This window comes from Amycolatopsis sp. NPDC039088, from assembly GCF_055598845.1.
On sequence record NZ_JBVKAE010000039.1, the window covers coordinates 11,928 to 67,445 of the forward strand.

Here is a 55,518-nt window from a genome sequence, read left to right on the forward strand (position 1 = left end):
GGGATGTAGGGCTGCGGTGAATCCCCCACCACCCCCCCCCCCCCCCCCCCCCCCCCCCCCCCCCCCCCCCCCCCCCCCCCCCCCCCCCCCCCCCCACCCCCTGCCGACCTCGGCGACCAGCAGGCCGCCGCCACCGCCTCGCGTCGATAGGGTGGCGGGGTGAGCGCACCCCAGATCACGCTGACCGTCCGGCACACCCCGTCCGCCCTGGATTCCCGCCGTGGCGTCGTCCGGCTGCATCCCGAAGTCCTCGACGCGCTCGGCCTGATGGCCTGGGACGCCGTCCGCGTCACCGGCGCGCGGGTGAGTTCCGCGCTGGCCGCCCCGTCGGACGCGGAGGGGGTCCCGGGGGTGATCCTCCTCGACGACGTCACGATGTCGAACCTCGGTGTGACCGAGGGTTCGGAGGTGGTCGTCGCGCCGGCGGAGGTGTCGGCGGCGAAGACGGTCACCGTCTCGGGCTCGCGGATGGCGAGCGTGTCCCTCTCCCCGCATACGCTGCGACTCGCCCTGATCGGCAAGGTGCTGACCGTCGGCGACGCGGTTTCCCTGCTCCCGCAGGATCTCGCGCCCGCGCCGGGCTCCGACGTCTCCGCGGTCCGCGGCCAGCTCTCCCGCGCCATCGGGATGACGTGGACGAACGAACTGCTCACCGTCACCGCGACCGAACCGTCGGGACCGGTGGCCGTCGGACCGTCCACTGTGGTCAGCTGGCGCGACGGCGCCCGCACCGGTGAGGCCGCGCCCGCCGCGGCACCGGCCCGTGCCGGGACGACGCTGGTGCGCAGCACCCCCGCCACCCCGCACGAGGATTTCATCGACGCCGAGATCGTCGAGGACGAGCAGCTCGACGAAGTGGCCGAGGAGTCCGTGCCGCCCCTGTCCGACCTCGCCGGATCCGAGTCGGCCGCGCGCAAGCTCGCCGAGTGGTTCGACCTGGCCTTCCACCGTCCCGAACTGCTGGCCAAACTGGGGGCGTCGGCGCATCTCGGGGTCCTGCTGTCCGGGCCGGAAGGCGTTGGCAAGGCGACGCTGGTCCGCGCCGTGGCGCAGGCCGAAAAGGTGCGGGTGGTCTCGCTCGCGGCGCCGAACATCGCCGTCCTCGAACCGAACGTGGCCGCCGCGCGACTGCGCGAGGCGATCGCGGAGGCCACTCGCGACGAGGATCCCGCTGTCCTGATGATCACCGACATCGACGCACTGCTGCCCGCCTCCCAGCCGCCGCCGCTCGCGACGGTCGTCCTCGACGACCTGCGCAAAGCGTTGCGCGGCAAGGGTTTCGCCGTCATCGCCACCACCGGCCGCGCCGAGTCCACCGATCCGCGGTTGCGGGCGGCCGACCTGCTCGACCGCGAACTCGGCCTGCCGCTGCCGGACGCCAAGACCCGCACGGAACTACTGCGCGTCCTGCTGCGCGACGCGCCGCTGGAGACCGGCGTCGACGTCGGCCCGATCGCCGAGCGCACGCCCGGTTTCGTCGCGGCCGACCTCATCGCGCTCCGCCGTGACGCCGCCCTCCGCGCCGCGCTGCGGCAACGGGAAGCCGACGAACCGCGGATCTCCCAGCAGGATCTGCTCGACGCGCTGACCACCGTCCGCCCGATCTCGATGTCCACTTCGGACACCTTGGCCACCGGCGGGCTCACCCTCGACGACGTCGGCAACATGACCGACGTCAAGCAGTCGCTCACCGAGACGGTGCTGTGGCCGCTGCGCTATCCGGACTCGTTCGCGCGCCTCGGTGTCGACCCGCCGCGCGGCGTGCTGCTGTACGGGCCGCCCGGCGGCGGCAAGACGTATCTGGTGCGTGCGCTCGCCGGCACCGGCGCGCTGAACGTGTTCGCGGTCAAGGGCGCCGAACTGATGGACAAATGGGTCGGCGAGTCCGAACGCGCGGTGCGGGAACTCTTCCGCCGCGCCGCCGAGGCCGCGCCGTCGCTGATCTTCCTCGACGAGATCGACGCGCTCGCCCCGCGCCGCGGCCAGTCCTCGGATTCCGGCGTGTCGGACCGGGTCGTCGCGGCACTGCTGACCGAATTGGACGGTGTCGAACCGATGCGCGAGGTCATCGTCCTCGGCGCGACGAACCGGCCGGAACTGGTCGATCCGGCCCTGCTGCGGCCGGGACGACTGGAGCGCCGCGTCTACGTCCCGCCGCCGGACGCGCACGCACGCGAGGCGATCCTGGCCGCCAGCGCCAAGAACACGCCGCTCGCGTCCGATGTGGACCTCGCGGCATATGCGGCCACTTTGGACGGTTACTCGGCGGCGGACTGCGCGGCGCTGATCCGGGAGGCCGCGCTGACCGCGATGCGGGAGTCGCTGGAGGCCAGTGAGGTCACCGCCGCGCATCTGGCGAAGGCGGCGGAGGCGGTGCGGCCGTCACTCGACCCGGCCCAGCTGGCGGCTTTGGAGGCCTACGCGCAGGCCCAGGCGTAAGTACATGAAGGCCCCCTTCACTGCGCCTGGCGCAGTGAAGGGGGCCTTCATGTACTTCTAGGAGCCGCTCTTGTCGTTGGCCTTGTAGTCCTTGGTGACGATGACGATCACGCCAGGCGCCGCGTCCTGGATTTCCGCGAACCTCGGCTGGGCTTGGAAACCGAACTCCAGCGCCAAGGCCTTCGCGGCCGCTTCCTCGTCGGTACCCGGCCGGTAGTAGGCCGCTGTCGAGGGGAGCTTGCCCTGGTAGCCGTGGACGTCGGTGACGTTCCAGCCGGAGGCGCGGAAGTCCTTCGCGGCCTGCTCACCCAGCCCCTGGATCGTGCTGTTGTTGTAGACGCGCACGGTCACCCATTTGTGGGAGGCCTGCTGGTCGCCGCCGGGCTGACCCGGACCCGGCTGACCGGGCTGGCCCGTCTGCCCGGGCTGCCCCGGCTGGCTCGACGGCGGCGCCGAACTCGCGGGCGGGTTCGACGGCGGTGCCGACGAGGCGGGCGGCGAACTGGCAGGCGGCGAACCCGGTGCCGGTGACGACGGCGGGACCCCGCCGTCCGAGGTCGTCGGGGTGGTCCCCGGCGGGGTGGCGGTGTCCGAATCACCGCCGCCGGTGGCCAGGGTGATCCCGCCGATCACGGCGGCGATCACGGCGACACCGACCAAGGCCAATCCGGCGGCCTTCATCGGCCGGGACAGACCCGAAAACAGACTCATCAGAGATCGATCCCCAGTCGCCGGGCCGCGCGATTGCGCTGCCGGGCCGCTCGCGTCTTTCGCAGGCGCTTCACCAGCATCGGATCGGCCTGCATGGCTTCGGTCTTCTCGAGCAGCCGGTTCAGCAGCTGGTAATACCGCGTCGACGACATCGAGAAACGTTCGCGGATGGCCTGTTCCTTCGCGCCGGCGTACTTCCACCACTGCCGTTCGAAAGCGAGCATGTCGAGCTCGCGCTCGCTGAGGCCGTGCACGGTCTCCGACGGGGACGGCTGGTCGGGCTCGGCCATCGACTCCGCGGCGTCCATCCGACTCCTCGCAATCAGGTCAGTGCTCGGCGGCGTGAAACCACAGGCTTGTCATTCCGCGGCGCCATTAGACCACGGATCCGGCGCCCGGCCTCGGTATCGACGTCGGCGCGTCATGGGTAAGGGTCTACCAGAAGGGTCCGACTAAACTGCGCCCGTGACCGTCCATCCCATCGTGATCGCCGGCGAGCCCGTGCTGCACAACCCGACTCGGGAGATCACCGAGTTCGACGACAAGCTGCGCACGCTCATCGACGACATGTTCGAGACCATGTACGCCGCCGAAGGGGTCGGCCTCGCGGCCAACCAGATCGGCCTCGACCTGCGAGTGTTCGTCTACGACTGCCCCGACGACGAGGGCACGCGCCACAAGGGCGTCGTGGTGAACCCGAAGCTCGAGACGTCGGAGATCCCGGAGACGATGCCGGACCCGGACGACGACTGGGAAGGCTGTCTTTCGGCACCCGGCGAGTCGTACCCGACAGGGCGCGCTTCGTGGGCGAAGGTCACCGGCTTCGACGTCGACGGTAATCCGATCGAGGTGGAGGGCACCGGCTACTTCGCGCGCTGCCTGCAGCACGAGACCGATCACCTGGACGGCTTCATCTACCTCGACCGGCTGGTCGGCCGCCACGCGCGGGCCGCGAAGAAGATGCTCAAGTCGAACAGGTGGGGCGTTCCCGGCAACTCGTGGCTCCCCGAACCTCAGCCCGAACCCGCCGACGACTGACCTCCAGCGCGGCCTGAAAGGTCCTTTCCTCGCAAATTTTCCGAGGAAAGGACCTTTCAGGGCATCTGAGCGAGGGTCAGCAGCCCAGGAAGTGGCAGCGCACCACCCGCGGCTGCTCGATCACCTTCCCGGTCTGCACCGACCACGCGAGCCGGAGATACTGGGCGTGCGTCCAGGCCAGCGGGGTCGCGGACGCTGTCGGGGTACCCGCGGGGAAGCCCGTCTGACCCGAAGGGGCGTTCTCGTCCCAGACCTGTTCCGGCATGGTGTCGCCGGAACTGCTGACGCGACCGAGGTCGCGAAGCCGCTTCGCGGCCGTACCCCGGTCACCGGCGGCGAGGTCGTACTCGCCGCGTTCCCCCGCGAGCAGCGGCCACAGTCGCCCGAAAGTGGTCCGGCTTTCCGCCGGGAACGTGTAGTCCCACGGTGACCCGTCGGCCTTCTCGCCGTATCCGTCTTTCGTGTACCGGTGCCAGAACTGACCCGTCGGAGTGGTGAAGGCGATGTCGGCGTCGGTGACCTTGACGCTGTTGCGGATCACCGGATCGTCGGCCCGGTAGATGCCCAGCCTCACCAGTTCGAGGAATCCGGCGTCGGTCACGGCACGCTGGTCCATGGTCACGCTGGAGTTGCCCAGGTTGTACTTCGTGCCGTTGTTCGCGTTGCCGTCCTTGGTCAGCCGGACGAAGTACGGGTCCTTCGACAGCGGGCCGTTCGTGGTGACGGTCCACTGGGCGAGCTTCGCCTTGAACGCGTCGGCGGTGTCGAGGTAGCGCTTCGCGTCGGCTGCGGCGCCGTTCGTCTTGGCGAGATCGGCCGCGCAGACCAGTCCGGCGATCACCGCGGCGATCGTCGAAGGCGAGTAACCGTCCTGTTCTTCCCAGCGTTCCTGCTGGCTGTACGGCGAGGCGTGCCCGTTGTCCGCCTTGTACGACAACAGGAATTCCGCCGCCTTGCGCACCCGCTGCCAGGTCTTGGCGTCGGTCCGGCCGAGTTGCTGCGCGAGCACGATCGGCAGCGCGGTCTCGTCGAGCTGGATGGACGTCCAGTACGGCGTGCCGTCGACGTGGCTGTTCTGCGGCAGATGGCCGTCCGGCAACTGCTGGGTGCCGAACATGTAGTCGACCGACCGGTTCGCGGCGTCCCGGTCGCCGGCGGCGAGCAGACCGGTCGCGATCTGGTAGAGGTCGCGGGGCCAGACCAGGTGGTAGGTGCCCGACGGCGACCACTCCGGGTCGTTGTTGCCGAACCGCCAAGGCATGCTCGGCGACGCGATGAACGCTCCCTGGTGAGTCTTGTCCTCACTCGCCGCGAGCATGAGCACTGACGCCTTGTAGAGGTCGCGTTCCTGCTTCGTCTTGAGGGACGACGGGACGTCCTTCACCTGGCGGAGGTACTGCTTCCAGCCGCGGTCGTACGCCCGTGCGGCATCGGCGAATCCGCGCCGTTGCGAGGCTTTCGCGTTGGCGAGGGCGTCGGAGTCCTTCGCGCCCATACCGAGCGTGAGCGTGAAGTCCCGTGAGCGGACACCGTCGGCGGACGTCTGCCCGGTAAGCAGCACATTGCCCTTGGCCGCGCTCGCGTAGTCCTTGAGCGTGAAGGACTTCGTCAGCTGAGTGAGACCATCGGAGGAACCCGCGTAACCCACGGAAGTACGCGAGAACGCCGGTTCCGCGGTCAGCGCGGCCGCCGTCTTCGCGTCCGACGCGACCGCGTTCACCCCGTCGGTGCGCGCGGAGTCGTCGGATCCCTCGTTGGTGAGATCGGGATCCGCGACCGCGTACACCTGGTAGGGGCGGCCGGTCAGCGAAACGAAGTCGACGTCGATCAGCACGCTCGTACGCGCCGGGTCGGTGACGTAGGTCTTGCGGAGCTTCCAGCGGCGCTGGTCGTCGGTGATGGTCTGCTCGTAGGTGAGGCCGTCGGCGCCGGTGCGCCGGACCTGCTGCGCCTTGGCCGACGAATCGACGGTCGCGAAGCTCTTCCCGTCGGTGACGACGAGGTCGAGCGCACGGACGCTCGGCGTGGACAGATCCGGGTAGTAGACCTCGGAGAGGCGCCCGCCTTGCAGGGTGAACCAGATGTTGCTCGCCCGGTCACGGGCGGTGCCGAAGCCGGTCTTGTTGGCCGGGAGCCAGCTCGGATGGGCGCCGGGCGCACCGGGCGCCTCACCGCCCTGTGCCGACGCCGCCGCCGGGACCAGCCCGGCGATCAGCACGCCTGCCAGTGCCGGGAGCACGATCTTTCGCATATCAACCCCAGGTTCTGTAACGGTGCAGAGCCTCCGCATTCTGTCGTGAACGCCGTGCGCACACATGCTCCAAACCGGTGAACCGGTAACGCTGTCGACATGTCTTCAGACAGTTCACCTCGGGGCGGGTTGATTGCGGCACCCCCGGCGTGGCATGGTCGGGGCACAACCAAACAACCGCGGGAGCTCGCGCCATGGCGGGCTGAGAGGGCGGCTGGAGTCTTTTTTCTGGAAGACCCGGCGCCGCCGACCGCATGAACCTGACCGGGTAATGCCGGCGTAGGGAGTGAACGTCGTTGACGACGCTTGAGAATGCCCGGAACATCACGCCGACCGTGACCACCGGGCCGATCACCGGTTCCCACAAGGTCTATCACCAGACGGAATCCGGTCTCCGGGTTCCCGCGAGGCGGATCGACCTTTCAAACGGCGAGCATTTCGATGTTTACGACACCTCCGGTCCGTACACCGAGACGGACCCGAAGATCGACGTCCACAGTGGACTCCACCGGCTGCGCGCGGGCTGGGCCGACGGACGCGAGCACAACACCCAGCTCGGCTGGGCGAAACAGGGTGTCATCACCCGCGAGATGGAGTACATCGCGGCGCGTGAACGCTGCACGCCGGAGTTCGTGCGGGACGAGGTCGCGCGCGGCCGCGCGGTGATCCCGGCCAACCGCAAGCACCCGGAGAGCGAGCCGATGATCATCGGCAAGAACTTCCTGGTGAAGATCAACGCCAACATGGGCAACTCGGCCGTCTGGTCCTCGGTGGAGGAAGAGGTCGACAAGATGGTGTGGGCCACCCGCTGGGGTGCCGACACCATCATGGATCTCTCCACCGGCAAGCGGATCCACGAGACCCGCGAGTGGATCATCCGCAACTCGCCGGTCCCGGTCGGCACCGTGCCGATCTACCAGGCGCTGGAAAAGGTCGACGGTGAGCCGGAAAAGCTGTCGTGGGAGGTCTACCGCGACACCATCATCGAGCAGTGCGAACAGGGTGTCGACTACGTCACCGTGCACGCGGGCGTGCTGTTGCGCTACATCCCGCTGACCGCGCGCCGGGTCACCGGCATCGTCTCGCGCGGTGGCTCGATCATGGCGGCCTGGTGCCTCGCACACCACAAGGAATCGTTCCTGTACACCAACTTCGCCGAACTCTGCGAGATCCTGCGCGAATACGACGTCACCTTCTCCCTCGGTGACGGCCTGCGCCCCGGCTCGATCGCCGACGCGAACGACCGCGCGCAGTTCGCCGAACTGGAGACGCTGGGCGAGCTCACCCACATCGCCCGCGAGCATGACGTCCAGGTGATGATCGAGGGCCCCGGCCACGTGCCGATGCACAAGATCAAGGAGAACGTCGAACTCGAGGAGAAGCTGACCGGCGAGGCGCCGTTCTACACCCTCGGCCCGCTCACGACCGACATCGCGCCGGGGTACGACCACATCACCTCGGCCATCGGCGCGGCGCAGATCGGCTGGTACGGCACGGCGATGCTCTGCTACGTCACGCCGAAGGAGCACCTCGGCCTCCCGAACCGCGACGACGTCAAGACCGGCGTCATCACCTACAAGATCGCCGCGCACGCCGCCGACCTGGCCAAGGGGCACCAGTACGCCCAGGAATGGGACGACGAGCTTTCCAAGGCCCGCTTCGAGTTCCGCTGGAACGACCAGTTCAACCTGTCGCTGGACCCGGACACCGCGCGCTCGTTCCACGACGAGACGCTGCCCGCGGAACCGGCGAAGACGGCGCACTTCTGCTCGATGTGCGGACCGAAGTTCTGCTCGATGCGCATCACCCAGGACGTCCGCAAGTACGCCGAGGAACACGGACTGTCCACTGTGGAAGCGATCGAAGCCGGTATGTCGGAGAAGTCGCACGAGTTCGCCGAGCAGGGCAACAAGGTCTACCTGCCGGTGGTCAATCAGTGACGTCCTCTCCCAGGACCGCCCTCACCATCGCCGGATCCGATTCCGGCGGTGGTGCGGGGATCCAGGCCGATCTGCGTACCTTCTTCGCCAACGGCGTGCACGGGATGGTCGCGCTCACCGCGGTCACCGTGCAGAACTCGCTGGGCGTGCAGGGTTTCAGCGAGGTCCCGGCCGACGTCGTCACCGGCCAGATCAAGGCCGTCGCCACCGACATGGGTGTCGACGCCGCGAAGACCGGGATGCTCGCCACCGCCGAGATCATCGACGCCGTCGCCAAAACGCTCGACGAGGTCCACATCGGACGGAACACGGACACGCCATTCGTCGTGGACCCTGTCGCCGCGTCGATGACCGGGCACGCCTTGCTGCGCGAGGAGGCGCTGGAGGCGATCCGCACCGAGTTGTTCCCGCGCGCCACGCTGATCACGCCGAACCTCGACGAGGTGCGGCTGCTCACCGGCGTTTCCGTGACCGGGCCCGCGACCCAGCGGGAAGCGGCGGAAGCGTTGCTGGAGTTCGGTTCCGAGTGGGTGCTGGTGAAGGGCGGGCACCTCGACGCGGCGCAGGACTGTGTGGATCTGCTGACCGACGGCACCACGTTGGTCGAGCTGAGCGGGCCGCGGTTCGACACCCGGAACACGCACGGCGGCGGGGACACCATGGCGTCGGCGATCACTTCGTCGCTGGCGAAGGGGGCGGATGTGCCGACAGCCGTCGCCGAGGGGAAACGGTTCATCGAGCGGTGCGTGGCGGAGTCGTACCCGCTGGGCGCCGGGGTGGGACCGGTTTCGCCGTTCTGGCGGCTCAGCGAGGCTTGAGCCGTCCCCTGCCGCCTTCTTTCGCCTCGTGGCAGCGAAATGACAGCGCGGCCCAATACGGTGTCGGCTGGTAAGGCCTCGACACCCTGGGGGTTCCCGTTGAAGAAGCTGATCGTCGCGGTGGCGACCATTCTGTCGGTGCTCGGTCTGGCAGCACCGGCGACCGCGGCCGAGCGCACCTCCGCGTCCGCGTGTTCCGATTTCGGAGACTCGAACCGGACCAGAATCCACGACCTGGTGGTCTGGTACGAATTCGTGGGTCCCGTCGGCTGCGTCGTCTCCGACTTCTACGCGGACAGCTGGGACAAGAGCATCTCCACTTACGGCTACTGGCAGCTCTGGGGCCCGCGTGGCTGGCGCTCGGAGGAGAACGTCCATCACCGGTTCAACGATTCCGTGTACCGGACCATGCCGAGAACGGTGACCTACGCGGGCGATCTCTGGTGCGCGAGGTTCGTCAAGTCCAACGGCGGGGTCTTGACCGAGGGTTGTGTGACGGCCCACCCGTAGCAGTGGTGGCCGTACAGGACCCACTGTGGAAAATGGCCCCATGAGCGAGAACCCGAGTCCGCCGTCGGCGCTGACCATCGCAGGCTCCGACTCCGGTGGCGCCGCCGGACTGCAGGCGGACCTGCGCACCTTCCTCACCTGCGGTGTGCACGGCCTGGTCGCGGTCACCGCGGTGACCGTCCAGAACACCCTCGGGGTGCACGACCGCACCGACATCCCGGCGCGGATCGTCGCCGGGCAGATCGAGGCCGTCGCGGCGGACATGGGGGTCAACGCGGCCAAGACCGGGATGCTCGCCTCGGCCGAGATCATCCACGCCGTCGCCGCCGCGTGCGACAAGGCCGAGATCGGCCGTGACCGGAAGGTCCCGTTCGTGGTCGACCCGGTCGCGGCGTCGATGCACGGGCATCCGCTGTTCGACGACGCCGGATTGGTGGCGCTGCGGGACGAGCTCCTGCCGCGCGCGACCGTGCTCACCCCCAACCTCGACGAGGTCCGGCTGCTGACCGGGATGACCGTGACCACCCGTGAACAGATGCATCAGGCGGCCGTCGTCCTGCATCGGCTCGGGCCGAAGTACGTGCTCGTGAAGAGCGGCCATCTGGTCTCCGACCCGGAATGCGTCGACGTGCTGTTCGACGGCTCCACGTTCGTCGAACTGCCCGGCGAGCGGTTCGCCACCGAGCACACGCACGGCGCCGGGGACACCATGGCGTCGGCGCTGACGGCGGGCCTCGCCAAGGGGATGTCCGTCGTGGAGGCCGCCCGCTACGGCAAGTGGTTCGTTTCACACGCGGTACAGAACGCCTATCGGATGGGCGCGAAGGTCGGCCCGGTTTCGGCGTTCTGGCGGCTCGCGCCGGAGCACTGAGCATCCGCCCGGTTACGATCTGCACCGTGACCGCACGCGAAACGGTGGCCAAGGTCGTCGAAGACCGCCGCTTCCAGAACTTCATCATCGCGGTGATCGTCTTCAACGCCGTCACCCTCGGCCTGGAGACCTCGACCAGAATGGTCGCGGAATACGGGTCGCTGCTCCACACGGTCGACTACATCGCGCTCGGGATCTTCGTGCTCGAACTCGGCGCGAAGTTCTACGCTTATCGCACGAAGTTCTTCCGCGACCCGTGGAACATCTTCGACCTGCTGGTCATCGGCATCGCGGTGATTCCCACGACCGGTCCGTTCGCGGTGCTGCGGGCGCTGCGCGTCCTGCGGGTGCTGCGGCTGGTCTCGGTCGTGCCCTCGATGCGGAAGGTCGTCACCGGGCTGCTCACGGCGATCCCGGGAATGGCGTCGATCGCCGCGCTCCTCGCACTGATCATCTTCGTCGCGGGCGTGATGGCGACCAAGCTGTTCGGCGCGATCTCCCCGGACAACTTCGGCGACCTCGGCACGTCACTGTTCACGCTGTTCCAGGTGATGACGGGCGAGGCGTGGCCGGACATCGCCAAAGAGATCATGAAGGAAGCACCCATGGCCTGGGTGTTCTTCGTGGTCTACATCCTCGTGTCCAGCTTCGCGGTGCTGAACCTCTTCATCGCCGTCGTGGTCAGTGGGATGGAGGACGAGCTTCGCCAGGACATCCGCGAGGAAGAGGCGAAGCAGGCCGAGACCCAAGCCGTGGCGAACAAGGAGATCCTCGACGAGCTCCGCGCCCTTCGTGCCGAAGTCGCGGAGCTGCGTCAGAACACCTAGCGGTCGTCGTCCGCGATCAGTGCTTCAAGGGCGGGCAGAGCCGCCGCCAGCGCGGCCTGATGCTCCGGAGTCAGCCGTTCGAGGCGCTTGCCCAGCTCGTTCACCCGCGTCGACCGGACGCCGGACACCAGCCGCTCGCCCTCTTCGGTGGCCTCCGCGAGCCAAGCCCGCCTGTCGATCGGGTCCGATTCACGACGGACGTACCCGGCTTCGACCAGCGAAGCGACGATCCTCGACATCGTCGCCGCGGCGACGCCTTCCTTCGCCGCGAGATCACCCAGACGGAGCTGGCCGGAGTTCACGAGCGTGGCGAGCGCCGAGATCGCGCCGTGGCCGGGTCCGGGGACGCCCGCCTGGCGCAGTGACCGGGACAACCGGCCCACCGCCAGGAACAACCTGCCCGAAACGTCCTGGACCGCTGACGTGGTCACCACTGGCTCCTCTGGGTACACGGCGGCGGATGCGCCTCCGGAAAGTGCCGTCAACCATACGGGCTCCCCGTGCATACTCGCTGTGAAGGCCGTGAACCGTGCAAAAGGGTTATCGAGGTGGGCTCGAAGCGTGTGCCCAGAATCGCTGGGGAATCCGGCCCGCACCGGCGGCCAGCCGCCCGGCGGTGACCGCGGCACGCATCGCCGACGCCATCCGTTCCGGATCCGCGGCTCTGGTCACGGCGGTGGAGAGCAGGACGGCGTCACAGCCGAGCTCCATCGCCAGCGTCGCGTCGGACGCCGTGCCGATTCCGGCGTCGAGGATCACCGGGACCCCCGCGCGAGCCACGATCAGCTCGATGTTGTGCGGGTTACGGATGCCGAGACCGGTGCCGATGGGCGCGCCGAGCGGCATCACGGCCGCGCAGCCCGCCTCCTCCAGCCGCAGCGCCAGCACCGGATCGTCGTTGGTGTAGGCGAGCACGGTGAAGCCGTCCGCGGCGAGCCGCTCGGCCGCTTCGAGGGTCTCGAACGGATCCGGCAGCAGCGTGCGGTCGTCGGCATGGACCTCCAGCTTGATCAGGTCGGTGTCGAGCGCCTCACGCGCCAACTGGGCGGTGAGGACGGCTTCGGCGGCCGTCCGGCAGCCAGCGGTGTTGGGCAGCAAGCGGATGCCGAGCCGCCGGAGCAGTTCGAGCACGCCGGAGCCGCCTTCGGCGTCGGCCTTGCGCATCGCGACGGTGGTCAGTTCCGTGCCGGACGCGACCAGCGCGCGTTCCACCACGGCGAGGTTCGCCGCGCCGCCGGTGCCGATGATCAGTCGCGACGAGAGTTTGTGCTCGCCGATGACGAGGTGGTCTCCGTCCATTTCAGCCTCCTTGGACCGCGGTCAGGATGTCGACGCTGGCGCCCTTGCGCACCACGGCTTCCGGCCATTCGCCGCGCCGGACGACCACGCCGTCCACCGCCACCGCGACGCCTTGTCCGGCGGTGCCGAGTGCTTCGAGGACACCCTCGACGGTGGTCCCGTCGGGGAACTCGCGCCATTGGCCGTTGACCTGGATCTCCATCACACCCGCTCCTCGCTTCGCCGCGACGGCGTGGCCGCCGCGACCTCGTCCGGCAACGGCGCGCCGTCCAGCCAGGCGACCGCGGCGTCCGCGGTGACCGGGGCCATCAGGAGGCCGTTGCGATGGTGGCCCGTAGCGGCGAAGACTCCTTCGCCCAGCTCACCGATGAAGGGCATCGTGTCGACGCTCGCCGCGCGCAGCCCGGCGGCGATCTCGACGAGTTCGTATTCGGCGATTCCCGGGAAGACGCGCTCCGCGCCTTCGAGCAGCTCGCGGACTCCTCGTGCGGTGACGGTCTCGTCGAAACCGGCCTCGTACTGGGTCGCGCCGAGCACGAGCTCACCGTCGTCACGCGGGACGAGGTAGACGGGGCGGCCTTCGACCATCGCGCGGACGGTCCTGACCGGCGGCGGCAGACAACCCCGGCGCGGCCGCAGGCGGAGGATCTCGCCCTTCAACGGGCGGACGGCGCCCGCGAGCGCGGGATGCAGGCGTCCGGTCCAGGCGCCGGCGGCGAGGACGACGTCGCCTTCGAGGGCTTCGAGCTCCCTGACCGTCTCTCGGCGGAACTCCACGCCGTGCCTGCCGCAGGCGTACTTGAGCGCGTGCAGCAGCCTTCGGTTGTCCACGGCCAGATCACCGGGTACCAGCAGTCCACTTCGGACAGACCCGGCGAGGCCGGGCTCGGCGCGGCGGGCCTCACGGCCGGTCAGCTGCTCGACCTCGCGGCCGAGTTCGGTGAGGTACGCGGCCAGCATTTCGAGGTTGCCAGCGTCGGCGCTGTCCAGCGCGACGACGAGCGTGCCGTGCGGCGAAAGACCCGGGTCGACGCCCTCTTCGGCCAGGTCACGGGCGAAATCCGGCCATCGCCGCAACGACGCCTCGCCGAGGGTGAGGACGTCCTCTTCACCGGGCCAGGCCTCGGTGACCGGGGCCAGCATGCCACCCGCGAGCCACGACGCCCCTCGCCCGGGATCGGGGTCGTGCACGGTGACGTGATGACCGCGCGCGGCGGCGCGCCAAGCGACCGACAGGCCGATGACCCCGCCGCCGACTACCGAAAGTTCCCTCATGAACGCTCGCTCCCTGCGCCGGCATGACCCGGATCAGGTTCCACGGTCGGAGCGGTTTCGGCTCCCTCTCAGCCCGTCCTCGGGCTCCCGTGCGGACCACCCCACCGTAGCGCGCGGGTACCGTCGCCGCCATGCCCACCCTGTCTGGTCCGCAGATCCGCGCCCGGCTCGCGGACGCCCGCCTGTACCTCTGCACCGACGCCCGGTCCGCCCGCGGCGACCTCGCCGAATTCGCCGACGCGGCGCTGGCGGGCGGGGTCGACATCATCCAGCTGAGGGACAAGACCGGCGGCGCCCCGATCGAGGCGAAACACGAGATCGCGGCGCTGGAGGTGCTCTCGGAAGCGTGCGAGAAGCACGGCAAACTGCTGGCGGTGAACGACCGCGCGGACGTCGCCCTCGCCGTCGGCGCGCATGTGCTGCACCTCGGCCAGGACGACATCCCGGTGTCGCTGGCGCGACGCGTGCTCGGCGACGACGTCGTGATCGGGCGGTCCACCCATTCGGCCGAGCAAGCCAAGGCCGCGGCCGGGGAATCCGGCGTCGACTACTTCTGCACCGGCCCTTGCTGGCCGACGCCGACGAAGCCGGGCCGGTCCGCTCCCGGGCTCGGCCTGGTGCGCGAGACCACGGCCTTCGGGACGTCGCGGCCGTGGTTCGCGATCGGCGGGATCGACGCCGAACGCCTGCCCGAGGTGCTGGAGGCGGGGGCGTCGCGGATCGTCGTCGTCCGGGCGATCACCGAGGCCGAAGACCCCGAAGCGGCCGCTCGCACGCTTCGCTCCGCCCTCGACTGACGGGGGTCAGGGGGCGGGGGTGCCGGAGGCGGGGGCGGACGGCGTCGTCGCAGGCGCCTGAGTGGTCGTAGGCGTCGTCGGAGGCGCCTGAGTGGTCGAAGGCGGAGTCGAAGGCGTCGTAGTGGGCGTCGCCGGAGTGGTCGGCGTGGTCGACGGCGTCGTCTCAGGCTGGTTGTCCCGCGTCTCCGAAGGGGACGTCGTCGCCGGGGTGTCCTGCTTTTCCCGCGGCTGCTCCTGGGCTTGGCCGCCGCCGATGATCTTGCCGATGGTCGTCCCGGTACCGCCGCCGAAGGACTTTCCCGTCGCGCCCTCGAAACCGGTGATCGCGACGAGCGCCACGGCGAACGCCACGACGCTGACCCCGGCGATCACCGCCCAGCGCGGCTTGAACTTCCGCCCGGACGGCTCTTCCCCGTCCTCGGACGGCTTCAGCCGGACGGTCTCCTGGTCGGCGGGGTCCAGCACCCGGCGCCGTCCCGGCACGGTCAGTACCTCGCGCGCCTTCAGCGCGGCGTCGCGCGTGCGCTGCAGCGAACGCAGGTACAACTCGCCGCCGACCGTCGTGATGACACTCGCCAGTCCCGCGCCGACCACCGTTCCCGCCACGCCGAGCGTGGAACCCAGTAGCGCCGCGGTGATCGCGGCCATCGCGGCCGCCAGCACCTGGACGATCCGCCCCTGCTTTTCGGTCTTTTCGGTGTCCTTCTCGGAAGTCTCCTTGGTCATGATCCCGTTCTGCAGCTAGTCGATCCTCACCCGGTCCTAACGAATAAGGCGCGCGGGATGCTCCCCTCGTTGTCCGCACGTGAGGAGCGCCACCTTGTCTGTCCAAAAAGGACTCTCAAATATTCACAATTCCTTGACATAATCAGGCATATGGAACTGGTTTCAATCGAGGAGATCCGCGACGCGGCGAGCCGGATCAAGGGCGCCGTGGTGCGCACGCCGCTGCTGCCACAGTCGTGGGCGCCGTTGTGGCTCAAGCCGGAAAGCCTGCAGGAGATCGGCGCTTTCAAGATCCGCGGCGCGTACAACGCGATCGCGGCACTGGACGACGACCAGCGCGCCCGCGGCGTTGTCGCGTTCTCCAGCGGCAACCATGCGCAAGCGGTCGCCTACGCGGCGAAGCGGTTCGGAATCCACGCCGTGATCCTCATTCCGGACGTGGCACCGCGCGCCAAGATCGAAGCCACCAAAGCGCTCGGAGCCGAAGTCATCGAGGTCCCAATCGACCGGCAAGAATCCTCCGCGCGCGCCGTCGGCGCCGAACGGAACCTCACCCCGATCCCGCCGTTCGACCACCGCGACGTCATCGCCGGACAGGGCACCGTCGGCCTGGAGATCGCCGAGGACCTGCCCGACGCGGGGGTCGTCCTCGTCCCGCTCAGCGGTGGCGGGCTGGCCTCGGGCGTCGGCACGGCGATCAAGGCGCTGCTTCCCGGCGCGAAGGTCATCGGCGTCGAGCCCGAACTCGCGGCCGACACCGCCGAGGGCCTGCGCGCGGGCAGGCGGATCGTGTGGCCGATGGACCTGCGGGCGCGGACCATCGCCGACGGCCTGCGCGCCCAGCCGTCGGACTTGACCTTCGCCCACCTCCAGACGGTGCTCGACGACGTCATCACCGTTTCCGAGGACGAGATCCGGGCGTCCGTCCGGACACTGGCGCACCGCGCGAGGCTGATCGCCGAACCGAGCGGCGCCACCGCGACCGCCGCGTATCTGTTCCACCGCGGCGAACTGCCCGAGGGGAAGGTCGTTTCGGTGGTTTCGGGCGGCAACCTGGACCCGGCGACGCTGACGGAGATCCTCGGCGACTAGGCCGTGTCTGTCCGTGAAGGCCTCCTTGAGGGACTCTGAGTCCCTCAAGGAGGCCTTCACGGCCTGGCAGAAGGGCGGACGTGGGTCGGCGGCGAGTCGACCCCGCAGTGCAGGCATTCGCCGGGGTGCGGGGACTCGTCGTCGGCCGGCTCCTCCGAAGGCGCCGCGAGGACGCCGTTGTGGATGCCGAGCGCGATCAAACCGCCCCCGATGGCCAGCGCCGCGCACACCAGCAGCGCCGTCCGCCATCCCGACGTCAGCGCCACCGGATCGGTGTAGGCGGCGCCGGAGAGCCCGGCGACGGCGGGCAGCACGGCGATCGCGAGCAGCCCGCCGGACCGGGCGATGGCGTTGTTGACCCCGGAGGCCACGCCGGCGTACCGGTCCGGCGCGGCGGCCAGCACCGTCGCGGTCACCGGCGCGACGACCGTCGCCAGGCCTGCCCCGAACACGACGACGGCGGGCAGCACCGAGCCGAGATACGACGCTCCCGGCCCGACGCGCATCAACAGGAGCATGCCGACGCCGACCAGGATCGGGCCGATGACCAGTTGCGCGCGCGGGCCGATCCGCTGCGCCAGTGCGCCCGACCGGCCGGAGAACAGCAGCATGATGACGGTGATCGGCAGCCCGGCGAGCCCGGCCGCGGTCGGCGAGTAGCCCAGCGAGACCTGTAGCTGCATGACCATCAGCATCATCACGCCGCCGAGGGCCGCGTAGACGACGAAGGTGAGCGCGTTGGCGAGGCTGAACGTCCGGTCGCGGAACAGTTTCGGCGGCACCAGCGGGTCGGCCGAGCGGTGCTGGATGACCAGGAACGCCCCCAGCCCCGCGACGCCGAGCACGATGGCGATCAGGACGACGACGTCCCCGATGCCGCGTCCGGGTGCTTCGACCAGTGCGCCGGTCAGCCCGGCCAGCCCGATCGCGCCGACGGCGGCCGCGGCGAAGTCCGGATGCCCGGTCGCCTGTTCGTCGCGGGACTCGGGCACGTAGCGCTTGGCGAGCAGGACGCAGACGGCGGCCAGCGGCAGGTTGATCAGGAACGCCAGCCGCCACGACCACACCTGTACCAGTACGCCGCCGAGCAGCGGGCCGATGGCCGCCGCGATCCCGCCGAGGCCGGACCACGCGCCGATCGCGCGGGCCCGGTCGTCGTGGGTGAAGGACGATTGCAGGATCGCGAGCGAGCCCGGCGTGAGCAAAGCTCCCCCGATTCCCTGGAGGATCCGCGTCGCGACGAGCATCTCGGTGGTCGTCGCGGCGGCGCACAGCCCGGACGCGATCCCGAACCAGACGACGCCGACGATGAACATCCGGCGGCGGCCGTAGCGGTCGCCGAGTGAACCGGCGACGAGGATCAGCGCGGCGAGCGCGAGCAGGTAGCCGTCGAGGATCCATTGAAGGCCCGCGACGGACGCGTCGAGTTCTTCGCCGATTCTCGGCAACGCGACGTTGATGATCGTCCCGTCGAGCATCGCCATGCCCGAGCCCACGATGGTGGTGGCGAGTACGCCACGCGCCACCGGCGTCCCCCACCGAATCCCCGCCACCCCGTCACTCATGACACGACTGAATCACGCCAACCCACCAGACCCCACAATTACCTGACCCGTCAGAGAACTTGAGTAGCGAAGCTATGGAACCGGCGGACCCGACTCCCCGAAGGCGCGCCAGCGCCGGCGGGGAGTCCGCACAGCGCGCGCCCTCTTTTGGCCGAAGGCCACGGAAACGTTTTGTAGGGCGCCCTTCAAGATCACCGCGAGCTTCACTACGGTCCAGCGCCCTGCGAAACGTTTCCGTCAGCGCGCGCTCAAGGCAAGAGCGTCGTGACGAACTTGTAACGATCGCCCCGGTAGATCGCGCGGGCGAACTCGACCGGTTTTCCGTCGGTGGCGAAGGAATGCCGCGAAAGGAGCAACATCGGCATCCCGACGTCGGCGCCGAGCATCTCCGCTTCGTGCGGTCCGGCAAGCGCTGTCTCGATCGTTTCCTCGGCCCTTTCCAGCTCGACGCCGTAGTGCTCCCTGAGCACGGCGTACAGGGAGCCACCTGCGGAAACGTGTTTGCGCAAACCGCGGAACCGGCCGAGGGGGAGATGCGTGGTCTCCAGCGCCATCGGCTGCGAATCGGCCAGCCGGAGACGGCGAAGGCGAAGGATCTTCGCGCCGACCCGGATTCCGAGGAGTTTCGCGAGATCGGCTTCCACCGGAAGTTCGTCGATCTCCAGCAGCTTCGATGACGGCTTGAGGCCCTGCTTGTGCATGTCCTCGGTGTAGGACGACAACTGCAGGCGCTGCGCGAGTTTCGGCTCGGCGGCGAAGGTGCCCTTGCCCTGCACGCGGTGGAGCCTGCCCTCGGCGGTGAGGTCGGCGAGCGCCTGGCGGACCGTGGTGCGCGATACGGTGAATTCACCCGCCAGTGCCCGTTCCGTCGGAATCGGCGAGCCCGGCGGCAACGCGTCGAGCAGATCGAGCAGGTGCTGTTTCAGCGCCCAGTACTTGGGTTCGCGCTGTCCGCGCATCCCTGCTGCAGCGCCCGCCTCACCCGCGGTGGTTGTCTCCAACATGACCGACTCCCTAAGCCTTCCCACTCAAACGCGCACCTGCCCCGCTAGGAAACGTACCCTTCACCACAAACGTCCATTCGGGCTAGCATTGGTCTAGACCTACTCGGGGGACGAGGTACGTCCCGGTGGAAGGGAACGAGATGACCGAACAGCGCCCCGGCGAGCACATGGCCGCGGAGATCTCCCAGCAACCCGCCATTCTGGCAGGAATCGTGGAGCGACAGGCCGAAATCGCCGAGGTGGCCGAAGCCATCTCCAAGCGCCCGCCCAGGTTCGCACTGCTCGCCGCGCGCGGTTCCAGTGACCACGCCGCCCTGTATGCGAAGTACCTGATCGAAGTACTCCTCGGTCTCCCCTGCGGTCTCGTCTCACCCTCCACCGCCACTTTGTACGGTGCCCGTCCCGATCTGCGGGACGTTCTCTTCATCACAGTAAGCCAAAGCGGTGGTTCGCCGGATCTCATCGAGGTCACCGAAACGGCGCGTCGCCAGGGAGCGTTGACCGTTTCGGTCACCAACACCCCCGACTCACCGCTGCGCTCCACCGCCGAACTCGGTGTCGACATCGGCGCGGGACTGGAAAAAGCGGTCGCCGCGACGAAGACGTACTCCGCCACCTTGCTTTCGCTTTACCTTCTGATCGACGCGGTCCGCGGCGGCAAGGGCGAGGACGCGGAGCGGCTGGGCGAACTCGCGCAGCAGACCCTCGACGGCGCCGACGAAGGTGTTCAGCGCGCGGTGGATCGCTACCGCTTCGTCGACCGGGTGCTCACCACCGGTCGCGGCTACTCCTACGCCACGGCGCTGGAGGGTTCGCTGAAGCTGGCCGAAACCAGTTACCTCGCGGCCCGCGCGTACAGCGGCGCGGATCTGCTGCACGGTCCGGTCGCCGCCGTAAACGGTGAGACCGCCGTGCTCGCGGTGACGAGCAAGGGGCACGGCGTGGGCGCGATGCAAGAGGTCGTCGAGGCCGTCGGCAAACGCGGGGCGGACGTGCTCGCGGTCGGCTCCGCCGCGGCCGACGTCCCCGCCGCCCTGCGGATCGGTGTCGCCCCTTCGGCCGAAGAGGTCGCCCCGATTCTGGAGATCCTGCCCATCCAGCGGATCGCTCTCGGGCTTTCGCTGGCACGTGGCGGTGACCCGGACAGCCCCCGCGGTCTGCTGAAGGTGACCAAGACGAGGTGACCCACGTCATCGGTGTGGACGCCGGAGGCACGTCGACGCGAGCGATCGCCGTCGACGCCTCCGGCGCCGTCCTCGGGTCCGGGCACGCGGGCGGCGCGAATCCCAACTCCCATCCGCCGAGGGAGGCCGCCTCGCGGATCGCGAGCGCGATCACCGGCGCGCTGGGCGGGCTCGACCCGGCGGAGACGGCGGCGTGCGTCGTCGGCATGGCGGGCGTCAGCAAGCTGAGCGATCCGGCGATCGGGGAGATCTTCACGGCCACTTGGAAGAACCTGGGGATCAGTCCAGTGCGGACGGTCCCCGACTCCGAGGTCGCCTACGCGTCGGCCACCTCCGCGCCGGACGGTTCGGTGCTCGTGGCAGGCACCGGATCGATCGCGGGCCGGATCCGCGGCAGGCGGATGGTCTCCACCTTCGGCGGCTACGGCTGGTTGCTCGGTGACGAAGGTTCGGCGTACTGGCTCGGCCGTGAAGCCGTTCGCTCCACATTGGATGCTCTGGGCCGGGGTGACGAACTCGGCCCGCTCGCGACCGCCGTCCTCGCCGAAGCGCTCGGACCGTCCGCAGTGGACGTGAGCGATCCCGGAGCCAGGACGGCGGTGTGGCGCGCGCTCATCACGGGCGTCAACGCCGAGGCGCCGATCCGGCTCGCCAGATTCGCTCCGCTCGTCAGCGAAGCCGACCGGGAGGACGACCCGGCGGCGGACCGGATCACCACCGAAGCGGCGCGGCTTCTGGTGACCAACGTCATGGCGGCGCGCGAACCCGGCGAGACCACACCGGTCGTCCTCGTGGGTGCCGTGCTGTCCCCGGCGGGCCCGGTCGGCGCGAAAGTCCGCGCCGCGCTGACCGGAATCGAGGTGCTGACCAGCACCGACGGGGTACTCGGCGCCGCTTGGCTCGCCGCCGTCGACGCGTACGGCGAAGGGGTGCCACGCCCGGCGGCCGGATGAAAAAACACCGAAAACGGTCCCCAAAAGACCAAACCATCGACTCCGGGCCCGAAGTCCGGGTACCGTAGGACCCGGCCCCCGGACCCTCCCCCCTCGCCGGGGGCCGCCTTATGTCCTGGGTAGCCCGTCGGGCTCGGAGCCGGAGGGGTTCTTGCCCGCCGCGTCCGCGTCGCCGCCGCTTTCCGGAACCTCGTCTTCCACGACCCGCAGACCGGGATGTTCCGGTGGCAAGGTGCGGTACAGCACCCAGCCACTCACCGCGACCGTCACCGCGACCAGCGGCCAGGACAGCAGCGTCCGCGCGATGCCGAGCGCGACCACCTGCCCGCTCCACCACAACGAGCCGTACACGACCACACGCAGCGTGTATTGCAGGAACACCCACACCCAGCTCGCCCGCGAATACGCGCGCAGCAGCGCGGGATCACGACGCCAGCGCGTCTTCTGCCCGATGACGAGCCCGACCACGACGCCGAGCAACGGCCATCGGATCACGATGCTGGCCGCCCACAGCAGCGCGCTGGCCACATTGGACAGCAGCTGGATGAGGAAGAAGTCTTCGGCGCGGCCGGTGTGCAGGGCGATCAGCGCGGCGGCGATCACCGCGGCGAGGCTCACCAAGACAGCGCGGGCCTTGTCACCGCGCGCGACCCGGTAGGCACCGAGCAGTACCGCCACGCCGATGGCCACCCCGGCGCCCCAGGCGATCGACTGGCCGGCGATCAGCCAGCCGACGACGAAGGCCGCGGGCGGGATGCTCGCGTCGAGGGCGCCACGCCGCCCGCCGAGGATCTGGGTGAGCGACTCACGCGGGGGTCGATAGGTCACCCTTACAGCCTGCCGGATCCATGAGCGCCGACACCCGGTCGGGGAGACGTTCGCCACATACCCTGTCCGTTTTACGCCTGCTTGAGATGAATCTCGGCAGCCCAGGAGTGTACATCCCAGTAATGGAGATGCATGGACGTCCGACAAAATAAGAGACTGTGTCAACGGACTGAACCACGGGTTTCGGCAAGGTGGGATGGCAGGGGCGTTCTCAGCTGTTAGTTGTGGTGTACAAGTATCAACCGGGGGCACACGGACGGAAGGGGACCCAACGTGTACGGATTCGACAGCTACGTGGCGATCGGTGACAGCTTCACCGAAGGACTCAACGACGATTTGCCCGACGGCACCTTTCGGGGCTGGGCGGATCGGCTCGCCGAGATCCTCGCCGAAGGCAGGCCCGACTTCCAGTACGCGAACCTCGCCCTCCGCGGAAAGATGCTCGACGAGATCCTCGAAGAGCAATTGCCCATCGCGCTGGCGGTGAAACCCGACCTGGTCACCCTGTGCGCGGGCGGGAACGACATCATCGTGCCCGGCGCGGACGTGGACGCCGTCGCCGCGCGGCTGGAGGCGGGGGTCGCCAAGCTGCGCGAGGCCGGGATCCCGGTGCTCATCTTCAACGGGCCGGACACCAAGTACCTGTCCGTGATGCACGTCCTGCGCGGCAAGGTCGGTATCTACAACGCGCATCTGTGGGCGATCGCCCACCGCCACGGCGCGAAGATGGTCGACCTGTGGGCGATGGACCCGCTGCACGACCGTCGTGCCTGGAGCGACGACAGGCTGCACTTCACCCCCGAGGCCCACCGTCGGATCGCGCTGCGCGCGGCCGAGGTCCTCGGCGTCCCGGTCGCCGACGACTGGCGCGAGCCGTGGCCGGCGTCCGACGAGCCGAGTACCTGGATCACCTCGCGCCGCTCCGACCTCGAATGGACGAAGGCGCACCTGCTGCCGTGGATCCGGCGTCAGCTCAAGGGCGAGTCGATGGGCGACGGCCTGTCCCCGAAGCGTCCGCAACTCGCGCCGCTGCTTCCGCTGGAGCAGATCGAAACGGCGACCGTCACGCTGCCGTCCGAGCGGACGATCCACCACCACGCGAGCTGACCCGGGTCGGTACCGCTGAGGCTCGTGAGTGATTTGGGTCGTTAGAACGAACCCTCTCTCAGGTACCTACTCGTGGCCTGCGGGCTTGCTCGCGTGAAGTACATGATGGCCCCCTTCGTTGCGCTAGGCGCAGTGAAGGGGGCCTTCATGTACTGGGAAAGGTGTGAGGGTCGAGTTTCCTCGGCTGAGCCGAGGGAAGGGGTCCTTCACGCGCCGCTGTTGTGACTGGTGGTGCCGCTGGGGCTTGTGATGTGGTTTCGGGTCCGTGAAGGACTCCTTGAGGGACTCTGGGTCCCTCAAGGAGTCCCTCACGGACCAGCGCTACCCAGCTCACCCGCCGTGTCACCCACAAGGGTCATGTACTGACCGCCCGGTGCACCAGGACCGAAAGCCGGTTCGCCAACCGGCGGGGCGCGGCTTACAGTCCCTTCATGCCCGGTACACGCTGGAGCCGCTTGCTGCCTACAGCGCTGCTGGTCACGCTCGCCTTGACGGCGATCTCCGTCTGGTCGGCCTCGGACGACATCGAGGCCGAACTGTCCGCGCGCGCGAAGAACGCGCTCGCCGACGTCGGTGTCTCCGGCGGCCAGGTGAGCTTCTCCGGTCGCGACGCGAACCTCAGCGGCTTCCCGCCGGACAAGGCCGCGCAGGCGATGGACGCCATCCAGCGGATCGACGGGGTCCGCACGGTCGAGATCTCCGGTGACACCGCCCCGCCCGGTCCGGTGACGACGAGCGGCGAGCCGCCGAGCCCGCCGCCCTCGCCGCCGAGCCCACCGCCCAGCCCGACCACGACGTCGGCCAAGCCGACCGACAAGGCCGGTTTCCAGGCCGAGCTCGACCGCCTGCTGACGGCCACTCCGATCACGTTCGAACCCGACACCACCGAACTGACCGAGGACGGCGAACGCGGCGCGCTGGAGATCGCGAAGCTGCTCACGGACGCGCCGCGCGAACTGCGGTTCCGGATCACCGGACAGGTGGCGACGGGTTCGGACAAGAAGCTGTCCCTGAACCGGGCGAAGACGGTGGAACGGCTGCTGGAGCGCAACGGGGTCAAACGCGACCAGGCGTACTCCACCGAACGCAAGAACTCCGACGGTGCGAGTGGCGAGGGCCGCCGCGTCGACATCACGGTCGAACAGAGGTGATGGCTGATGCTCTGGCTATTCGGGCAGATCTGGCTCTGGCTGCTCATCTCCTTCGCCCTCGGCTGCGGCGTCACCTGGCTGATGACGCGCGGCGACCGGCGTGAGCACGCGGCTCCCACGGCGGCGGCCCCCGAGCCGGAACGGGCCACCCCGGCCTACGCCGACCCTGACCCCGTGCCCGTCCCGCTGGCGGCCGAGCAGACGCAGTTCATCCCGCCCGCGCGGATCCATGACGACGACGAGCCGTACGACCAGGAGACGGAAGGCCACCGCGAGGGCCAGCTGACCCCGGAGCCGGTACGCCCGGCGCGGGTCTACCACCCGGAGGAGCCGGAACCGGCGGGCCGGAACGGCGGCCACGGCCACGAACCCGAGCCGGTCTGGCCCAGTGACGAGGACTGGCCGCCCGGCGGCCGCACCGCCGAGTACCGGCCGGGGCAGGGCGGCTGACACCCGCCTGGTAAATTCGGCTACGCACTGTGAGCGTGAAGCCGGGCACATTTCGTCGATCGGGAGCCCCGGCACACGAAGGAGGCTCCGATTTGGCGCTCCCCTATTGGACGCCGCACAACCTGCTGCCTCCGGGCCGTCATCCAGCCGACCTCGCCGACGTCTATGAGCGGCTGGTCTTCGACGCACCGCATCAGAACGACCGCGAAATCCTGTTCAGCGCGCTGAACAGCTACCTGGGTGTCGCCCGGCGGATCATGCCGACCGGCCGCGCGTGGATCGGCGGCGATCTCACCGCCAGGACCCCGCACGCGCCGCAGGGACTCGACGTGGTGCTGATCCCCGACGAATGGGGCGCGCTCAAACGGCTCGACGACGCCGGACGCTCGGCGCTGTACGGGCTGCTGACGCTGCGCGGGGTCATCGTCGGCCAGCCGGCCATGTATCTCGACCAGGTCCAGCCCGTCGGCGGCATGCTCGACGGCTTCCTCTGCCGCCCCGGCGACGAGGACATCTGGGAGGAAGTATGGGCATCGGGTGGCAGGGGAATTCCGGAAGTGATCTGGTGAGGAACGAATTCCGGCGTATCGCCGACGAGATCCCCGGCGGCACCTGGCTCGACGACCTCGCCCGCGCGTCGGCGATGGCCGCGTACGCGAAGTTCGAGCGGACGGCCCGTTCGCCGCTGCTTCGCGTGTCCGTGATCGGCGAGTCGCATCTCGACGCGTACACCTTCTCCGACATCAGCCGCGCGCTGCAGGACGCGACCGCGAAGATCGGGCACATCATCCGGAACCCGTCGGGCGAGGTGACCATCGTCCAGCCCGCGGACCGGGAAAAGGCGCCGTTGATCCAGCGCGGCCAGGCGGGCAACGCGATCTTCTTCGGCTTTCCCGAACCGGCGCTCGACGACGCGCTCATCCACGACGGGCTCGAATCGCTGTCCGAACGCGCGGTCAAGGAACTGTGCGACTTCCTGCCTGCCAACGGTTCCGACGACGGCGCGCTGGACGCGGTGCTGCTGCAACGCGACACCGTCCGCAACGCGGTCAGCGACATCGTCAACGCGGTCAGCAAGCACGCCGGGATCGGTATGGCGCTGACCCCGACAGCCGGTGAAGAACTGACCCGCAGCATGACCACCGAGCAGGCCAGGATCCTGTCCGGGAGCCTGCGCGAGTCGCGGGAGGCCGTCGGCTACGAGACGGTCAGCGGCAGGCTGGACGGCGTCCGCACCCGGCGCCGGATCTTCTATCTCGAACGCGAATCGGGCGGCACGATCCAGGGCGCGGTCGCGCCGGATCTGCTCGACGAGATCAAGGAGAACCTGGACCGGCCGGTGACCGCGCGGCTGCGCGTCGTGCGCACCACGACCATCGACGGCCGCCGCGGCCGCCCGGTGCACGAACTGCTCGAGATCACCCCGGAAGTCAACCTGTTCGATCAGTGATCGGGTTTCCGACATTCGGCGATGCCACAATTCTCGTCAGAAAATATCGATAATCGCTTGATCATCGTTGAATGATGACTTTTTCCGGCAGGTAACAATTTCGGCCATTGCCCCGAACGATGGGTTAACGTCTTCGGACGGAAGCCTCCGAAAGGGCATGTATGCCGACCGATCCACCACTCCCGCACCCACCGGCCACCCGCTACGGCCCGGGGTTCGCCACGCACGGGACCCGGCACCGAAAGCCCAAGAACGGCCTGGTCATCGCCGGTTTCCTGGTCGGCCTCGCCGCGCTCGGGGTCGCCTTCGTCCCGGTCGCGGGGCTCGCCGCGTGGCCGCTCGCCGTGATCGGGATGATTCTTTCCGTGATCGGTTTGATCAAAATCAAGAAGGGCGAAGCAGACAAGAAGGGAATGGGTGTAGCGGGACTCGCGCTTTCCATCGCGGGCCTGCTGGCCGCGAGCGGGTTAATGGTCTACACCAACTTCTTCACTACTGGTGAGTCGGGACTGCACGTCCCCGCTGTCGCCGGTGACAAGAACCGCGTCGAGTTCGTCGTGAGCGCCTCCGGCGGGGCGACCGTCCGGTACGGCTCGCTCCACGACCAGCGGAGCGAGACGACCCCGGCCAGCACCGACGAATGGCGCGGCACGGCGTCCTTCAATTCGGGCGACTATCTGCTCACCGTCACCGCGGACACCCGGAACTCGTCGGTCAGCAACCAGATCGCCTGCTCGATCCTGGTCAACGGCCGGAAGGTGGCGGAGAACAAGGGGCAGACCATCGCGCTCTGCACCGCGAACGCCGGCTGACGCGCCGCCTGGCGGCCGGCCGGTATCGCCCCCACCTCCACCGGCCGGACCGCCACGAGCCGCTCCTGGCGGCTCTTCAGACGGATCCGGAATCCGGATCCGCCCGAGCGCCGATCTCTGTCGCGTGCCCCTCCCCTAGGGCTCGACCGGCGCCGAACCGGACCCTACGCGCGCGAATGCCGAGGCCACTAAGAATCCGCTAAGGATCACTCACCGACCATCGCCGAGATCCGCGATTTCCCTCCGGACCATGCCGGCGAGCTTGGGATTGACGTCGGAAAGGATCTTCAGCGCGAGCGCGAATTGCTCGCGGGCACCGTCCACATCCGACCCGGCCCGCAGCACCCTGCCCAGTGTCAGCCGCAGCACGCCCTCCTGGAGGACGAACCGCCTGCTGATGGTCAGGTCCACGGCCTCCCAGACGTAGCGCTCGGCGGCGGCGAGTTCGCCGATCTTCATGCTCAATTCGGCGAGGTTGTTCAGCGAGACGACGACGTAACTTTCATCGCCGAGGGTCCGGTCGATCTCCAGCGAAGCGACCTGATGGCCGATCGCCTCGATGAACCGGCCCGCCCGCTTTTCGGCCTCCGCGCAGTTGTTGAGCGCCTGCCCGCGCAGTTCGAGATCGCCGGTCCGGGCGGTCTCCTCGACCGCCTGCCGCAAGGTCGCGATGGCCTCGTCGTGCCGTCCCAGCAGGGTCAGCGCCGAGCCGAGGTGGATGTTCGCCGAGATCATCAGCCGGTTGTCGCCGATCGCGCTCGCGAGTTCCAGCGCGCGTTCGGCGTCGGCGAGACAGCCCTGCGGCAGTTCGAAGGTGAGCGCGATGGCACACCGCGAGATCAGCATCCAGCAGCGGCCGAGGACGTCGCCGGAGCGCTCGGCGGCGTCGAGGCCGATCTCGACCAGCCGCGTCCATTCGTCGAGCAGCGGGTATACCGCACGATAGGTGTGCGCGACCCTCGCCAGCCGCCACACGTCACCATGGCGACCGGCGGCGCCGGCGGCTTCGAGGACCTCGACGAGGTTGCCCCATTCAGCGGCGAACCAGTCCTGCGCCTCATCGAAGGTGTCGATCGGCGGCATCTGCGCGTCGCTGAGTACGCCGGTGAAGTCGAGTGGGTCGACGATCCGCAGCATCTTGCGCCGGGCCCGGTCGGCGACGGCCTGGTAGTACCGCACCGACCGCGAAAGCACCTCGTCCCGGTCTGCCTCGTCGAGTTCGTTCTCCGCCAGTTCACGGAGGAACAAGCGGACGAGGTCGTGCGAGGCGAAGGCGTCGCGACCGGTTTCGGTGAGCAGGTTGTGCGCGGCGAGCACCCGCAGATGCCGCCGTGCCTCGGCGACGGTGATCCCGCGGATCGCGGCCGTCAGATGAGAGCCCGCCGAAAGGCACTGGACGACGCCGAGCCGCAGGAAGGTGTGCGCGACATCGGCGGGCAGCCCGCGGAACGAGACGTCGAAGGCGGCGCGGACCCCGTCGTCCGGGCCCTCGACGTCGAGCGCGGCGAGTCTGGTCCGTTCGTTGCCGAGTTCGTCGACAAGGTCCTGCGCGGACCACTGCGCGCTGGCGGCGAGCCGGGCGCCCGCGATCCGCAGCGCGAGCGGGAGATAGCCGCAGAGCCGGGCGAGCGCGTGGTTGAGATCGAACCCGGCGGGCCCGGCGAGTTCCTCGATCAGCCGGACGGCGTCACCGGGGGCGAGCGTGCCGAGGACGCGCAGTCTGGCGGCGTTGGACACGGCGAGCCCGTCGAGTCTGGAGCGGCTGGTCACCAGCGTCATCGATCGCGATCCCGGCGGCAGCAGCGGTCGCACCTGCTCGGCGGAGCGGGCGTTGTCGAGGAGCACCAGCATCCGGCGCCCGGCGATCATCGAGCGGTAGAGGGCGATGCGTTCGTGGACCTGATCGGGGATGCCCTCCGCCGGGACGCCGAGCCCGAGCAGGAACTGGGTGAGCAACTCGGCGGGCTCCAGCGGCGGGTGGTGCGGGTCGAAACCGCGCAGGGAGGCGAAGAGGATGCCGTCGGGGAAGCGGCGGGCGGCGCGATGGGCCCACCACACCACCAGGCTGCTCTTGCCGATCCCGGCGGTCCCGCTGACCACTCCGACGGCCGTCTCGCCCGCTTCGGCGCGGTCGGCGAGCTCGTCGAGCCAGGCGAGATCGGCCTCGCGGCCGGCGAGATTCGGCACGGCGGGCGGCAACTGCTGCGCCGGTGTCGCGACCTGCTCGGCCTTCGGTTCCGCGACGACCTTGACCGGCAGGTCGTCGTTGAGCACCCGCTCGTGCAGCCAGCGCAGGTCCGCGCCGGGTTCGACGCCGAGGGTGCGCAGGGTCGCGCGCGAGACCGTGCGGTACAGCTCGAGCGCGTCGCCGCGGCGCCCGGCGTGGTACAGGGCGCGCATCAGCTGTCCGGCCGTGCGCTCGGCGAGCGGCTTGGCCCGGACCAGCGGGCTGAGTTCGACGATCAGCTCCGCGTGCCTGCCGAGTTCGAGATCCGCGTCGACCCGCGCGCCGTGGACGGCGAGCCGCAGATCCTCCAGTTCGGGCGCGCGGACCGAACCCGGAACACCGGCGAGCGCGGGGCCCTGCCACAGGGCGAGGGCCTCGGCGAGCAGTTCGGACGCCTTTTCCGGGTCCTCGGTGGACGCCCGGTCCAGCAACGACCTGGCGCGATGGACGTCGATCCGGCCGGGGTCGACGGTGAGCTGGTAGCCGGGCGGCGCGGTGAGGATCTGGGCGCCGCCCGGATGGTCGCCTTGGATGTCTCGGAGCACCCGTCGCAGGTGGGAGACGTTGCCGTGGACGATCGTGCGGGCGGTGGCCGGCGGGTCGTGGCCCCACAGCGCGTCGATGATCTCGTCGAGCGCGACGACCTTGTTGACCTTCAAGGCCAGTAGCGCGAGAAGCCCGCGGACCCCGGGACCGCCGACGGGTACCGGCCGGTCGCCGTCGAGCAGCTGCACGGGACCGAGAAGCTGGAAGCAGGCAGGGGAACCGCTTTCGCCCATGACAAGCCCCCTCCCCCGATCTCTCCCCTTACCGGAGTAGCCAACCTACCGCGCGAAGACGCCTTCAACCAGAAAAGCCTCGTGAGTGGTAATGACGGTTCCAACCGTCATTACCACTCACGAGACCAAAAAGGCTCCGTGCCCATCAGTCCCGATCTGATGGGGCACGGAGCCGGGGGATGTCCGATTTGGGCCGCCTGGGGGCGCGACCCACACCGGACATCGGCGTCCACGTCCGTCCGGGTGGGCTCACCCCGAGCGAAGAACCCGTTCGGTCGTCGACAACACCTACGTGAGCAAGCCCACTGGCCCGTTCACGTGGCGACAACGTAACAGGGCGCACACCAACAGCTACAGGCGCCCCGTCAAGGCCTTCGCTACCTGCGGTTTCGTCAGCGCGTCAGCGGAGTCGAGTCGCGGCCGGCGATGAACGCGGGACGCGGCTCGATCGCGGCGAACGGTTCCCGCAGCGCGTTCTCGACGCTGTTGAACACCACGAAGATGTTCGACCGCGGGTACGGCGTGATGTTGTTCGCCGAACCGTGCATGACATTCGAATCGAACCAGAGCGCCGAACCGGCCTGTCCGGTGAATTGGTCGATTCCGTATTCCGCGGCGAGTTTGGTGATGTCTTCCTCACTGGGAACACCGACCCGCTGCTCTTTCAGTGAACTCTTGTAGTTGTCCTCGGGGGTTTCCCCAGCGCATTGGACGAAGGTCCGCTGCGACCCCGGCATCACCATCAGCCCGCCGTTGAACGGGTAGTTGTCGGTGAGCGCGATGGAGCAGCTGACCGCGCGAGGGGCGGGCATGCCGTCCTCGGCGTGCCACGTCTCGAAATCCGAGTGCCAGTAGAACCCGGTGCCCTTGAACCCGGGCATGTAGTTCACGCGGCTCTGGTGGATGTAGACCTCGGAGCCGAGGATCTGCCGGGCCCGGTCGAGCACGCGGGGATCGCGGACGAGTTCCGCGATCAGCTCGCTGGTCTCGTGGACGTCGAAGATGGAGCGGACCTCACCGGTCTTGGCCTCGGTGATCACGCGCTCGTCGTCGCGGTGGTCCCCCGACGACATGCGGACGAGTTCCTGCCAGTACGTCTGGACCTCGCCAGGCGACAACAACTGGTCGACGACGGTGTAGCCGCGGGCCTCGTGGTTGGCGAGGGTGGCCGCGTCGAGGGGACCGTCCGCCTCGCCACCCCAGACGGTGGGGTGCGTGCGGGGGAGATGTTCGGGCTTACCCGTGATGCGGGTCGGGTAACTGTCGTCGACTCGGGTGTCGGTCAGCGTCAATGCAGTCGCCTCCTCGAGCGATTTTAGGGTTCGGTGACGAGCGGGTACACGCCGTTTTCGTCGTGGACCTCACGACCGGTGATGGGCGGGTTGAACACGCAGACGCACTTGATCTCGGTCTTCGGCCGGACCTGGTGCTTGTCGTGGTCGTTCAGCAGGTACAACGTGCCCGGCTTCAACTGGAACACCTCACCGGTTTCGGTGTTCTCGATCTCGCCTTCACCGGAGGTGATGAAGACCGCCTCGATGTGGTTCGCGTACCAGAAGTCGTTGACCGTCCCGGCGTAGAGCGTGGTCTCGTGCACCGAGAAGCCGACGCCCTCCTTGGCCAGCACGATGCGCTTGCTGCGCCAGTTCGGGGTCTTGATGTCGGCGTCGGTGTCGGTGACCTCGTCGAGTGTTCTGACAAGCAACTGAGAACTCCTTCTTTCTTCCTGGTGAGGACGGTCAGTTCAGGACGGTGGCGATGGCCTCGTCGATGATCGACAGGCCCTTCGTGAGCTCGTCGTCGGTCAGGGTCAGCGGCGGCAGCAGCTTCATGACCTCGCCGTCGGGACCGGAGGTCTCCATCAGCAGCCCGCGCTCGAAGGCGGCGGCGCAGACCTTGCCTGCGAGGTCGCCGTTGGCGAACTCGAGGCCCCTGGCCAGACCGCGGCCCTTCGCGAGCAGGTTCGCGTCCGGGTACGCCTCGACGATGCCTTCGAAAGCGGAAGCGATGCGCTCGCCCTTGGCCTTGGTCGACTTCTCCAGCTCGTCGTCGCTCCAGTAGACGCGCAGCGCCTCGGTCGCGGTGACGAACGCCGGGCTGATGCCGCGGAAGGTGCCGTTGTGCTCGCCCGGCTCCCAGACGTCGAGGTCGGGGCGGATCAGCGTCAGCGCCATCGGGATGCCGTAGCCGCCGATGGACTTCGACAGGCAGACGATGTCGGGCTTGATGCCCGCGTCCTCGAAGCTGAAGAACGGGCCGGTACGGCCGCAGCCCATCTGGACGTCGTCGAGGATCAGCAGGATGCCGTGCTTCTTGCACAGGTCGTCCAGCGCCTTGAGCCACTCGATGCGCGCGGCGTTGATACCGCCCTCGCCCTGCACGCCTTCGACGATCACGGCGGCGGGCTCGTTCAGGCCGCTGCCGGAGTCGCCCAGCAGCTTCTCGAAGTAGAGGAAGTCCGGGATGGAGCCGTCGAAGTAGTTGTCGTACGGCATCGGGGTGGCGTGCACCAGCGGGACACCCGCGCCGCCGCGCTTCATCGAGTTACCGGTCACCGAGAGGGCGCCCAGCGTCATCCCGTGGAAGGCGTTGGTGAAGTTGATGACGGCTTCCTTGCCGGTCACCTTGCGCGCGAGCTTCAGCGCGGCCTCGACCGCGTTCGCGCCACCGGGGCCGGGGAAGACGACCTTGTAGTCGAGGTCGCGCGGCGCGAGGATCTTCTCCTTGAAGGTCTGGAGGAAGTCCCGCTTGGCCACGGTGAACATGTCGAGCGCGTGCGTGACACCGTCACGGGCGATGTAATCGATCAGCGCGCGCTTGAGCGCCGGGTTGTTGTGCCCGTAGTTCAGCGCGCCGGCGCCGGCGAAGAAGTCGAGGTAAGCCTTGCCGTCTTCGTCGTACAGGTAGCTCCCCTGCGCCCGGTCGAACACCACGGGCCAGCCACGGCTGTAACTGCGTACTTCGGATTCGAGTTCCTCGAAAATGCTCATCACGTTTTCTTTCTCCCTGGGATCCCCGGTTTTATGTTCTATCGGCTGCTGAGCGGACCGATTCGATACAGATCCTCTTGCTCATGCGTTCCGTCCTCGGCCGGGAAATCGTTCGCGGAGAACAGATCCCGGCGTTCCAAGGTGGCGTTCCAGCGCTTGGCGAACGAGGCGAACAACCGGATCGAAGCCTCGTTGTCCGGAGTGATCGTGGTCTCGAGGTACCGCACGCCCTGGGCGACCAGACGGCTGAACAGCTCGTCGAGCAGTGCCCCGGCCAGCCCTTTTCCACGCTGGGACGCGTCGACGGCGACCTGCCAGACGAAGCCGGTGTCCTGCTTCCGATAGCCGATCACGAAGCCGACCGGGCTACCGTCGACTTTGGCGACCACCGAGGTGTCCGCGAAATCATGACACCACAGCAAATAGGCGTACGACGAGTTGAGATCGAGCTTCTTCGAATCGCGGGCGATTCTCCAGAGCGCGGCACCGTCGGCCTTGGTCGGGGATTCGATCAAGTGCTTTCCGGACATGTCCAAGAAACGTACCGGAGGATTCGGCCGAGGTCAGATCAGGCGATCAGCGACAGCGCGGCTACCTGCAACAACCCCGAAACACACGTGACAAAGGTAACGGTAACGTTTGAAGCGCAGCACTTGTGGGTAAGGCCGCTTCGATGCGGTCTCACTGCACGTGACGATACCAACCGTTACCACGCCATCGCAGGCTCAGGGCGCGATTCGCCGCCCGAATACGCTATTCACGTCGCCGTCCGCGACGGACGATGGACCCGAGCGGCGTCCAAACGGCGGGCAGCAGGAGCAGCAGGCAGACGACCAGCCACCAGACCGGCGCCTCCCCTCGCCGCCAGCCCGCGACGACGTCGCCGAGCCAGCCGAATAGCGGGTCCCGGACCGGCGGCAGGAAGGCGGCGAACAGCAACCCGGCTCCCGCCAGCACGCCGAGCACCGTGAGCACCATCCGCCACGTCTTGCGCAGCGTCATCAGGCTGACCACCAGGAACACGATCGCGCCCGCGGCGACCGGGACGCCGACCCACTGCAGTACCGGGCCGCCCTGACCACCGATGACGAATCCGGCCAGCACGGTGACCAGCGCGGCCAGCACGTTCCACGGCGACGGCAGGGTGGCCGCGCCGCGCGTGATCCACCAGGCACTGCGTCCGGCGGCCTGCGCGAAGGTCGCGGCCGGCTGGACCGATTTCGGCACCCTCGTCGCCCCCGCGGCCGCGTTGATCCCGGCGGCGCCCGCCTTGACCAGCGTCTTCGTCAGCAGCATCGTCCCGCGTTCGTGTTCGAACCGCTCGCCCGAAACCTGGCACGCCTGGAACGCGCGCTGCGTCTGCTCGTCGGTCTCCGGTTCGTTCTCGATCAGGCGCCGGAACCGTTCCGACGGCTTCCCGTTGCCCTTGGCCGTTTTCGCGTCGTGTCCACAGTGGAGGCCGACGCAGGGCAGTTCTTCGCGCGCGATTTCCAGCTGCCGCGCCCTGGCGAGCACCATCGCCGTCACCGGCATGCTGATCGGCAAGGTGGTTTCCCCTCGCACGTCACCGAGTTCGCCGTCGAGGCCGAGGAAAGCGAGTTCGGCGGCCAGTTGCGCGCGCAAGGCTTCCGCTTCCTCCTGGGACAGACCGTCCTCGGTACCCGGCTGCCGCCAGCCGATCTTCCGGAACGCGTCCCGGACCTGGGCGCGGAAGGCCTCCGGCCCGACGACGTCACGCAGCAGCCGCAGGCGTTTCGGATCGAGCAGGCACTGAATCAGCCAGCCCGCGCCGTCGACACGGCCCCACATCCAGTCGTTGGCCCGCCACGACGCCTTGTAGAACGCGCCGAAGTAGTCGGCCTGCATCCCGGTGAGCTTGTCCCAGGAGCGGCGCCTTTTCATGTCCATCAGCGTCCGTGAATCCGCGCTCACCTGGACGAGATCGACGCGTTGGTCGACCGACGGCGGCTGCGCGAGCAGCCCACGGGTCGCGATGTGCAGCCGCACCAGGCGAGAGGTGACGATCGGATCCCCGGCACTCTTGTCGTCCGAGGTGAGCCCTGTCCAGGCCAGTAGCGTGCTGACCGTATCGGCCGCCTCGGTGTCCGGTTTCGCTTTGGCCAACGGCAAAAGGATCGGTGTCGCCTGCCGGAGCGCGGCGACCACCATCGGCCACGCTTCTTTCAGCGTGTCCGACCGGCCGAGCTCCGCCCATTTCTTGGCGAGCCCCTCGATCCAAGCGGCCAGCGTGACGTCGGACGGTGGCGGCTCCTGTTCGGCGACCCAGCTCGCGAGCCGCATCCCCCGTGCCGCCCGGTGGCGCGCCTCGTGCAGCAGCACCCGGCAGCGATTGAGCTGCAGCGCCTGATCCGGCGTGGGATCGAGCCGGAAACCCGCGTTCACCAGCTGGATACCGGTGGCCACCGAATCGTCCAGCGCGGTGGTGCGGAAGGCGACCAGATCTTCCAGCTCGCAAGTGTCCTTCGGCTGTTCGGTGGGCAGGCCGTCGCGCAATCCCGACGCCGCGGCCGCGCGCAGCTGCGCCGCCGTCCCGGACGCCCACTGCCGGCCGGGATCCTCCACATCGGACAGGGAAAGCCTGCGGGTCGCCTCCCGGACCAGCGCGGTGGCGTCCTCCTGCACCCGCCGGTCGCGGTAGTCGTTCATCAGCCGCGGATCGACCAGCTTCTCGGGGTCGCCTCGAACCCCCAGCGAGGCAAGGGAAACGCGGGTTCCCCTGGTCCGGACGACGGCGTCGTTGTGCCGGGTCAGGTCTTCGAGCTCGGCACTGATCGTCTGGCTCAGGACGGTGCCGACGACCTTGCTCATCGCGGTGCCCAGCAGCGGCGGACGCTCCGGATCGACCTCGACGCGTTCGGCTTCGCGTTCCGCCGTCGGCACCACGTACAGCAGCAGCCGCCGGACGTCCGAATGCGACTGCCGTTCGAAGATCTCCCGCAGCGCCGGACGCAACGGCTTGTTCAGCAGCACCCCGCCGTCGGTCAGCCAATGCGACCGCGTGACGTCGGTGTAGCGGCTCATGTCCGGATGCAGCGGGCCGGTCTTCTCGCCGATCGGCATCCTGGCGAGTTCGAACGCGCCGGGAAACGAGGCGGTGGACCGGGCCGCGAGCGCGAGCGGACCGACGACGTCATCTGTCCATAAAGGACCATCGAACCGGAAGAGCAGGCGATGTTCGGTGTCCCGCACGAGGTTTCCCAGCGCGTCGTCGAACCTGGTCGTCTCGCCGTCGATCATCGTGCCGGTGAGCAGCACGGTGATGTCGGGGCAGTCGGGTTTCACCGTCGCCTTGTCGGTGATCCGGTGCAGCGCTTCCTTGAGATCGCCGAGCAGCACGCGATCGCCGTTCAGCAGCGACCTCGGCTCCTTTTCGCCGGGATCGCGGATCAGGTTGTCGAGCGATCCCGTGCTGATCCACGTGTCACGCAACACCTCCGGACTCGACCGGAACGCCTCGGCCAGCCCGAGGCACGCCGCGTTGATACCGCCCGCGCTCGTGCCGGTGAGCACGTCGAGCGAAACGGTGGCGTTGAGCAGGTCGAGCAGGGTCCGGTACGGACTCGTCGATTCCGGCTTTCTCGACGCCTGCAGCAGATGCGACGTCTCGGTGGCGACCCCGCCCATCCAGACCGCGAGGCTCGCCCCGCCCACCATGGTCATCGCCAGCCGGATCTCCTGCGGCCACGGACTCCCCGCGTCGGCCATATGCGCCCTCCCCAAGGCTTTGTGCAGGAGGCACCTTAGACCGGACGGATGAACCGGGGTACCGCCGTTGGTGCCGCCTTTCGGGCGGCCCCAAGGGCAACTCCCTCGCTCAGGCGGCGAAGTGTTCCAGGAGGAGCACCTGCGCTTCACCGACGGCGAAGCCCAGGCCGGCGCCGGTCGCGATCAGGATCCATTCGTCCTGCTGGAACGCCGGCCGCAGCAAGCCCTCGAACTCGCGCGGCGACAGCTCCTTCATCTTCGTCACCAGCACGTTCCGGATGTCCATCGCATCGTTCGCGTAGTCCTCGATGTACCGCATGGTCTCCGGCAACTTGTCCATGATCTTCTCGGCGATGTTCAGCTTCATGTCCTGATACCGCCTGCTGCCGACGGCGAACACCACCAGCGGTTTCCCGACCCCGACACGGCGTCCGAGCTGCGCGTCGAGCTGTCGCTGGATCAGCCCGAGCACCCGATCCGACAGCGGCCCGTGCAGCACCGCCTCGATGACGTTGTGCGGGGTGATGATCTCCTTCGCGATCAGCGCGCCGTACGCCTCCGCGACCTCGCCCCGCCGCTTCAGGAACAGGCCCTGCCAGCGCACGCCGAAGTACCGGCGCTCCTCGAGCGGGTAGAAGATCATCCGCAGCGCGAGCCAGTCGGTGAACCAGCCGGTGAACAGGCCGAACAGCGGCATGATCAGCGGGAACTTGAACAGTACCCACGCGACCATCTGGATCACGCCGATCAGCCCGCCGAAGAAGATGCCGGAGCGGGCGATGAACTTGAACTCCTTGTCGCCCGCCTCCTGGAAGATCCGGTTCAGCAGCCGTTTGTCCTTGACCAGCGCGGTGACCACCATGCCCTTGAGGTCGAACACACTGTCCACATCGGACTTGATCAGCTCCAGCACGGCGGCGACCATCTTCGGCGTCTCGGCCTGGACGCGCTGGATCACCAGCCGCTGCACCCGCACGGGCAGCGATTCCCACAGCCCCGGCTGGTAGTGGGCGGCGACGTCGCGCACGATGTCCTCGACCGCCGCCTGCAGCGGTTTTTCGATCTCCTTGGCGATTCTCTGCGGATCGAGCCTGGCGACGACCTCCGCCGGTTTGATCAGCTGCTCGGTCATCGTGTCGCAGGCGATGCTCGCCATCCGCGCGGCGCGTTTGGGCACGATGCCCTGCCAGCCGAGGAAGGGTTTGATCCCGATGAACTCGACCGGCTGGAACATCATCCGGATCGCGACGAGTTTGGTGGTGTACCCGATCAGCGCGGCGACGATCGGGATGGAGACGTAGATCGGCCAATGCTGGGCGAAGTCGGCGAGGATCCCCTCGAAGAACGCACCCATGCCGGGGGTCAGCCCGCGCTCGGGTCGCAGGCTTGCCAGAACTGGGCGCCGAGCCGGGAAATATGCACCGTGCGCTTGACGAACTTGGCCCGTTTGACCGACTTCTCCGCCTCGCGGACGGTCTCGTCGGTCAGCAGGATCTCGTACTGCGTATCGAGTGAGGGCACCTCTTCGTCCAGCTCGACCAGGCCGAGCCCGATCAGCCGGGTGAGATAACCGGGCACCTGGTCGGGCAGCGACACCCCGGCCGCCTTGCCGACGGTGGAGGCGTTGCGCAGCACGAACCGCCCGGCAGCGCCGAGGTTGGTCCGCTCGGCGACGTCGACGGCGGGGAACGGCGAGCCGTCGGAAAGCGCGGAAAGGATGCGGGCCTCATCCGGCGTCAACTGGCGCAGGATGATCGCGTAGAGGTACTCACGGGCGCGTTCGCGGCCGAAGCCGATCGAATGGTTGAGCAGTTCCGCCATCGCCGCGCGGAGCGGTTCGAGGTGGGCGCGGGTGTGCACGAGGGTGATGGTCGCTTCGACCGGGCGGGAGCCGTCGGCGTCGGGGCGGTTCATCGCGGACGCGGCGGTGAGCGCGGCGTGGTAGGGATCGTCGACCTCGTCGAGACGGCGGCGCAGCTCCGAAAGCAGCTGCCGCTCGCCCTGTTTGATGACCTGCTCGGCGATGTCGACGCCGGGGAGCTTGCGGGTGTATTCGATACCCGTACGGGCGGCCCAGCCCGCCAGCCGTCCCGCGCGTTTGGCGAAAGCGGCCAGGTCGTCACCGGCGGCTCGATCGTTGCTCACGGGCACTCCCCTCGCGTTCGCGCTGATGCTACCTGCGAGTAGGCCGAATGGCCGAAATTGTGATCGACGAGGGTGTTTGGATGGTGTGTATGAGCTTTACGCGCTGGGGACCACCCATCGACGTCCTCCCGCTCTTCGCGCGGGAGGAACAGGCCCTGCTCGACGTGCTGACCGGACTCGACGCGCGGCAGTGGGCCGCGCCGACGGTCTGCACGGGCTGGACGGTGCACGATCTCGCCGCCCACATCCTCGGCGACAAGCTCGGCAGGCTCTCCCGCGACCGCGACGACTACCGGATGACGGCCCCGCGCGAGGACGAACGCTTCGGGGAGTTCATCGACCGGATCAACGACGAATGGGTGGTCGCCTGCCGTCGGCTCTCCCCCGAAGTGCTGTTCGCGATGCTGGTCGACAGCACCTCGCAGCTCGCCGAGATGTGGGGCCGCGCCGACCTCGACGCCCTCGGCGACCCGGTGAGCTGGGCCGGGGACGAACCGGCGCCGGTCTGGCTCGACGTCGCCCGCGAGTACACCGAGTTCTGGGTGCACCAGCAGCAGATCCGCGAGGCCGTGGGCGCGCGGACACTCGACGAGCGCGAGTTCCGCGGGCCGGTGGTCGACACCTTCATGCGAGCCCTGCCGCACACCCTGCGTGACGTCGAAGCTCGCACCGGCAGGCAGGTCGTCTACACCGTCACCGGCCAGGGCGGCGGGAAGTGGACAGCGCAGCGGACCGCCGACGGCTGGGAGATCGACCGCGTCGCGCCGACCTCACGTTCGCCGCTGGCCTCGGTGACGACGGACGCGAACACGTTCTGGCGACTGTGCACCCGGAACCCGGTGGACAAGGACCGGGTCACCGTCAAGGGTGACGAAAGCGTTTGCGACGTCGTGCTCGGGATGACGTCGATCATCACATCGAGTAGCGGCTGACCTTCTCCGGGTGGATGACGAGCCGGAGAAGATCCAATTCCTGGATCCCCTTGAGCTCGACGGCGTGGGCCGGGTCGTCGAGGTCCCAGTAGCGGGCGCCGAGGCGGGCAGCCAGTTCGTGCGCTCCCTCGGGCTCCACCGTGGTGCGGCCGGCGACCGAGACCCAGCGCTCGCGTTCACCGACCGGGGCGGCGACGACGATCGAGGCGCGAGGGTCACTGTCCAGCCGTCGCACCTTGGCCGAATCCCGGGGCGTGAACAGCTGGATCGTGCCTTCGTCGGTGGCCTCGAACCACACCGGCCGGGGCTGCGGCGGCACCGGCCCGTCGGCCACGGTCAGGAACCCGTGCAGGGGGCGGCGCAGGAATTCGAGGTCTTCAGCGGTCAGCATGAGCTCGATTCAACAGGGCGGACTTGGACGTGCCCATAGGTGAAGAGCCGGATCACCTGTGTATTCGTCTAATGTCGAGGATGTGGACGTCTTCAGTGACCTCATCCGCGGGGTGCGGGCGCACGGCTCGTTGTTCGGCAGTTCGACGCTGTCCGCGCCTTGGGCGCTGCATTTCGTGGACGGCGCGCCGCTGACCCTGTGCGCCGTGCTGACCGGGGCGGGCTGGATCGTGCCGGAGGGCTGTCCGCCCGAGCCGCTTCGCGCGGGCGAGTCGATCATCGTGCGCGGCCCCGCGACGTTCACCTTCGTCGACGAGGTCGGCACCCTGGCCGAGCCGATCGTATGCGGCGAGGACTGCGCGACACCCGAACAGGGCGGGACCCGGCACCGTCTCGGCTGGGCCGACGACCGCGACGGCGGTGAGACGACCTTGATCGTCGGCGCGTATCCAGTCCGCGGTGAGATCAGCCGTCCGTTGCTGGACGCGCTGCCCGTCGTGGTGCGCGTGGACGCCGGGGGCACGGGCGACCCCGTGCTCGATCACCTCGCGGCCGAGGTCGCCGTCGACGCGCCGGGGCAGCAGGTGGTCCTCGACCGGTTGCTGGACTGGATGCTGGTCTGCTCATTGCGCGAATGGTTCGACCGGCCCGGCGGCGAACCGCCGGCGTGGTGGGCCGCCCAGCGGGATCCGGTGGTCGGCGACGCGCTGCGCCTGCTGCACGCCGAACCGGCGGCGCCGTGGACGGTCGCCGCGCTGGCCGGGCGGACCGGGGTGTCGCGTTCGACGCTGGCCAAACGGTTCGCCGACCTGGTCGGCGAACCGCCGCTGACCTATCTCACCCGCTGGCGGATGACCCTCGCGGCGGATCTGCTGGCCGATCGGGAATCCACGACCATCTCCGACATCGCCCGCACCGTCGGTTACGCCGACCCGTTCGGTTTCAGCGCGGCGTTCAAACGGGTCCGTGGCGTCAATCCGAGCGAATTCCGGCGGGCCGCCGTTCGCTGAGGGGGCTCAGCGTTGCAGGTGGCGGGACTTCTTGGCCTGCTTGCGCAACTGCAGGATCCGGGCTCCGCCGACGAGCGCGACCAGCGCGCCGCCCGCGATCACGGAGAACAGCATCGCGACGGCCAGCGGCATGCTGCCGGACATGCCGAGGAAGTGCACAGTCGCGGTGTCCTGGTTCTGCAGGATGAACACGAGCAGGAAGACCAGCACGACCAGCGCCACGATGACGGCGATCCAGGTCCCGCTCACGCGCGTGCGTTTGAGCTTCGGGACGGCGTCGAACTTACCGCTGTGGCGTGCGCCGCCAGCGGTTTCGGGCGGCTTGACGGGCTCGACCGGAACCTCGGCGGCGCCTTCGTGCGGCTGCGTCATGCAGGACAGTGTCCGCCGAACTGGGGTTGATCGCGCTCTCAAGCGTCCAAACGGGTGACCTCGTCCGCCGCGCGGAGCACGCGCAAGGTGTTCTTCCCGGCCAGCTTCGCGCAATCCTCTTCGCTCCAGCCGCGCTCCAGCAGCGCGGCGAACAGCACCGGATACTTCGAAACGTCTTCGAGGCCTTCGGGCAGCGTCGCGACTCCGTCGTAGTCACCGCCGAGGCCGATGTGGTCGACACCGGCCACCTCACGAGCGTGCTCGATGTGCGCGACGACGTCGTCGATGCTCGCCTTCGGCTTCTCCGGTCCGCCGCGCTCCGCGGTGAACTTCGTGCGCTGGTCGAGATTCCGGTAGTCCTGGCCCGCGGCATCCATGTCCTGGCGCAGCTGATCGTCCCACTCGGCGACCTTCGGCGAGATGAAGCCCGGCACGAAGGTCACCATCGCGACGCCGTCCTTGGCGGCCAGGGTTTCCAGGACGTCGTCGGGGATGTTGCGAGGATGGTCGTTGACCGCGCGGCACGAGGAGTGGCTGAAGATCACCGGCGCGGAACTGACCGCCAGCGCGTCGCGCATCGTGCTCGGCGCGACGTGCGAAAGGTCGACCAGCATTCCGATCTTGTTCATCTCACGCACGACATCGCGGCCGAAGTCGGTGAGCCCGTTGTGCGTGGGCTCGTCCGTACCGGAGTCGGCCCAGGTGGTGTTGTAGTTGTGCGTCAGCGTCATGTAGCGGACGCCGAGGCGGCGCAGGATCCTCAGCACGCCAAGGGATTCGGCGATGCTGTGGCCGCCCTCGGCGCCCAGCAGCGAAGCGATCTTGCCGTCGCGGAACGCGGCTTCGGCCTCGTCCGCGGTGTCGACGAGCGCCAGGCGATCGGGGTAGCGCTCGACCATCTGGTGCACGATCTCGATTTGTTCGAGCACCGCCGTGACCGCGCTGTGCCCCTCGAACTGGCAAGGCACGTAGACGGACCAGAACTGCATCCCGAGCCTGCCTTCGGCGAGCTTCGGGAAGTCGGTGTGCAGATGTGGCTGGCGGACCGTGAGATCCGTACCCGCCACGGCCTCGACCGGATCCGGGCCGGTCGTGACCCGCAGCTCCCATGGCAGATCGTTGTGGCCGTCCGCGAGGAGCACCGATTCGAGCAGAGCCTGGGCACGGACGAGGTCGCCGTTAGTCATCGGACGATGGTACGTCCGTCTACTTTGCTCTCACCGTCACGGGTTGAGCCATCCCGCGGCCGCTACCAAACCGTTGTCTGTCACCTGATGTCCACCGGGATGGCGGTGCGCGACGACGGCCGCGGAACGCTCGCGCAAGGCACGGACGAGTGCTTCCGCCGACGCGAGCGGCGCCATCGGATCTTGTTCGCCATTCGAGAGGAACACCCGCGTTCCGGACAAATCGTGTTGTGGCGGCGAAGGAACGGGTGACATCGCCGCGAACAACGCGGCCTCACGGACGGCGTCCGGACGAAGCAACGTCACCGCGGCGGCGATGTTGGCACCATTGGAAAACCCGATGGCGACCAGCCGCCTGTCCTCGAGTCCGTACTCCGCACGCGAAGCGACCACGAAATCGGCCAGCTGGTTCGCGCGGAAGACGACGTCCTCGTGATCGAAGACGCCTTCCGCCAGGCGGCGGAACCACCGTGCCGCACCGTGTTCCGACACCGGCCCGGCCGGCGCGAGCAGCGCCGACCCCGGGCTCAACCGACGGGCGAGCGGCACCAGATCGTCCGGACCGCCGCCGGTGCCGTGCAGGAGCAGCAGCACCGGCTCGTCCGGTGAACCTTCGACGTACTTGTGGTCCAATCCGGTCATCGTGCTTCCGGGTTGTTCTCGCTCGGGAGGTCCAGCTTCGGCAGCATGGCCTCGATGTCCTCACGCTTGGGTTCCAGCCACGGCGGCAGTTTCAGCGCGCGGCCGAGTTCCAGCAGCGGTTCGTCGATCGCGAATCCGGGTTCGTCGGTCGCGACTTCGAGCAGGGTGCCACCCGGTTCGCGGAAGTAGATCGAGCGGAAGTACTGACGGTCCAAAATGGACGTCACGTTCACGCCGTCGTCGATCAGTTCGTCACGCCAGGCGGCCTGGGTCTTTTCGTCCGGGGCGCGCCACGCGACGTGGTGCACGGTGCCCGCCGCCACGAGCCCGCGCGGGGCGTCCGGCGTCACGAGGACGTCGACGAGCGCGCCGGGGCCGCCTTCACCGGCGGAGAACCGCAGCCGGTTGCTCTCCTGGTGTTCGAAGGCCAGGCCGAGACCGTCGGTGAGCATGCCCGCCGTCGCGTCCTCTTTGGACACCGACAGCGTGACGGAATGCAGGCCGCGGATGGCGTGTTCGGCGGGGACGAGTTTCGTGTCCCACGGATCGCGCGGGTCGCCCTGCGGATGCGCGACAAGCGCGAGCTTCAGGCCGTCCGGATCGAGGAAGGTGAGTGTCTCTTCTCCGTCGGAATTGCGGATCTGACTCGTCTCGGTGCCGCTTTCGGCGAGGTGCGCCTTCCACCAGCCGAGGGAGGCTTCCGGAACGGAGAATGACGTCGTGGTCGCCTGCCCGGTGCCGTGACGGCCCTTCGGCGCGTCCTTCCACGGGAAGAACGTCATCAGGGAGCCGGGCTTGCCGGACTGATCGCCGTAGTAGAGGTGGTACGTGCCGGGGTCGTCGAAGTTCACGGTGGTCTTCACCAGCCGCAGGCCGAGGGCCCTGGTGTAGAAGTCCGCGTTGCGCTGGGGGTCGCCACCGATGGCGGTGACGTGGTGCAGGCCGGAAGTCTTGATCGACATGGTGCCCCTCCTCTGGGAGCCGGTGCAAGCAAGCTAACCCCGACAACCTCTCGCGCGCAAGATATATTCCTGAAAGAGTTCTCGGTGTAGGCTCGCGCCCGTGACAGCGGATCCGAGCGACGACGAAGTGGTCACGTGGTGGGGCCTGGTGATCGAGGGCTACCTGGCCACGCAGAACAGGCTCATGGGCGAGATCGCCGACCGGTTCGGCCTGGCGCCGGCGTCGTTCGACATCCTGCTGCGGCTCGTGCGTTCGCCGGAGCACCGGATGCCGATGACCCGGCTGGCCGTCGAGGCGGCGCTGTCCAGCGGCGGCTTCACCAAGGTCGCGGACAGGCTGGTCGCCGCGGACCTGATCTGCCGGGTGCCCAGTCCGGACGACCGGCGCGTCACCTTCGCCGCACTCACCGAGCACGGACTCGACGTCGCCCAGCAGGCGCGCGAGGCCTGCGCGGAGATCCTGCGGCGCATCGTTTTGACTCCGCTGGGTGACGACGCGCCCGCGCTGGCCGAGGCCATGCGCACCCTCCGCACCGTCAACGGCTCGTGACCTGCCGCGTTTAGTCCTCTAAATGCGCTGGTCGCCCGGGCACATACCGCATTTAGAGGACTAAATGCGGCGGGGCGGGGTCCCGGACCTCGTACATGTCCCGCACGAGGTCCCGGATGACGTTGCGCCGGATCTTCCCGGTCGCCGTCTTGGGCAGTTCGCCCAGCTCGACGACGCCCCGAGGGCGTTTGAACGACGCCAGTCCCGCCCGGCAGAAGTCGATCAGCTCGTCCGCGTCCAGCCGATGGCCGGGCACGCCGACCACGCAAGCGACCGGTTTCTCGATGCCGTCGGCGTCGAACGCGGCCACGACGGCGGCCTCGGCCACCGCCGGATGTTGCAGCAGCCGCTCCTCGACCTCGGCGGGCGACACCCAGATCCCGCCGGGTTTCAACATGTCGTTGAACCGGCCGAGGCAGGTGTAGGTCCCGTCGGCGTTGCGCACGAAACTGTCGCCCGTACGCAGCCATTCGCCCTGAAACACCCGCTTCGTCGTCTCGTACCGCGCCCAGTATCCGGTCGCGATCGACGGTCCGGCGACGAACAGCTCACCGGGCTGCCCGTCCGGTACGGGCACGCCATGCTCGTCACGCAGGGCGACTTCGTAGCCGGGGACCGGCACCCCCGTGGTGCCCGGCCGGACTTGGCGCGGCCGGTTGGACAGGAAGATGTGCAGTGCCTCCGTCGACCCGATCCCGTCGATGATCTCGACGCCGAACCGGTCGCGGAACCGCTCGTACAGCACGGCCGGTAGCGGTTCCCCCGCCGAAACGGCTTGGCGTACGGACGCGAACGTGTCGTCCGGGATGTCGCTGGCGAGCAGTGCCGCGTAGAACGTCGGGACGGCGAAGAGCAGCGTCGGCCGCTCCGCGCGTGCCCTGGCGCCGATCAGTCCCGGGGTCGGGCGGGCCGGTTCGAGCAGCGTCGTCCCGCCGGCCGCGAGCGGGAAGAACGCCGAATTCCCCAAGCCGTAAGCGAAAAACAGCTTCGGAACGGAAAGGAACCGGTCGTTCGGGCCGACGTCCAGCACGCCCCGCGCGTACGTCTCGCAGACCGCGCGGATGCCCGCGTGCCGGTGCATCGCCCCCTTAGGCTTACCCGTCGTCCCCGAGGTGTACAGCCAGAGCGCGGGCGAGTCCTCCCAGGTCGGCGCCGGTTCGAAACCGTGAGCATCCACTGTGGACAGATCGCTCCAGTCGTGCACGCGGACCCCGGACGGCAGTTCGGCCGCCTTCGCCCTGTCCAGCACGACGTCGGTGACCTCGGGCGCCAGTCCCAGCGCGATCGTCGCCTGCGCGGCGAACTCGCCGGAAACACACAGGACCCTGGCCCGCGAGTCGGCGAGCAGCTTGCCGAGGTCCAGCCCGGTGACCATGGTGGACACCGGCACCGCGACCGCCCCGGCCAGCATCGCGCCGAGGATCCCGGTGAGCAGTTCGACGTCGTCGACCATGCAGAACAGGACCCGCTCTTCCGGGCGGACGCCGATCGCGCGCAGCCCGGCGGCGACCCGGCGGGTTTCGGCCACGAGTTCGGCGTAGGTGAGGCTCCGCCTCGGCGAGACGACCGCGGGCTTGGCGCCGCGGCCCTCCGCCAGATGCGCCTCGAGCAGGTAGCTCGCCGCGTTGAACCCGGTAGCTGCAGCGGTCACGGCGCACCTTCTATCGGCTCAGCTCAGGTAAACGTATTCGTAGTCGAACGGTTTCCCATTGATGCCCTGGCGTGGCGGCGCCACCCAGCTCGCGATCTTTCCTCGCTCGTACACCGGGTGCATCAGCGATCGGACGAAGGTCAGGTCTTCCGGGGTGGGCAGCCACTTGCGTTTGCCGGCCAACCAGGTCCGCTCGTCGACAACCGTGCCGTCGGGCGTCACATGGTGGCCGGAGTTTATGCCGACTTCGCGATTGAATCCAGGGTGCGGGAGGACGAATCGGAAGTCGATACCGGCCTCGTCCAGGATCTTGTTCCAGCGGTTGACCCCGGTCTGGCAGTCGGCGCGGTACTCGTCCCGCAGGTCGAGGTTCAGCAGCAGGATGGCCGGGTGCTCCTCGCTCTCCCAGGTGCCGTCGGCCCGGGGGCGGGACAACGACCCGGCGGCGTCGGTGAGCCGGTGGTCGTCCTTGCGGCGGGCCTCCTGCCAGCGGCCTTTCAGCCCGGCGGTGTAGTAGTTCGCCGCGTTGGTCGAGGTCTCGCCGCCGAACAGGTCGAGTGAGACGGTGTAGTGGAAGTTCAGGTACCGCTGGATGAGATCGAGCGGGATCCCGCCGTGCCCGGCGATGTCGAAGGTGTCGTGCTCGCGGATCAGCTCGGCACTGCGGGTGACCACGCGGTCGACGCCGGTGGTGCCGACGAACATGTGGTGCGCCTCTTCCTTGAGCATGAATTCACAAGTGCGGGAAAGCGGGTCGAAGCCGCTTTCCTTGAGCGTGCCGAGCTGATATTTGCCATCGCGATCGGTGAAATAGGTGAACATGTAGAAGGCGAGCCAATCCGCGGTCTCTTCGTTGAAGGCGCCGAGGATGCGCGGAGCGTCCGGACTTCCGGAATTCCGGAGCAGCAAGGCTTCCGCTTCTTCACGGCCTTCGCGGCCGAAGTAGGCGTGCAGCAGATACACCATCGCCCACAGATGGCGGCCTTCTTCGACGTTGACTTGGAAGAGGTTCCGCAGGTCGTAAAGGCTCGGCGCGGTCAGCCCCAGCAGTTTCTGCTGCTCGACCGACGCGGGTTCGGTGTCGCCCTGGATGACGATGAGCCGCTGCAGATCGGCGCGATACTCGCCGGGAACCTGCTGCCAGACCGGTTCGCCTTGATGCTCGCCGAACGTGATGACGCGGTCCGGGTCACGCTCCGCGAGGAAGATCCCCCACCGGTAGTCCGGCACGTTGACGTGGTCGAAATGCGCCCAGCCGTCCCGGCCGACGCTGACCGCCGTGCGCAGGTAGACACCTTGGGTCCGCAGTGTGGGGCCCATTTCGCCCCACCAGTCCAGGAACTTCGGCTGCCAGCCCTCCAGCGCCCGCTGGAGCCGCCGGTCCCCGGAGAGATCGACGTTGTTGGGAATCTTGGCGTCGTAATCGATCTTGGTGGGCATGGGTCTCAAACCCGCTTCCTGTCGAAGACGGCCTTCTGACCAGTACCGTAGCGACGCAAAGCGCCTTCCGGCCCGGATGCGTTCGGACGAGTGAAGATCCAGTTCTGCCAAGCGGCCAAGCGGCCGAAGATCTTGCTTTCCATCGTCTCGGGTCCGACGAACCGGTGGTTCGCCTCCATTCCGGTCAGCGCGTCGGGGCTCAGCGAAGCCCTACCTTCCAGCGCGATCCGGATCTCGTCCGTCCAATCGAGGTCGTCCGGCGCGTCGGTGACCAGACCGAGTTCGTTCGCCTCCACCGGACTCAGCGGTTTGCCGCGCTCTTCCGCAAGTCTCGTGACGTGATCCGGATCGCCGAAGAACCGGGATTCGAGCCGGGTCAAGCCGTTGCCCATCGGCAAACGGCCGAAGTTGGCTTCGGACAACGTGATCGACGCACGTTCTTCACTGTCTTCGTCATCGATCGGCGGACCGTCCAAGATGTACTGACGGTCCGCGGCGAGCGCGAGTTCCAGCAGGAGCCCGGCGAAGCAGCTACCAGGTTCGATGAGCGCGATCAGGCTGCGGCTGGTGACGTCGAGTCGTTTGAGCGTCCGCTTCCAGTAGTGGACGATTTCGTTGCTCAGAACGTCTTTCGCGTCGAACACGGCACGTTCGTGCTCCAGGACCTTCGCCGGATCGCCTTCGGTGCGGAGCACCCAGGTGCCGAGTTCGGGTTCGTTGGTGCGCAGGCGAAGGATCGCGTCGTCCAGTTCGCGGGTGACGTCCAGCAGCCAGCCGTCGTCGCCTTCGGGCCCCTTGACGGTGATCGTCGCTTCGGTCGCGCTCAGTGAGAGGTCGACGTAACGATGCGTGAGAGGTGCCAGCTCGACACCTTCGCCGTCGAGCCGATCACTCGTCCGCGCGAGTTCCTTCGCCTTGGCCAGTACGGCTTCGCGAAAACCTTGCCGCGGCACGAGTTCGTCGACGAGCCGCCAGTCGACGGCGGCCCGGCCCTTCATACCGTCCGGACGCGTGGCGAAGACGTCGGCGAGATCCCGCCGCACACCGCGTTTGTCGACCAGCCTGGTGAGCCCGCCGGTACCGGGGAGGACGCCGAGAAGCGGGACCTCCGGCAGCGCGACGGTCGAAGAGTTGTCGTCGACCAGCAGGATCTTCTCGCAGGCGAGCGCGATTTCGTAGCCACCGCCGGCGCAGGTGCCGTTGACCGCGGCGACGTAGAGCTGGCCGGAGTTCGCCGACGCGTCCTCCATGGCGTTGCGGGTCTCGTTGGTGAACTTGCAGAAGTTCACCTTCCACTCGTGCGACGACGAGGCCAGCATGCGGATGTTCGCGCCGGCGCAGAAGACGTTGTCCTTCGCACTGGTCACGATGACCACGCGGACTTCGGGATGTTCGAACCGCAGACGCTGCGTCGCGTCGTACAACTCGATGTCGACGCCGAGGTCGTACGAGTTGAGCTTGAGCTCGTAACCCGGTACGAGACCCCCATCGGCGTCGACATCGAGTTCGAGCCACGCGACGTCGCCGTCGATGTCCAGATTCCAATGCCGGTAGCCGCTGGGATGACGTTCGAACGTCACCGATGTGGTCCGCGTCACCTCATCGATTGTCTACATCTCGATATTGAACGTCAATGTTGTGTAGAAAGTTGGTCACGGAGAGCAGGAAGGACCAGGTCGAGGAACCGGCGCCAGTCGGAACCCGTGCGGATGACGGACGAAAGGGCGCCGACCAGCAGATAGACGTCGGCAACAGTGCAGTCCGGCCGGACGAGACCCGCCGCCCGATCGTGGGCGATGACCTCCGCGACCACGCTCTCGAGTCTCCCGCGAGCGGTGCCGCGGGGCTCACTCCCCGGCCGCCCTCGGGCCGAGTCGATGGCGGCGGTGAGACCCCGATCGCCGGCCAGCAGCTCGCCGACATACCGAAAGTAGCGCTCCAGCCCGGAATCCTCGCCGAAGCAGTGCGTCCGCGCGTAGTCCTCGATCTCCGCGAACCGCTGCTCCGCGGCCGCCTCGACCAGTGCCTGGCGGTCCGGGAAATGGCGGTACACGGTCCCCACCCCGACTCCGGCCGCGCGGGCGATCTCCGGCATCTGCACGTCGTCGCCGCGTTCGGCGAACAGCGCACGCGCCGCCTCCATCACCCGCACTCGATTGCGCTCCGCGTCCGCACGCGGCTTGGTTGACAAGCTGGCCCCCTCGCGATTAAGTGGAAACGGAGTCCGTTTCCGAATGAGGGGAAGTCTAGCATGTCGAAGGACCGTTTCCTGCTGCTCAAACCCGGCGATACGCGACCCGGCCGCGTGCCGCTGCCGAGGGCGTTCAGCGTCAAGGCGATGACCGAGGACACCGAGACGAGGTTCTCGCTTCTCGAGGTCACCCTCGCCCTGGACATCCCGCGGCACGTGCACCACGAGGCCGACGAGTGCGTCTACGTCCTCGAAGGCGAACTCGGGATCGATTTCGACGACGAGAGCCATGTCGCCACCAAAGGCACGTTCGTCCTGCTGCCGCGCGGCGTGCCGCACGCGCTGCGCCGGGTCTCCGAACCGCCCCGGGTCCTCCAGATCTCCTCCCCCGGCGGCTGGGAGCACTACCTGGAGGACCTGTTCGAGGCGGGACCGGCCGTCTTCACCGAGGGCGCGATCGATCCGGAGAAGATCAACAAGATCGCGGCGCCCCACCACATCACTTACGGCGGCTAGGCGGCGCGCACGGGCACGCGGTTGAGCTTCGTCGCCGCCCAGGTCGCGAAGGCCCACAACAGGAGTGCGGACGCCGTGTCGGTGTAGATCGTGGCGAACCAGAAGGCCGGGATCCGCGGCACGGCGACCAGGAAATGGCCGAGACTGGCCAGCCCGGACAGCGAATAGACCATCAGGAACGCGAGCGCCCGCCAGTAGCGTCCGCGCAGGTAATCGCGGTAGCCGAGCACGCCGAACGCGGTGAAGAGGAAGTACGCGAAGACGACCAACGTGGCCGCGACGCCGACCGGAATCCCTTCGACCTGCGGATAGTCCGCCGCCCGGAGCACGTTGTGCGCGTAGTGCAGCGTGGTGGACAGCAGCGTGAAGGCGAGGATCAGCCGTAACGCGGTGAGTCCCCGGTCTTGAAGAGTTTCCATGTTCGCCCCCTTGCGACTTGATAGATCGCTCTAGCGAGAGAGTAGCGCAGGGTGATGGGGAGCTGAAGAGGACTTTCGTCCTGCGGACGGCAGGAGGGGTGCCCACCGACCGTGTGGGTTTTGGCGGGATGACCCGAAATCCACCCGGTCAACTGAGGGAGCAAGGGACCTTTGCTACCACCCGGCGCCGGCCTCGCCGCCGAACCCACACAGTCACCCCACCCCTTCAGCTCTCAAAAATGTCGGTGGGTGCGCGTAGAGAAGGAGGAGTGCCCGAAGCGACCGTGCCCCTGATCGGGGTCGAGAACTTCAAGATGCCCGAATGGGCCACGGTCGACGAGACCGTGGCCTCGGCGGGGATGGTCAAGGCCATCCGCACGGTCCCGTCCGCCGTGGCCATCGTGCTGCGGCTGGCCTGGCGGACGTCGCCGCGGCTGACCCTGCTCGCCGGCGTCGTCCACCTTCTTTCCGGCTGTGTCACGGCGTTCGGCCTGCTGGCCACGGCGAACGTGTTCATCGCGCTGCTGGAGAACGGGCCGACGCCGGACAGGGTGCTGCAGTCGCTGCCCGCGCTGCTGGTCGTCGTCGGCACGTACGCCTTGCGCGCCCTGCTCGACACGGCGGTGGCCGCGGTCGAGGGCGCGCTCCGGCCGCGGGTCGTGACTTCGGCGGGCGACGAGGTCACCGCCGCGATGGTCCGCGTCCGGCTGCTGGCCTTCGAGGACGCCGATTTCCGGGAGCTGGCGAGGCAGGGCGCACGGTACGGGGTCCGGTCGATCGAGATGAGCCTGCGCTGGCTCGCGGATCTGACGTCGGCGCTGATCTCGCTGGTCGCCGCGCTGGTGGCGGCGGGTCTGCTCAACCCGTGGCTCGCGCCGGTGCTGCTGCTCGCGGCGGTGGCCGACGGGTGGGCGGCGGCGAAGGTCGCGAAGCTGAACTACCGGCATTATCTCGACACCGTCGGCCGCAACATCCGGAAAGGGATCGTCGAGGAGGTGGCGACGTGGCGCGAGTTCGCCCTCGAACGGCATGCCCTCACCCTCCAGGAGCCGTTGCTCGGGGAGTACCGGCGGATCACCGACAGCCTGATGCGCGAAGAGGTCCGGCTCGCGCATCGCAGCAACATGGTCCGCCTGACCGGGCGCGCGGCGGCCGGGGTGGGCACCGCGATCGCGTATCTGGTGCTCGGTCTCCTGCTCTACACCGGGCAGATGGAGCTCGCCCTCGCCGGCACGGCCGCGCTCGCCATGCGGACGGCGTCGAATTCGCTGTCCATCACGATGCACGCGGTGAACTCCCTGTACGAGGAGTCGTTCTACATCGCCTTCTTCAACCGGCTGCTGGTGGAATCCGGGAAACGCGGTCCGGTGAAGACCGGGGTGGCCGCTCCGCCGGATCCGGCGGAGATCCGGCTGGAGAACGTCGGTTTCACCTATCCCGGCCAGCGAAAACCCGCGCTACGCGAGGTTTCGCTGACCATCCGGCGCGGCGAGGTGATCGCGCTGGTCGGGGAGAACGGTTCGGGCAAGACCACCCTGGGCAAGCTCCTCACCGGGCTCTATCCGCCTTCGGAGGGAAAGGTGTATTGGGACGACGTCGACATCGCCGGTGCCGATCACGAGTCGGTGCACGCCAACATCGCCGTCATCGCCCAGGATCCCGCCGAATGGCCGATGACGGCGGAGCACAACGTGACCGTCGGCAGGCTCGGCCGCGAAGACCCGGAACGCGCCGCTTGGCATGACGCGATCACCTCCTCCGGCGCCGACGAAGTGATCGATTCCTTGCCCGCCAAGGAGAAAACGGTGCTGTCCAAGAAGTTCAACGACGGGCAGGATCTGTCGGGCGGGCAATGGCAGCGGATGGGCATCGCCCGCGGGATCTACCGGGACGCCGCCGTCCTGATCGCCGACGAGCCGACGGCCGCCCTCGACGCGAAGGCCGAGGCCCGGGTCTTCGCGGGGCTGAGGCACGCGAGCGTTTCCGGGGCGGGCAGGCGCACGACGATCCTGGTGACCCATCGGCTGGCCAACATCCGCTCCGCGGACCGGATCCTGGTCCTGGAGAAAGGACGGCTGATCGAGCAGGGCACGCACGCCGAACTCATCGAGGAAGGAGGCCTCTACCACGAGCTTTACGAAATCCAGGCCCGTGCGTATCGCGGCGGCTGAGCGGGTAACCGGTGGACGGCAAGGACCCGATCCACCGGAGGGAAAGCATGTCCGACCAGGAAGACCGCGAAGCAGCGGACGGCCCCGGCCCCGCGGACGTCTCCGAAGAGGCCATCCAGCTCACGACGCCCGACGGCGGTGAACCGCGAGACACCGAATCGGACGAGGTCGCCGACTACGCGGGTACGCAGCGTTCCGCCGGGCCGGAGAGTGAGGCCGTCCACATCGAAGACGCGTAGCCGTTTCGGCCGTCACCGGTCACACTGTCGGAATGCCGGAGACGATCGCCGAGGTGAACGGCATCCAGTTGTGCTACGAGACGTTCGGTCCGCCGGACGGCAGGCCGTTGCTGATGATCATGGGCCTCGCCTCGCAGATGATCTGGTGGGACGACGAACTTTGCGAGAACCTCGCGGCCGAGGGGTTCTTCGTCGTCCGCTACGACAACCGGGACGCCGGGCGCTCCAGCAGGCTGTCGGGGCGGGTGAACCTGCCGCTGGCCTACACCCTGCGCGTCGCGCCGTACTCGCTGAAGGACCTGGCGGACGACGCCGCCGCGCTGCTGGACGAGCTCGGCCTCGAGAGCGCGCACGTCGTCGGCGCGTCGATGGGCGGGATGGTCGCGCAGACCCTGGCCATCGAGCATCCGGCGCGGGTGCGCTCGCTGACGTCGATCATGTCGACCACCGGCAACCGGTTCGTCGGACGGCCGAGTGCCAAGGCGATGACGATGCTGCTTTCGGCTCCGCCGCGTAATCGGGAGCAGTACGTCGACTACCTGCTGCGCACGTTCCGTGTCATCGGCTCGCCGGGTTATCCCTTCGACGAGGCCCGGCTGCGGGAGCGCGCGGAACGCTCCTTCGACCGTGGCGTGAATCCCGGCGGCACCGCACGTCAGCTGGCGGCGATCTTGTCGAGCCGGGATCGTTTCCGCGCGCTGCGGAAACTCCAGGTGCCGGCACTCGTCGTGCACGGTTCGAGGGATCCGCTCGTGCACGTTTCCGGTGGCAGGGCGACCGCTCGCGCGCTGCGGGAGTCCGAATTGGACATCGTCGCCGGGATGGGGCACGACCTTCCGCGCGCGATCTGGCCCCGGCTCGTACGCGGCCTGCTGCGGACGGCGGACCGGGCCGAGGTCAAGACCCGGCGAGCGTGATCGAACCCAGATGCGAGAAGTGCGCGGCCACCCGTGAACCCGGGCGCAGGTCGACGGCGTCCGTCATCCCGCCGGTGAGCACGATCCACCCCGGCTCCAGCGCGAGACCCCGGGCGCCGAGGGTGTTGGCCGCCAGCGCCAAGGCCTCCGCCGGATGGCCCTGCACGGCGGCGCCGGTGGCGGTGTCGACGATGGCACCGTCGACCTCCAAAAGTGCCGCCTCCAGCGAAAGATCCAGCGCGGACGGCTCGACGCCGACCGGGCCCAGCGTGAAATACGCGGAGAAGGCGTTGTCCGCCACGACGTCCGGCAGTTTGCCCCGATAGTCACGGTAGCGGCTGTCGACGATCTCGATGCCGCCGTGGACCCGGTCCACGGCGGCCATCGCGGTCGCCGCGGTCACGCCGGGGCCCGCGAGTCGTTTCCCCAGCACGAAAACCAGCTCGGGTTCCGCACGCGGGTGGATCAGCGACGGCACCGGTACACCGGCGGGCAGGACCATCGCGTCGGTCAGCCACGCGAGCAACGGCGAGTCGATTCCCATCCGCTGCTGCATCACGCGCGAGGTCAGGCCCAGCTTGACGCCGACCACGGTCTCGCCGCGAGCCCGCCGAAGCCGCAACGCCTCGTCCTGGATCGCATAAGCGGTATCGACGTCCAAAGCGGGCCACGAGTCTGTCAGCGGCTCGCGTTCTTCCCCGGACAGCAGCGCTTCCGCCGCCTCACGCACCCCAAGGCTCACGACCGTTCCTCCCCGGAGAACTTCGCGGTGACACTGCCGAGCCCCGCCATCGTCGCGACGACGGTGTCGCCGGGGCTCACCGGGATCGCACGCGTCATGGAACCCGGCAGCACGACGTGGCCCGGTTCCAGCGCGACACCGAGCGGTCCGACCGTGTTCGCGAGCCACACCAGCGCGTTCACCGGCGAACCGAGTACCGCGCCACCGGCACCGGTGGCCGCG

55 protein-coding genes and 1 riboswitch (1 of these 56 cut by a window edge) are annotated in these 55,518 nt (G+C 68.5%); of the genes, 24 read left to right on the forward strand and 31 right to left on the reverse strand.

Features of this window, described 5'->3' with window-relative positions; translation table 11 throughout:
* Positions 1-159: 159 nt before the first annotated feature.
* Entirely contained in the window at positions 160-2,439 is a 2,280-nt protein-coding gene (locus ACZ7KI_RS35600) for an AAA family ATPase (protein ID WP_470277413.1), read from the forward strand.
* Positions 2,440-2,496: 57 nt separating this feature from the next.
* On the opposite strand, the gene ACZ7KI_RS35605 is transcribed toward ACZ7KI_RS35600, so the two are convergent.
* Both ACZ7KI_RS35605 and ACZ7KI_RS35610 read right to left on the reverse strand, forming a co-directional pair.
* Positions 2,497-3,150: a LytR C-terminal domain-containing protein gene (locus ACZ7KI_RS35605; RefSeq protein ID WP_470277415.1), complete on the reverse strand. Its 654-nt coding sequence runs from the start codon at positions 3,148-3,150 to the stop codon at positions 2,497-2,499.
* Positions 3,150-3,458, reverse strand: a complete 309-nt coding sequence (locus ACZ7KI_RS35610) for a DUF3263 domain-containing protein (RefSeq protein WP_465502350.1) — start codon at positions 3,456-3,458, stop codon at positions 3,150-3,152. Before ACZ7KI_RS35610 ends, ACZ7KI_RS35605 begins: the two co-directional genes overlap by 1 nt.
* Positions 3,459-3,615: 157 nt before the next feature.
* On the opposite strand from ACZ7KI_RS35610, the gene ACZ7KI_RS35615 reads away from it, so the two are divergent.
* On the forward strand, positions 3,616-4,188 hold the full coding sequence (locus ACZ7KI_RS35615) for a peptide deformylase (RefSeq protein WP_470277416.1): 573 nt from the start codon (positions 3,616-3,618) through the stop codon (positions 4,186-4,188).
* Between the two features lie 76 nt (positions 4,189-4,264).
* Here the strand turns inward: ACZ7KI_RS35615 and ACZ7KI_RS35620 are convergent, their stop codons facing one another.
* Positions 4,265-6,439 (reverse strand): glycoside hydrolase family 15 protein, encoded by a 2,175-nt coding sequence (locus ACZ7KI_RS35620; protein WP_470277418.1) that lies wholly within the window; start codon positions 6,437-6,439, stop codon positions 4,265-4,267.
* A 296-nt stretch (positions 6,440-6,735) separates the two neighbouring features.
* Between ACZ7KI_RS35620 and thiC the strand changes: the two genes are divergently transcribed.
* The 5 genes from thiC to ACZ7KI_RS35645 all read left to right on the forward strand — a co-directional run bounded on the left by thiC (position 6,736) and on the right by ACZ7KI_RS35645 (position 11,405).
* On the forward strand, positions 6,736-8,379 hold the full coding sequence (gene thiC / locus ACZ7KI_RS35625) for a phosphomethylpyrimidine synthase ThiC (protein ID WP_470277419.1): 1,644 nt from the start codon (positions 6,736-6,738) through the stop codon (positions 8,377-8,379).
* Positions 8,376-9,197 carry a bifunctional hydroxymethylpyrimidine kinase/phosphomethylpyrimidine kinase gene (gene thiD / locus ACZ7KI_RS35630; protein ID WP_470277420.1) on the forward strand — a complete coding sequence of 274 codons (822 nt, stop codon included), beginning with the start codon at positions 8,376-8,378 and terminating at the stop codon, positions 9,195-9,197. The genes thiC and thiD (ACZ7KI_RS35630) overlap by 4 nt, the downstream gene beginning before the upstream one ends.
* Before the next feature lie 99 nt (positions 9,198-9,296).
* Positions 9,297-9,707, forward strand: coding sequence for a hypothetical protein (locus ACZ7KI_RS35635; RefSeq protein ID WP_470277421.1), 411 nt, complete (start codon positions 9,297-9,299; stop codon positions 9,705-9,707).
* Positions 9,708-9,747: 40 nt separating this feature from the next.
* The gene (gene thiD / locus ACZ7KI_RS35640) at positions 9,748-10,578 is read left to right on the forward strand and encodes a bifunctional hydroxymethylpyrimidine kinase/phosphomethylpyrimidine kinase (RefSeq protein ID WP_470277422.1); all 831 of its coding nucleotides are present in this window, start codon (positions 9,748-9,750) and stop codon (positions 10,576-10,578) included.
* A 26-nt stretch (positions 10,579-10,604) separates the two neighbouring features.
* Positions 10,605-11,405, forward strand: coding sequence for an ion transporter (locus ACZ7KI_RS35645; RefSeq protein ID WP_470277423.1), 801 nt, complete (start codon positions 10,605-10,607; stop codon positions 11,403-11,405).
* Here ACZ7KI_RS35645 and ACZ7KI_RS35650 read toward each other — a convergent pair.
* The 4 genes from ACZ7KI_RS35650 to thiO form a co-directional block, all read right to left on the reverse strand.
* Positions 11,402-11,836: a MarR family winged helix-turn-helix transcriptional regulator gene (locus ACZ7KI_RS35650; protein ID WP_465502341.1), complete on the reverse strand. Its 435-nt coding sequence runs from the start codon at positions 11,834-11,836 to the stop codon at positions 11,402-11,404. The two genes, ACZ7KI_RS35645 and ACZ7KI_RS35650, sit on opposite strands and share 4 nt — an antisense overlap.
* 109 nt (positions 11,837-11,945) lie before the next feature.
* Complete coding sequence (thiG, locus tag ACZ7KI_RS35655; RefSeq protein ID WP_470277424.1) at positions 11,946-12,704, reverse strand: thiazole synthase; 759 nt, start codon at positions 12,702-12,704, stop codon at positions 11,946-11,948.
* A 1-nt stretch (position 12,705) separates the two neighbouring features.
* Positions 12,706-12,906: a sulfur carrier protein ThiS gene (gene thiS / locus ACZ7KI_RS35660; RefSeq protein WP_465465270.1), complete on the reverse strand. Its 201-nt coding sequence runs from the start codon at positions 12,904-12,906 to the stop codon at positions 12,706-12,708.
* Positions 12,906-13,979: a glycine oxidase ThiO gene (gene thiO, locus ACZ7KI_RS35665; protein WP_470277425.1), complete on the reverse strand. Its 1,074-nt coding sequence runs from the start codon at positions 13,977-13,979 to the stop codon at positions 12,906-12,908. Before thiO ends, thiS begins: the two co-directional genes overlap by 1 nt.
* Positions 13,973-14,080, reverse strand: a riboswitch (TPP riboswitch). Its footprint overlaps the gene before it by 7 nt.
* Positions 14,081-14,110: 30 nt before the next feature.
* On the opposite strand from thiO, the gene thiE reads away from it, so the two are divergent.
* Positions 14,111-14,776: a thiamine phosphate synthase gene (thiE, locus tag ACZ7KI_RS35670; RefSeq protein WP_470277426.1), complete on the forward strand. Its 666-nt coding sequence runs from the start codon at positions 14,111-14,113 to the stop codon at positions 14,774-14,776.
* A 6-nt stretch (positions 14,777-14,782) separates the two neighbouring features.
* On the opposite strand, the gene ACZ7KI_RS35675 is transcribed toward thiE, so the two are convergent.
* Complete coding sequence (locus ACZ7KI_RS35675) at positions 14,783-15,502, reverse strand: hypothetical protein (RefSeq protein ID WP_470277427.1); 720 nt, start codon at positions 15,500-15,502, stop codon at positions 14,783-14,785.
* A gap of 150 nt (positions 15,503-15,652) precedes the next feature.
* Between ACZ7KI_RS35675 and ACZ7KI_RS35680 the strand changes: the two genes are divergently transcribed.
* Entirely contained in the window at positions 15,653-16,594 is a 942-nt protein-coding gene (locus ACZ7KI_RS35680; protein ID WP_470277428.1) for a threonine ammonia-lyase, read from the forward strand.
* Between the two features lie 56 nt (positions 16,595-16,650).
* Here ACZ7KI_RS35680 and ACZ7KI_RS35685 read toward each other — a convergent pair whose 3' ends face one another.
* Both ACZ7KI_RS35685 and ACZ7KI_RS35690 read right to left on the reverse strand, forming a co-directional pair.
* A complete protein-coding gene (locus ACZ7KI_RS35685) occupies positions 16,651-18,159 on the reverse strand; it encodes an MFS transporter (protein WP_470277429.1) in 1,509 nt (502 codons plus the stop codon).
* A gap of 248 nt (positions 18,160-18,407) precedes the next feature.
* Positions 18,408-19,163: a GntR family transcriptional regulator gene (locus ACZ7KI_RS35690; RefSeq protein WP_465502334.1), complete on the reverse strand. Its 756-nt coding sequence runs from the start codon at positions 19,161-19,163 to the stop codon at positions 18,408-18,410.
* A 140-nt stretch (positions 19,164-19,303) separates the two neighbouring features.
* On the opposite strand from ACZ7KI_RS35690, the gene ACZ7KI_RS35695 reads away from it, so the two are divergent.
* Both ACZ7KI_RS35695 and ACZ7KI_RS35700 read left to right on the forward strand, forming a co-directional pair.
* Positions 19,304-20,347: an SIS domain-containing protein gene (locus ACZ7KI_RS35695; protein ID WP_470277430.1), complete on the forward strand. Its 1,044-nt coding sequence runs from the start codon at positions 19,304-19,306 to the stop codon at positions 20,345-20,347.
* A complete protein-coding gene (locus tag ACZ7KI_RS35700) occupies positions 20,344-21,300 on the forward strand; it encodes an N-acetylglucosamine kinase (protein ID WP_470277431.1) in 957 nt (318 codons plus the stop codon). The genes ACZ7KI_RS35695 and ACZ7KI_RS35700 overlap by 4 nt, the downstream gene beginning before the upstream one ends.
* A gap of 108 nt (positions 21,301-21,408) precedes the next feature.
* Here ACZ7KI_RS35700 and ACZ7KI_RS35705 read toward each other — a convergent pair whose 3' ends face one another.
* Complete coding sequence (locus ACZ7KI_RS35705; RefSeq protein ID WP_470277432.1) at positions 21,409-22,128, reverse strand: DUF3159 domain-containing protein; 720 nt, start codon at positions 22,126-22,128, stop codon at positions 21,409-21,411.
* Between the two features lie 273 nt (positions 22,129-22,401).
* On the opposite strand from ACZ7KI_RS35705, the gene ACZ7KI_RS35710 reads away from it, so the two are divergent.
* From ACZ7KI_RS35710 to ACZ7KI_RS35735, 6 genes are all read left to right on the forward strand, one after another.
* Entirely contained in the window at positions 22,402-23,235 is an 834-nt protein-coding gene (locus tag ACZ7KI_RS35710; protein ID WP_465502330.1) for an SGNH/GDSL hydrolase family protein, read from the forward strand.
* 431 nt (positions 23,236-23,666) lie between these two features.
* Entirely contained in the window at positions 23,667-24,386 is a 720-nt protein-coding gene (locus ACZ7KI_RS35715) for an OmpA family protein (protein ID WP_470277433.1), read from the forward strand.
* Between the two features lie 6 nt (positions 24,387-24,392).
* A complete protein-coding gene (locus ACZ7KI_RS35720; RefSeq protein WP_470277434.1) occupies positions 24,393-24,836 on the forward strand; it encodes a hypothetical protein in 444 nt (147 codons plus the stop codon).
* 92 nt (positions 24,837-24,928) lie between these two features.
* The gene (locus tag ACZ7KI_RS35725; RefSeq protein ID WP_470277435.1) at positions 24,929-25,405 is read left to right on the forward strand and encodes a DUF6932 family protein; all 477 of its coding nucleotides are present in this window, start codon (positions 24,929-24,931) and stop codon (positions 25,403-25,405) included.
* Complete coding sequence (locus ACZ7KI_RS35730) at positions 25,402-26,286, forward strand: hypothetical protein (RefSeq protein WP_143104888.1); 885 nt, start codon at positions 25,402-25,404, stop codon at positions 26,284-26,286. Before ACZ7KI_RS35725 ends, ACZ7KI_RS35730 begins: the two co-directional genes overlap by 4 nt.
* A 161-nt stretch (positions 26,287-26,447) precedes the next feature.
* Positions 26,448-27,098, forward strand: coding sequence for a DUF4190 domain-containing protein (locus tag ACZ7KI_RS35735; RefSeq protein WP_470277436.1), 651 nt, complete (start codon positions 26,448-26,450; stop codon positions 27,096-27,098).
* Between the two features lie 210 nt (positions 27,099-27,308).
* Here ACZ7KI_RS35735 and ACZ7KI_RS35740 read toward each other — a convergent pair whose 3' ends face one another.
* The 8 genes from ACZ7KI_RS35740 to ACZ7KI_RS35775 form a co-directional block, all read right to left on the reverse strand.
* On the reverse strand, positions 27,309-30,104 hold the full coding sequence (locus ACZ7KI_RS35740) for an AfsR/SARP family transcriptional regulator (RefSeq protein WP_470277437.1): 2,796 nt from the start codon (positions 30,102-30,104) through the stop codon (positions 27,309-27,311).
* Between the two features lie 392 nt (positions 30,105-30,496).
* Positions 30,497-31,396, reverse strand: coding sequence for an ectoine hydroxylase (gene thpD, locus ACZ7KI_RS35745; RefSeq protein WP_470277438.1), 900 nt, complete (start codon positions 31,394-31,396; stop codon positions 30,497-30,499).
* 23 nt (positions 31,397-31,419) lie between these two features.
* Positions 31,420-31,809, reverse strand: coding sequence for an ectoine synthase (locus tag ACZ7KI_RS35750; RefSeq protein WP_465465254.1), 390 nt, complete (start codon positions 31,807-31,809; stop codon positions 31,420-31,422).
* A 34-nt stretch (positions 31,810-31,843) separates the two neighbouring features.
* The gene (gene ectB / locus ACZ7KI_RS35755) at positions 31,844-33,094 is read right to left on the reverse strand and encodes a diaminobutyrate--2-oxoglutarate transaminase (protein ID WP_465502323.1); all 1,251 of its coding nucleotides are present in this window, start codon (positions 33,092-33,094) and stop codon (positions 31,844-31,846) included.
* 38 nt (positions 33,095-33,132) lie between these two features.
* A complete protein-coding gene (gene ectA, locus ACZ7KI_RS35760) occupies positions 33,133-33,624 on the reverse strand; it encodes a diaminobutyrate acetyltransferase (protein WP_465465252.1) in 492 nt (163 codons plus the stop codon).
* A gap of 223 nt (positions 33,625-33,847) precedes the next feature.
* Complete coding sequence (locus ACZ7KI_RS35765; RefSeq protein WP_470277439.1) at positions 33,848-36,820, reverse strand: patatin-like protein; 2,973 nt, start codon at positions 36,818-36,820, stop codon at positions 33,848-33,850.
* Positions 36,821-36,929: 109 nt separating this feature from the next.
* A complete protein-coding gene (locus tag ACZ7KI_RS35770; protein WP_470277440.1) occupies positions 36,930-38,174 on the reverse strand; it encodes a DUF445 domain-containing protein in 1,245 nt (414 codons plus the stop codon).
* An 8-nt stretch (positions 38,175-38,182) separates the two neighbouring features.
* Positions 38,183-38,965 (reverse strand): Abi-alpha family protein, encoded by a 783-nt coding sequence (locus ACZ7KI_RS35775; RefSeq protein ID WP_470277441.1) that lies wholly within the window; start codon positions 38,963-38,965, stop codon positions 38,183-38,185.
* 80 nt (positions 38,966-39,045) lie between these two features.
* On the opposite strand from ACZ7KI_RS35775, the gene ACZ7KI_RS35780 reads away from it, so the two are divergent.
* The gene (locus ACZ7KI_RS35780) at positions 39,046-39,897 is read left to right on the forward strand and encodes a maleylpyruvate isomerase family mycothiol-dependent enzyme (RefSeq protein ID WP_470277442.1); all 852 of its coding nucleotides are present in this window, start codon (positions 39,046-39,048) and stop codon (positions 39,895-39,897) included.
* Here ACZ7KI_RS35780 and ACZ7KI_RS35785 read toward each other — a convergent pair.
* Positions 39,878-40,288: a pyridoxamine 5'-phosphate oxidase family protein gene (locus tag ACZ7KI_RS35785; protein ID WP_470277443.1), complete on the reverse strand. Its 411-nt coding sequence runs from the start codon at positions 40,286-40,288 to the stop codon at positions 39,878-39,880. The two genes, ACZ7KI_RS35780 and ACZ7KI_RS35785, sit on opposite strands and share 20 nt — an antisense overlap.
* Positions 40,289-40,370: 82 nt before the next feature.
* On the opposite strand from ACZ7KI_RS35785, the gene ACZ7KI_RS35790 reads away from it, so the two are divergent.
* Complete coding sequence (locus ACZ7KI_RS35790) at positions 40,371-41,297, forward strand: AraC family transcriptional regulator (RefSeq protein WP_470277444.1); 927 nt, start codon at positions 40,371-40,373, stop codon at positions 41,295-41,297.
* A gap of 6 nt (positions 41,298-41,303) precedes the next feature.
* On the opposite strand, the gene ACZ7KI_RS35795 is transcribed toward ACZ7KI_RS35790, so the two are convergent.
* From ACZ7KI_RS35795 to ACZ7KI_RS35810, 4 genes are read right to left on the reverse strand one after another with little or no spacing between them, the layout of a single operon-like run.
* Positions 41,304-41,669 carry a LapA family protein gene (locus ACZ7KI_RS35795; protein ID WP_470277445.1) on the reverse strand — a complete coding sequence of 122 codons (366 nt, stop codon included), beginning with the start codon at positions 41,667-41,669 and terminating at the stop codon, positions 41,304-41,306.
* Between the two features lie 38 nt (positions 41,670-41,707).
* A complete protein-coding gene (locus ACZ7KI_RS35800) occupies positions 41,708-42,856 on the reverse strand; it encodes a dipeptidase (RefSeq protein ID WP_470277446.1) in 1,149 nt (382 codons plus the stop codon).
* A gap of 36 nt (positions 42,857-42,892) precedes the next feature.
* The gene (locus tag ACZ7KI_RS35805) at positions 42,893-43,498 is read right to left on the reverse strand and encodes an alpha/beta hydrolase (RefSeq protein WP_470277447.1); all 606 of its coding nucleotides are present in this window, start codon (positions 43,496-43,498) and stop codon (positions 42,893-42,895) included.
* Entirely contained in the window at positions 43,495-44,460 is a 966-nt protein-coding gene (locus tag ACZ7KI_RS35810) for a ring-cleaving dioxygenase (protein ID WP_470277448.1), read from the reverse strand. Before ACZ7KI_RS35810 ends, ACZ7KI_RS35805 begins: the two co-directional genes overlap by 4 nt.
* A gap of 100 nt (positions 44,461-44,560) precedes the next feature.
* Here ACZ7KI_RS35810 and ACZ7KI_RS35815 point away from each other — a divergent pair, with 100 nt between their 5' ends.
* Positions 44,561-45,010 carry a MarR family winged helix-turn-helix transcriptional regulator gene (locus ACZ7KI_RS35815; protein ID WP_470277449.1) on the forward strand — a complete coding sequence of 150 codons (450 nt, stop codon included), beginning with the start codon at positions 44,561-44,563 and terminating at the stop codon, positions 45,008-45,010.
* Positions 45,011-45,062: 52 nt separating this feature from the next.
* On the opposite strand, the gene ACZ7KI_RS35820 is transcribed toward ACZ7KI_RS35815, so the two are convergent.
* From ACZ7KI_RS35820 to ACZ7KI_RS35835, 4 genes are read right to left on the reverse strand one after another with little or no spacing between them, the layout of a single operon-like run.
* Positions 45,063-46,661: a benzoate-CoA ligase family protein gene (locus ACZ7KI_RS35820; protein WP_470277450.1), complete on the reverse strand. Its 1,599-nt coding sequence runs from the start codon at positions 46,659-46,661 to the stop codon at positions 45,063-45,065.
* A gap of 18 nt (positions 46,662-46,679) precedes the next feature.
* The gene (gene boxB / locus ACZ7KI_RS35825) at positions 46,680-48,101 is read right to left on the reverse strand and encodes a benzoyl-CoA 2,3-epoxidase subunit BoxB (RefSeq protein ID WP_470277451.1); all 1,422 of its coding nucleotides are present in this window, start codon (positions 48,099-48,101) and stop codon (positions 46,680-46,682) included.
* Between the two features lie 5 nt (positions 48,102-48,106).
* Positions 48,107-49,699 (reverse strand): 2,3-epoxybenzoyl-CoA dihydrolase, encoded by a 1,593-nt coding sequence (gene boxC, locus ACZ7KI_RS35830; RefSeq protein WP_470277452.1) that lies wholly within the window; start codon positions 49,697-49,699, stop codon positions 48,107-48,109.
* Positions 49,700-49,731: 32 nt separating this feature from the next.
* Positions 49,732-50,292, reverse strand: coding sequence for a TetR/AcrR family transcriptional regulator (locus tag ACZ7KI_RS35835; RefSeq protein WP_470277453.1), 561 nt, complete (start codon positions 50,290-50,292; stop codon positions 49,732-49,734).
* A 60-nt stretch (positions 50,293-50,352) separates the two neighbouring features.
* Here ACZ7KI_RS35835 and ACZ7KI_RS35840 point away from each other — a divergent pair, with 60 nt between their 5' ends.
* Positions 50,353-50,808 carry a cupin domain-containing protein gene (locus ACZ7KI_RS35840; RefSeq protein WP_470277454.1) on the forward strand — a complete coding sequence of 152 codons (456 nt, stop codon included), beginning with the start codon at positions 50,353-50,355 and terminating at the stop codon, positions 50,806-50,808.
* Here ACZ7KI_RS35840 and ACZ7KI_RS35845 read toward each other — a convergent pair.
* Positions 50,805-51,227, reverse strand: a complete 423-nt coding sequence (locus ACZ7KI_RS35845) for a hypothetical protein (RefSeq protein ID WP_470277455.1) — start codon at positions 51,225-51,227, stop codon at positions 50,805-50,807. The genes ACZ7KI_RS35840 and ACZ7KI_RS35845 overlap by 4 nt on opposite strands.
* Before the next feature lie 269 nt (positions 51,228-51,496).
* Between ACZ7KI_RS35845 and ACZ7KI_RS35850 the strand changes: the two genes are divergently transcribed.
* The 3 genes from ACZ7KI_RS35850 to ACZ7KI_RS35860 are packed head-to-tail and all read left to right on the forward strand — an operon-like array spanning position 51,497 to position 54,554.
* Entirely contained in the window at positions 51,497-53,398 is a 1,902-nt protein-coding gene (locus ACZ7KI_RS35850) for an ABC transporter ATP-binding protein (protein ID WP_470277456.1), read from the forward strand.
* A 47-nt stretch (positions 53,399-53,445) separates the two neighbouring features.
* Positions 53,446-53,637 (forward strand): hypothetical protein, encoded by a 192-nt coding sequence (locus ACZ7KI_RS35855; protein WP_470277457.1) that lies wholly within the window; start codon positions 53,446-53,448, stop codon positions 53,635-53,637.
* Positions 53,638-53,669: 32 nt separating this feature from the next.
* Positions 53,670-54,554, forward strand: coding sequence for an alpha/beta fold hydrolase (locus ACZ7KI_RS35860; protein ID WP_470277458.1), 885 nt, complete (start codon positions 53,670-53,672; stop codon positions 54,552-54,554).
* On the opposite strand, the gene ACZ7KI_RS35865 is transcribed toward ACZ7KI_RS35860, so the two are convergent.
* On the reverse strand, positions 54,535-55,296 hold the full coding sequence (locus ACZ7KI_RS35865; protein ID WP_470277459.1) for a 2-keto-4-pentenoate hydratase: 762 nt from the start codon (positions 55,294-55,296) through the stop codon (positions 54,535-54,537). The genes ACZ7KI_RS35860 and ACZ7KI_RS35865 overlap by 20 nt on opposite strands.
* Positions 55,293-55,518 carry the end of a 2-keto-4-pentenoate hydratase gene (locus tag ACZ7KI_RS35870; protein WP_470277460.1) on the reverse strand. 572 nt of this gene lie beyond the right edge of the window, so the window shows 226 of its 798 coding nt (coding positions 573-798); the start codon falls outside the window, past its right edge; its stop codon occupies positions 55,293-55,295. The genes ACZ7KI_RS35865 and ACZ7KI_RS35870 overlap by 4 nt, the downstream gene beginning before the upstream one ends.

What these genes read in the sequence shown, in the direction of transcription:
- ACZ7KI_RS35805 (WP_470277447.1), bottom strand. Translation starts at nt 43,498, where the DNA reads ATGACCGGATTGGACCACAAGTACGTCGAAGGTTCACCGGACGAGCCG.
- ACZ7KI_RS35735 (WP_470277436.1), top strand. Translation starts at nt 26,448, where the DNA reads ATGCCGACCGATCCACCACTCCCGCACCCACCGGCCACCCGCTACGGC.
- ACZ7KI_RS35685 (WP_470277429.1), bottom strand. Translation starts at nt 18,159, where the DNA reads ATGAGTGACGGGGTGGCGGGGATTCGGTGGGGGACGCCGGTGGCGCGT.
- ACZ7KI_RS35675 (WP_470277427.1), bottom strand. Translation starts at nt 15,502, where the DNA reads ATGACCAAGGAGACTTCCGAGAAGGACACCGAAAAGACCGAAAAGCAG.
- ectA (WP_465465252.1), bottom strand. Translation starts at nt 33,624, where the DNA reads ATGTCCGGAAAGCACTTGATCGAATCCCCGACCAAGGCCGACGGTGCC.
- ACZ7KI_RS35715 (WP_470277433.1), top strand. Translation starts at nt 23,667, where the DNA reads ATGCCCGGTACACGCTGGAGCCGCTTGCTGCCTACAGCGCTGCTGGTC.
- ACZ7KI_RS35620 (WP_470277418.1), bottom strand. Translation starts at nt 6,439, where the DNA reads ATGCGAAAGATCGTGCTCCCGGCACTGGCAGGCGTGCTGATCGCCGGG.
- thiE (WP_470277426.1), top strand. Translation starts at nt 14,111, where the DNA reads ATGCCCACCCTGTCTGGTCCGCAGATCCGCGCCCGGCTCGCGGACGCC.
- ACZ7KI_RS35720 (WP_470277434.1), top strand. Translation starts at nt 24,393, where the DNA reads ATGCTCTGGCTATTCGGGCAGATCTGGCTCTGGCTGCTCATCTCCTTC.
- ACZ7KI_RS35785 (WP_470277443.1), bottom strand. Translation starts at nt 40,288, where the DNA reads ATGCTGACCGCTGAAGACCTCGAATTCCTGCGCCGCCCCCTGCACGGG.
- boxB (WP_470277451.1), bottom strand. Translation starts at nt 48,101, where the DNA reads ATGCCCACCAAGATCGATTACGACGCCAAGATTCCCAACAACGTCGAT.
- ACZ7KI_RS35795 (WP_470277445.1), bottom strand. Translation starts at nt 41,669, where the DNA reads ATGACGCAGCCGCACGAAGGCGCCGCCGAGGTTCCGGTCGAGCCCGTC.
- thiS (WP_465465270.1), bottom strand. Translation starts at nt 12,906, where the DNA reads ATGGAGATCCAGGTCAACGGCCAATGGCGCGAGTTCCCCGACGGGACC.
- ACZ7KI_RS35690 (WP_465502334.1), bottom strand. Translation starts at nt 19,163, where the DNA reads ATGTTGGAGACAACCACCGCGGGTGAGGCGGGCGCTGCAGCAGGGATG.
- thiD (WP_470277422.1), top strand. Translation starts at nt 9,748, where the DNA reads ATGAGCGAGAACCCGAGTCCGCCGTCGGCGCTGACCATCGCAGGCTCC.
- ACZ7KI_RS35840 (WP_470277454.1), top strand. Translation starts at nt 50,353, where the DNA reads ATGTCGAAGGACCGTTTCCTGCTGCTCAAACCCGGCGATACGCGACCC.
- ACZ7KI_RS35695 (WP_470277430.1), top strand. Translation starts at nt 19,304, where the DNA reads ATGACCGAACAGCGCCCCGGCGAGCACATGGCCGCGGAGATCTCCCAG.
- ACZ7KI_RS35765 (WP_470277439.1), bottom strand. Translation starts at nt 36,820, where the DNA reads ATGGCCGACGCGGGGAGTCCGTGGCCGCAGGAGATCCGGCTGGCGATG.
- ACZ7KI_RS35810 (WP_470277448.1), bottom strand. Translation starts at nt 44,460, where the DNA reads ATGTCGATCAAGACTTCCGGCCTGCACCACGTCACCGCCATCGGTGGC.
- thiG (WP_470277424.1), bottom strand. Translation starts at nt 12,704, where the DNA reads ATGGACGGAGACCACCTCGTCATCGGCGAGCACAAACTCTCGTCGCGA.
- thiO (WP_470277425.1), bottom strand. Translation starts at nt 13,979, where the DNA reads ATGAGGGAACTTTCGGTAGTCGGCGGCGGGGTCATCGGCCTGTCGGTC.
- ACZ7KI_RS35605 (WP_470277415.1), bottom strand. Translation starts at nt 3,150, where the DNA reads ATGAGTCTGTTTTCGGGTCTGTCCCGGCCGATGAAGGCCGCCGGATTG.
- ACZ7KI_RS35780 (WP_470277442.1), top strand. Translation starts at nt 39,046, where the DNA reads ATGGTGTGTATGAGCTTTACGCGCTGGGGACCACCCATCGACGTCCTC.
- ACZ7KI_RS35855 (WP_470277457.1), top strand. Translation starts at nt 53,446, where the DNA reads ATGTCCGACCAGGAAGACCGCGAAGCAGCGGACGGCCCCGGCCCCGCG.
- ACZ7KI_RS35800 (WP_470277446.1), bottom strand. Translation starts at nt 42,856, where the DNA reads ATGACTAACGGCGACCTCGTCCGTGCCCAGGCTCTGCTCGAATCGGTG.
- ACZ7KI_RS35860 (WP_470277458.1), top strand. Translation starts at nt 53,670, where the DNA reads ATGCCGGAGACGATCGCCGAGGTGAACGGCATCCAGTTGTGCTACGAG.
- ACZ7KI_RS35680 (WP_470277428.1), top strand. Translation starts at nt 15,653, where the DNA reads ATGGAACTGGTTTCAATCGAGGAGATCCGCGACGCGGCGAGCCGGATC.
- ACZ7KI_RS35740 (WP_470277437.1), bottom strand. Translation starts at nt 30,104, where the DNA reads ATGGGCGAAAGCGGTTCCCCTGCCTGCTTCCAGCTTCTCGGTCCCGTG.
- ectB (WP_465502323.1), bottom strand. Translation starts at nt 33,094, where the DNA reads ATGAGCATTTTCGAGGAACTCGAATCCGAAGTACGCAGTTACAGCCGT.
- ACZ7KI_RS35845 (WP_470277455.1), bottom strand. Translation starts at nt 51,227, where the DNA reads ATGGAAACTCTTCAAGACCGGGGACTCACCGCGTTACGGCTGATCCTC.
- ACZ7KI_RS35610 (WP_465502350.1), bottom strand. Translation starts at nt 3,458, where the DNA reads ATGGACGCCGCGGAGTCGATGGCCGAGCCCGACCAGCCGTCCCCGTCG.
- ACZ7KI_RS35770 (WP_470277440.1), bottom strand. Translation starts at nt 38,174, where the DNA reads ATGGGTGCGTTCTTCGAGGGGATCCTCGCCGACTTCGCCCAGCATTGG.